Source organism: Butyricicoccus sp. AM27-36 (assembly GCF_003480945.1).
In the GTDB taxonomy this organism is placed as follows: Bacteria; Bacillota; Clostridia; order Oscillospirales; family Butyricicoccaceae; genus Agathobaculum; species Agathobaculum butyriciproducens.
This window is the reverse complement of sequence record NZ_QUJR01000008.1, coordinates 22496-79074: the sequence shown is the minus strand read 5'-3', so window position 1 is coordinate 79074 and position 56579 is coordinate 22496. Positions and strand designations below refer to the sequence as shown.

At 58.1% G+C, this 56579-nt stretch carries 57 protein-coding genes, 1 riboswitch and 1 other annotated feature (1 of these 59 cut by a window edge); of the genes, 16 read left to right on the top strand and 41 right to left on the bottom strand.

All coding sequences use genetic code 11. The annotated features are described in order from the left end of the window. The 9 genes from DW724_RS11475 to DW724_RS11435 all read right to left on the bottom strand — a co-directional run. A protein-coding gene (locus DW724_RS11475; RefSeq protein WP_118761565.1) for a cell wall hydrolase crosses the window boundary here: on the bottom strand, nucleotides 1–252 show its start. The gene continues 429 nt to the left of window position 1, outside the view; the window shows 252 of its 681 coding nt (coding positions 1–252); it begins with the start codon at nucleotides 250–252; its stop codon lies beyond the left edge, outside the window. Nucleotides 253–264: 12 nt separating this feature from the next. After that, entirely contained in the window at nucleotides 265–528 is a 264-nt protein-coding gene (locus tag DW724_RS11470; RefSeq protein ID WP_118761564.1) for a chitinase, read from the bottom strand. A gap of 4 nt (nucleotides 529–532) precedes the next feature. Continuing rightward, the gene (locus DW724_RS11465) at nucleotides 533–1243 is read right to left on the bottom strand and encodes a 3'-5' exonuclease (RefSeq protein WP_118761563.1); all 711 of its coding nucleotides are present in this window, start codon (nucleotides 1241–1243) and stop codon (nucleotides 533–535) included. Further along, nucleotides 1236–1940 carry a DUF6273 domain-containing protein gene (locus DW724_RS11460; protein WP_118761562.1) on the bottom strand — a complete coding sequence of 235 codons (705 nt, stop codon included), beginning with the start codon at nucleotides 1938–1940 and terminating at the stop codon, nucleotides 1236–1238. The genes DW724_RS11465 and DW724_RS11460 overlap by 8 nt, the downstream gene beginning before the upstream one ends. After that, nucleotides 1937–2116, bottom strand: a complete 180-nt coding sequence (locus DW724_RS11455) for a hypothetical protein (protein ID WP_118761561.1) — start codon at nucleotides 2114–2116, stop codon at nucleotides 1937–1939. Before DW724_RS11455 ends, DW724_RS11460 begins: the two co-directional genes overlap by 4 nt. Then, nucleotides 2113–2844 carry a hypothetical protein gene (locus DW724_RS11450; RefSeq protein WP_118761560.1) on the bottom strand — a complete coding sequence of 244 codons (732 nt, stop codon included), beginning with the start codon at nucleotides 2842–2844 and terminating at the stop codon, nucleotides 2113–2115. Before DW724_RS11450 ends, DW724_RS11455 begins: the two co-directional genes overlap by 4 nt. Continuing rightward, nucleotides 2832–3218 carry a hypothetical protein gene (locus DW724_RS11445; RefSeq protein WP_118761559.1) on the bottom strand — a complete coding sequence of 129 codons (387 nt, stop codon included), beginning with the start codon at nucleotides 3216–3218 and terminating at the stop codon, nucleotides 2832–2834. Before DW724_RS11445 ends, DW724_RS11450 begins: the two co-directional genes overlap by 13 nt. 13 nt (nucleotides 3219–3231) lie before the next feature. Next, entirely contained in the window at nucleotides 3232–3654 is a 423-nt protein-coding gene (locus DW724_RS11440) for a hypothetical protein (RefSeq protein ID WP_243105745.1), read from the bottom strand. Nucleotides 3655–3860: 206 nt separating this feature from the next. Beyond that, nucleotides 3861–4121, bottom strand: a complete 261-nt coding sequence (locus tag DW724_RS11435; RefSeq protein WP_020989852.1) for a helix-turn-helix domain-containing protein — start codon at nucleotides 4119–4121, stop codon at nucleotides 3861–3863. Between the two features lie 185 nt (nucleotides 4122–4306). On the opposite strand from DW724_RS11435, the gene DW724_RS11430 reads away from it, so the two are divergent. The 3 genes from DW724_RS11430 (at nucleotide 4307) to DW724_RS11420 (ending at nucleotide 7559) form a co-directional block, all read left to right on the top strand. Continuing rightward, nucleotides 4307–5494, top strand: coding sequence for a cation:dicarboxylate symporter family transporter (locus tag DW724_RS11430; RefSeq protein ID WP_202183526.1), 1188 nt, complete (start codon nucleotides 4307–4309; stop codon nucleotides 5492–5494). A gap of 74 nt (nucleotides 5495–5568) precedes the next feature. Continuing rightward, the gene (locus DW724_RS11425; protein ID WP_118359676.1) at nucleotides 5569–6144 is read left to right on the top strand and encodes a phosphatase PAP2 family protein; all 576 of its coding nucleotides are present in this window, start codon (nucleotides 5569–5571) and stop codon (nucleotides 6142–6144) included. Further along, the gene (locus DW724_RS11420) at nucleotides 6141–7559 is read left to right on the top strand and encodes a lipopolysaccharide biosynthesis protein (protein ID WP_158580301.1); all 1419 of its coding nucleotides are present in this window, start codon (nucleotides 6141–6143) and stop codon (nucleotides 7557–7559) included. Before DW724_RS11425 ends, DW724_RS11420 begins: the two co-directional genes overlap by 4 nt. 273 nt (nucleotides 7560–7832) lie before the next feature. On the opposite strand, the gene DW724_RS11415 is transcribed toward DW724_RS11420, so the two are convergent. Both DW724_RS11415 and DW724_RS11410 read right to left on the bottom strand, forming a co-directional pair. After that, the gene (locus tag DW724_RS11415) at nucleotides 7833–8258 is read right to left on the bottom strand and encodes an RrF2 family transcriptional regulator (RefSeq protein ID WP_110436718.1); all 426 of its coding nucleotides are present in this window, start codon (nucleotides 8256–8258) and stop codon (nucleotides 7833–7835) included. 70 nt (nucleotides 8259–8328) lie between these two features. Beyond that, nucleotides 8329–10896, bottom strand: a complete 2568-nt coding sequence (locus tag DW724_RS11410) for a translation factor GTPase family protein (RefSeq protein ID WP_118761629.1) — start codon at nucleotides 10894–10896, stop codon at nucleotides 8329–8331. Between the two features lie 242 nt (nucleotides 10897–11138). On the opposite strand from DW724_RS11410, the gene DW724_RS11405 reads away from it, so the two are divergent. Together DW724_RS11405 and DW724_RS11400 are read left to right on the top strand one after the other, a co-directional pair. Continuing rightward, nucleotides 11139–12332, top strand: coding sequence for an aminotransferase-like domain-containing protein (locus tag DW724_RS11405; protein WP_118761554.1), 1194 nt, complete (start codon nucleotides 11139–11141; stop codon nucleotides 12330–12332). 5 nt (nucleotides 12333–12337) lie between these two features. Then, complete coding sequence (locus DW724_RS11400) at nucleotides 12338–13336, top strand: D-isomer specific 2-hydroxyacid dehydrogenase family protein (RefSeq protein WP_118761553.1); 999 nt, start codon at nucleotides 12338–12340, stop codon at nucleotides 13334–13336. A 12-nt stretch (nucleotides 13337–13348) separates the two neighbouring features. Here the strand turns inward: DW724_RS11400 and DW724_RS11395 are convergent, their stop codons facing one another. Then, on the bottom strand, nucleotides 13349–14203 hold the full coding sequence (locus DW724_RS11395; protein ID WP_158580299.1) for a LysR family transcriptional regulator: 855 nt from the start codon (nucleotides 14201–14203) through the stop codon (nucleotides 13349–13351). Between the two features lie 43 nt (nucleotides 14204–14246). On the opposite strand from DW724_RS11395, the gene DW724_RS11390 reads away from it, so the two are divergent. Continuing rightward, entirely contained in the window at nucleotides 14247–15161 is a 915-nt protein-coding gene (locus DW724_RS11390) for an AEC family transporter (protein ID WP_118761551.1), read from the top strand. 83 nt (nucleotides 15162–15244) lie between these two features. Here the strand turns inward: DW724_RS11390 and tyrS are convergent, their stop codons facing one another. The 21 genes from tyrS to DW724_RS11285 all read right to left on the bottom strand — a co-directional run bounded on the left by tyrS (nucleotide 15245) and on the right by DW724_RS11285 (nucleotide 33074). After that, complete coding sequence (gene tyrS / locus DW724_RS11385; RefSeq protein WP_118761550.1) at nucleotides 15245–16468, bottom strand: tyrosine--tRNA ligase; 1224 nt, start codon at nucleotides 16466–16468, stop codon at nucleotides 15245–15247. 105 nt (nucleotides 16469–16573) lie between these two features. Then, complete coding sequence (gene recN / locus DW724_RS11380) at nucleotides 16574–18253, bottom strand: DNA repair protein RecN (protein ID WP_118761549.1); 1680 nt, start codon at nucleotides 18251–18253, stop codon at nucleotides 16574–16576. A gap of 18 nt (nucleotides 18254–18271) precedes the next feature. After that, the gene (locus tag DW724_RS11375; RefSeq protein ID WP_118761548.1) at nucleotides 18272–18727 is read right to left on the bottom strand and encodes an arginine repressor; all 456 of its coding nucleotides are present in this window, start codon (nucleotides 18725–18727) and stop codon (nucleotides 18272–18274) included. A 33-nt stretch (nucleotides 18728–18760) separates the two neighbouring features. Then, nucleotides 18761–19612: an NAD(+)/NADH kinase gene (locus tag DW724_RS11370; RefSeq protein ID WP_118285992.1), complete on the bottom strand. Its 852-nt coding sequence runs from the start codon at nucleotides 19610–19612 to the stop codon at nucleotides 18761–18763. Further along, complete coding sequence (locus DW724_RS11365; protein ID WP_118761547.1) at nucleotides 19609–20430, bottom strand: TlyA family RNA methyltransferase; 822 nt, start codon at nucleotides 20428–20430, stop codon at nucleotides 19609–19611. The genes DW724_RS11370 and DW724_RS11365 overlap by 4 nt, the downstream gene beginning before the upstream one ends. Then, nucleotides 20405–22282, bottom strand: a complete 1878-nt coding sequence (dxs, locus tag DW724_RS11360; protein WP_118761546.1) for a 1-deoxy-D-xylulose-5-phosphate synthase — start codon at nucleotides 22280–22282, stop codon at nucleotides 20405–20407. The genes DW724_RS11365 and dxs overlap by 26 nt, the downstream gene beginning before the upstream one ends. A gap of 46 nt (nucleotides 22283–22328) precedes the next feature. Beyond that, on the bottom strand, nucleotides 22329–22913 hold the full coding sequence (locus DW724_RS11355; protein ID WP_199677294.1) for a hypothetical protein: 585 nt from the start codon (nucleotides 22911–22913) through the stop codon (nucleotides 22329–22331). A gap of 861 nt (nucleotides 22914–23774) precedes the next feature. After that, the gene (locus DW724_RS11350; protein ID WP_118761545.1) at nucleotides 23775–24659 is read right to left on the bottom strand and encodes a polyprenyl synthetase family protein; all 885 of its coding nucleotides are present in this window, start codon (nucleotides 24657–24659) and stop codon (nucleotides 23775–23777) included. After that, nucleotides 24656–24892 (bottom strand): exodeoxyribonuclease VII small subunit, encoded by a 237-nt coding sequence (gene xseB, locus DW724_RS11345; RefSeq protein ID WP_117490672.1) that lies wholly within the window; start codon nucleotides 24890–24892, stop codon nucleotides 24656–24658. Before xseB ends, DW724_RS11350 begins: the two co-directional genes overlap by 4 nt. Nucleotide 24893: 1 nt before the next feature. Beyond that, nucleotides 24894–26168 carry an exodeoxyribonuclease VII large subunit gene (xseA, locus tag DW724_RS11340; RefSeq protein ID WP_118761544.1) on the bottom strand — a complete coding sequence of 425 codons (1275 nt, stop codon included), beginning with the start codon at nucleotides 26166–26168 and terminating at the stop codon, nucleotides 24894–24896. A 98-nt stretch (nucleotides 26169–26266) separates the two neighbouring features. Continuing rightward, on the bottom strand, nucleotides 26267–27196 hold the full coding sequence (locus DW724_RS11335) for a DNA-binding protein (RefSeq protein WP_118761543.1): 930 nt from the start codon (nucleotides 27194–27196) through the stop codon (nucleotides 26267–26269). Beyond that, nucleotides 27189–27668: a transcription antitermination factor NusB gene (nusB, locus tag DW724_RS11330; protein WP_118285986.1), complete on the bottom strand. Its 480-nt coding sequence runs from the start codon at nucleotides 27666–27668 to the stop codon at nucleotides 27189–27191. The genes DW724_RS11335 and nusB overlap by 8 nt, the downstream gene beginning before the upstream one ends. A gap of 156 nt (nucleotides 27669–27824) precedes the next feature. Next, a complete protein-coding gene (locus DW724_RS11325; RefSeq protein ID WP_110436702.1) occupies nucleotides 27825–28271 on the bottom strand; it encodes an Asp23/Gls24 family envelope stress response protein in 447 nt (148 codons plus the stop codon). Nucleotides 28272–28374: 103 nt separating this feature from the next. Beyond that, complete coding sequence (locus DW724_RS11320; RefSeq protein WP_118761542.1) at nucleotides 28375–28905, bottom strand: SpoIIIAH-like family protein; 531 nt, start codon at nucleotides 28903–28905, stop codon at nucleotides 28375–28377. A 30-nt stretch (nucleotides 28906–28935) separates the two neighbouring features. Then, complete coding sequence (locus DW724_RS11315; protein WP_118761541.1) at nucleotides 28936–29481, bottom strand: hypothetical protein; 546 nt, start codon at nucleotides 29479–29481, stop codon at nucleotides 28936–28938. Continuing rightward, a complete protein-coding gene (locus DW724_RS11310; RefSeq protein ID WP_118480210.1) occupies nucleotides 29478–29954 on the bottom strand; it encodes a stage III sporulation protein AF in 477 nt (158 codons plus the stop codon). Before DW724_RS11310 ends, DW724_RS11315 begins: the two co-directional genes overlap by 4 nt. Beyond that, complete coding sequence (locus tag DW724_RS11305) at nucleotides 29951–31072, bottom strand: stage III sporulation protein AE (RefSeq protein WP_118761540.1); 1122 nt, start codon at nucleotides 31070–31072, stop codon at nucleotides 29951–29953. Before DW724_RS11305 ends, DW724_RS11310 begins: the two co-directional genes overlap by 4 nt. Then, nucleotides 31069–31455, bottom strand: coding sequence for a SpoIIIAC/SpoIIIAD family protein (locus DW724_RS11300; RefSeq protein WP_118359567.1), 387 nt, complete (start codon nucleotides 31453–31455; stop codon nucleotides 31069–31071). The genes DW724_RS11305 and DW724_RS11300 overlap by 4 nt, the downstream gene beginning before the upstream one ends. A gap of 2 nt (nucleotides 31456–31457) precedes the next feature. Next, nucleotides 31458–31652 (bottom strand): stage III sporulation protein AC, encoded by a 195-nt coding sequence (gene spoIIIAC / locus DW724_RS11295; protein ID WP_110436696.1) that lies wholly within the window; start codon nucleotides 31650–31652, stop codon nucleotides 31458–31460. Between the two features lie 13 nt (nucleotides 31653–31665). Further along, a complete protein-coding gene (locus DW724_RS11290) occupies nucleotides 31666–32184 on the bottom strand; it encodes a stage III sporulation protein AB (RefSeq protein WP_158580295.1) in 519 nt (172 codons plus the stop codon). Further along, a complete protein-coding gene (locus DW724_RS11285; RefSeq protein ID WP_118761538.1) occupies nucleotides 32178–33074 on the bottom strand; it encodes a stage III sporulation protein AB in 897 nt (298 codons plus the stop codon). Before DW724_RS11285 ends, DW724_RS11290 begins: the two co-directional genes overlap by 7 nt. Nucleotides 33075–33364: 290 nt before the next feature. Beyond that, nucleotides 33365–33615, top strand: a binding site (T-box leader). A gap of 78 nt (nucleotides 33616–33693) precedes the next feature. Here DW724_RS11285 and aroF point away from each other — a divergent pair. From aroF to DW724_RS11250, 7 genes are all read left to right on the top strand, one after another. Continuing rightward, nucleotides 33694–34710, top strand: a complete 1017-nt coding sequence (gene aroF / locus DW724_RS11280; protein WP_118359573.1) for a 3-deoxy-7-phosphoheptulonate synthase — start codon at nucleotides 33694–33696, stop codon at nucleotides 34708–34710. Nucleotides 34711–34932: 222 nt separating this feature from the next. Next, nucleotides 34933–35976: a 3-dehydroquinate synthase gene (gene aroB, locus DW724_RS11275; protein ID WP_243105742.1), complete on the top strand. Its 1044-nt coding sequence runs from the start codon at nucleotides 34933–34935 to the stop codon at nucleotides 35974–35976. 12 nt (nucleotides 35977–35988) lie between these two features. Continuing rightward, nucleotides 35989–37083, top strand: a complete 1095-nt coding sequence (gene aroC / locus DW724_RS11270) for a chorismate synthase (protein WP_118761537.1) — start codon at nucleotides 35989–35991, stop codon at nucleotides 37081–37083. Further along, nucleotides 37076–38206, top strand: coding sequence for a prephenate dehydratase (gene pheA, locus DW724_RS11265; protein ID WP_118761536.1), 1131 nt, complete (start codon nucleotides 37076–37078; stop codon nucleotides 38204–38206). Before aroC ends, pheA begins: the two co-directional genes overlap by 8 nt. Before the next feature lie 15 nt (nucleotides 38207–38221). Further along, entirely contained in the window at nucleotides 38222–39493 is a 1272-nt protein-coding gene (gene aroA, locus DW724_RS11260) for a 3-phosphoshikimate 1-carboxyvinyltransferase (RefSeq protein ID WP_118761535.1), read from the top strand. A gap of 3 nt (nucleotides 39494–39496) precedes the next feature. Then, nucleotides 39497–40882 (top strand): shikimate kinase, encoded by a 1386-nt coding sequence (locus tag DW724_RS11255; RefSeq protein WP_118761534.1) that lies wholly within the window; start codon nucleotides 39497–39499, stop codon nucleotides 40880–40882. Nucleotides 40883–40981: 99 nt separating this feature from the next. Continuing rightward, on the top strand, nucleotides 40982–43984 hold the full coding sequence (locus DW724_RS11250) for an S-layer homology domain-containing protein (RefSeq protein ID WP_118761533.1): 3003 nt from the start codon (nucleotides 40982–40984) through the stop codon (nucleotides 43982–43984). Between the two features lie 67 nt (nucleotides 43985–44051). Here DW724_RS11250 and brnQ read toward each other — a convergent pair whose 3' ends face one another. The 4 genes from brnQ to DW724_RS11230 all read right to left on the bottom strand — a co-directional run bounded on the left by brnQ (nucleotide 44052) and on the right by DW724_RS11230 (nucleotide 49389). Beyond that, complete coding sequence (brnQ, locus tag DW724_RS11245; RefSeq protein WP_118761532.1) at nucleotides 44052–45335, bottom strand: branched-chain amino acid transport system II carrier protein; 1284 nt, start codon at nucleotides 45333–45335, stop codon at nucleotides 44052–44054. 75 nt (nucleotides 45336–45410) lie between these two features. Next, nucleotides 45411–46553, bottom strand: coding sequence for a tRNA guanosine(34) transglycosylase Tgt (gene tgt, locus DW724_RS11240; protein WP_118761531.1), 1143 nt, complete (start codon nucleotides 46551–46553; stop codon nucleotides 45411–45413). Nucleotides 46554–46575: 22 nt separating this feature from the next. Then, nucleotides 46576–47601, bottom strand: coding sequence for a tRNA preQ1(34) S-adenosylmethionine ribosyltransferase-isomerase QueA (gene queA / locus DW724_RS11235; RefSeq protein ID WP_118761530.1), 1026 nt, complete (start codon nucleotides 47599–47601; stop codon nucleotides 46576–46578). An 81-nt stretch (nucleotides 47602–47682) separates the two neighbouring features. Then, nucleotides 47683–49389, bottom strand: coding sequence for a SpoIID/LytB domain-containing protein (locus DW724_RS11230; RefSeq protein ID WP_118761529.1), 1707 nt, complete (start codon nucleotides 49387–49389; stop codon nucleotides 47683–47685). A 94-nt stretch (nucleotides 49390–49483) separates the two neighbouring features. Further along, a riboswitch (Lysine riboswitch) is annotated at nucleotides 49484–49666 on the top strand. A 221-nt stretch (nucleotides 49667–49887) separates the two neighbouring features. Here DW724_RS11230 and asd point away from each other — a divergent pair. The 3 genes from asd to dapB are packed head-to-tail and all read left to right on the top strand — an operon-like array spanning nucleotide 49888 to nucleotide 52659. Beyond that, complete coding sequence (gene asd / locus DW724_RS11225) at nucleotides 49888–50970, top strand: aspartate-semialdehyde dehydrogenase (protein WP_118761528.1); 1083 nt, start codon at nucleotides 49888–49890, stop codon at nucleotides 50968–50970. 18 nt (nucleotides 50971–50988) lie between these two features. Next, nucleotides 50989–51879 (top strand): 4-hydroxy-tetrahydrodipicolinate synthase, encoded by an 891-nt coding sequence (gene dapA / locus DW724_RS11220; protein WP_118761527.1) that lies wholly within the window; start codon nucleotides 50989–50991, stop codon nucleotides 51877–51879. Between the two features lie 15 nt (nucleotides 51880–51894). Then, entirely contained in the window at nucleotides 51895–52659 is a 765-nt protein-coding gene (dapB, locus tag DW724_RS11215; protein ID WP_118761526.1) for a 4-hydroxy-tetrahydrodipicolinate reductase, read from the top strand. Between the two features lie 84 nt (nucleotides 52660–52743). Here the strand turns inward: dapB and DW724_RS11210 are convergent, their stop codons facing one another. From DW724_RS11210 to DW724_RS11195, 4 genes are all read right to left on the bottom strand, one after another. Further along, nucleotides 52744–54522, bottom strand: coding sequence for an Rqc2 family fibronectin-binding protein (locus tag DW724_RS11210; RefSeq protein WP_118761525.1), 1779 nt, complete (start codon nucleotides 54520–54522; stop codon nucleotides 52744–52746). 12 nt (nucleotides 54523–54534) lie between these two features. Then, the gene (locus tag DW724_RS11205) at nucleotides 54535–55311 is read right to left on the bottom strand and encodes a Nif3-like dinuclear metal center hexameric protein (RefSeq protein ID WP_118761524.1); all 777 of its coding nucleotides are present in this window, start codon (nucleotides 55309–55311) and stop codon (nucleotides 54535–54537) included. Next, entirely contained in the window at nucleotides 55308–55994 is a 687-nt protein-coding gene (locus DW724_RS11200; protein ID WP_118761523.1) for a tRNA (adenine(22)-N(1))-methyltransferase, read from the bottom strand. Before DW724_RS11200 ends, DW724_RS11205 begins: the two co-directional genes overlap by 4 nt. A 63-nt stretch (nucleotides 55995–56057) precedes the next feature. Further along, complete coding sequence (locus DW724_RS11195; protein ID WP_110436676.1) at nucleotides 56058–56258, bottom strand: DUF1858 domain-containing protein; 201 nt, start codon at nucleotides 56256–56258, stop codon at nucleotides 56058–56060. Nucleotides 56259–56579: the final 321 nt, after the last annotated feature.

Here is a 56579-nt window from a genome sequence, read left to right as displayed (position 1 = left end):
GACGGTGGTGGTCGGCGGCAGGATGTTGGTCTCCTGCTTGCTGCCGGCCGGGGTGGTGAAGATTGCCACAGAGATGCCGCCCAGCAGAAGGACGGCAGCGGCCAGCGTGGCAGCTCTCAGGGCTTTCCTCTTGGCACGACGGCGCCGGCGTGTTATACTTGCGGTGCGGGATCCGTATGCTGGCAGGCTGCTGGATCTTCTCGCATGGGTCGCCCGGTCGCAACGGGCGGCCCTTTCTTTTGTGGTTTCCATTGGTTTCTCCTTTCACTGAGCCCGTGCGACGGTCAGATCACAGAGGGCGTGAGTGAGGTCGCTGAACTCGGTCTCTCGGACGGTGTCAGCGGTCAGCAGCACAAGGTAGTCATTGTCGTAGTAGTCGATCTCGGGGTGCCGCTGCCGGTTTACTTCGTTTTTGTGGCGGGCGTAGGGCTCGGCACGGTTCCAGACGTCGTCAGGGATCCAGCGGTCGAGGCGATCCTCGACGCGCTCGCGCAGCTCCTCGCTCGTGATCGTGATCTCCGGGCTCATGCTGTCACCTCCGCGCCACGCGGGCCGGGAGTGTCTGTTCCGGGCGAGTCAGGCCCTTGCTGAAGCTCTGCGGCTCATATCTGACGCCCACGATCCGGCGGCCGCTGACGCCGTACTTGGGGTTGTAGCCAAACAGGTTGACGTAGCTGCCGAGATCCTCGCGCTCGTCGTCCATCGCCTTCAGCACCTCGAACAGGGCCAGCACGTCGTCGATGGCGCGATGGCTGTTCTGCACCTTGCCGGTGAGGTCGTAGGCGATGATCGCGTTGGCGAGCTTGTGCGGGTAGGCCCTGCGGTCTTTGTAGACCGTCAGACTGTCCAGCCAGTCGATCCGGCCGACCTTCTGGCCTCGGAGCAGGCCACGGAGGAAACAGGCGTCGAACTGTGCATTGTGGGCGATCATCAGGGTCGGGCCGTTCTGCATGAGCTTGGCGATCTGGCCGGCTGCCTTGACCGGCTGCACGCCCTCGGTCTGGAGCCGCTCGTCGGTGATGCCGGTCAGGCTGACGATGTTCTCCGGGAGGGTCTCGTCCTCGGGCAGCTTGATGAAGGTGTCCATCTTGCCGGCGATTCGTAGGCCGCCGGTGGCCGTGCGCTCCACGCGCAGGGCGGCGAGCTCGATGATCTGGTCGTTGTCGAAGTCGAGGCCGCTGGTCTCGGTATCAAACACGACGAGGGCCTTGTAGCGGTCGAACAGGGTGGAGAGGTTACTCATGCCGGGCCTCCTTCTCGCGGGTAGCTCTCAGGGTGCCGAGCATAAACGAGAGGGCCGTGGTCAGTTGATCCTCGGTGGCGAAGGTGCCGCCGAACTGCTCGGCCAGCGCTGCGATGATCTCGCCGGCGTGCTCCGGCGTGACGTCGTCTGTGGCTTCGTCGTCCTCGACGGAGATCAGGAGATCGGAGTCCAGATAACAAGCGGGGCGCAGGCCGCGGCTGCCGCTGAAGGCGTTGTTCCAGTTCAGAGTGCCATCGGAGCAGACGAAGCGGGCGAGTGACTCGTAGCCGTTAGACTTCGTGCTGAAGGCGGTGGACAGCCACCACCAGTCGTCTGCGTTCGAGATGACGTCGCGGTTGCGCCGGTACTGGTCGACCGTCAGCAGGAAGATGGTGACGGTGCAGGTGCCGTAGTCCTTCAGGCCGTCGTCGGTGGTCAGGTCGAGCTCCGTGGTCAGGAAGGCGTTGGGGCCGTTCACGTCCTCGAGCAGGTTGTCGAGGTAGGTGCCGTTGAGGTATTCCTTGCTGCTGGCGACGGCGAAGTTGTTGCAGTTGCCCTCGTCAAAGGCTCGGGTCTCGATGATGTCCTTGCTCAGGCAGAGTGCGCGGCCATCATCATTCTCCAGCAGGATCCAGCTCTGGCCGGCATAGTCGAAGGCCGTGCCGCGGGCGGCGTTCTTGAGTGCGATCTTTTTCATGTGGTTGCTCCTTTCGTTCTCTGCGGCCGAGCCTTCTGGCTGGCCTGAATGTTCGGCAGGGTCTCGCCGGCGCGGAGCCGGCTCTCACAGTGCGGGCAGATGTAGCCGGTGCGGGGGATCTTCTGGTAGATGCTGACGTTCCAGTCGAGCCCGCAGCCGACGCACTTGGCTGTCATGGGCCTCCACCTCCTTCCGCAGCCAGAGCCTCGAAAACGTAGCGCCGGATACGGTTGCGGTACTTCTTCCGGGTTCTGGCTTTCTTTGCGTGGGCCGCGAGGTGCAGCCACTTCGGCGGCACTCCGATGGCTCTGACCGATACCTTCCATAGCTTTTTGAAGGCAGAGAGCACGGCGTTGATGGCCGGCTTCATGGCTTCGGCCAGCTTGGCGGCGATTTCCCGCAGCACGTCGGCCAGTCTATCGAAGGCTTCGCGGGCCTGCTGCATCTTCTCGTGATCGGCGAGCGCCATGCTGCCGTCGTAGACGTAGGGGCTCAGCTCGTCATCGCCGCCGTCGGCCAGACGCTCGCAGAACGGGAGGCCGGCAGCTTCGGCAGCCTTGCGGCCCTCCTCGAGGGTGTCCCGGCCTTGCGTGACTTCGCAATAGTCCGCGAGGTGGTTGTGGCCGCCTTCGTAGTGCCAGCGGATCCCTGCGGCGATCTCGTCGATGGTCATGCCCTCACCGAAGTGGCCGCAGTAGTAGCCGTTGACGATGACGGCGTCCGGGTCTGCCTTCAGGATCCCGATGGCGTCGTTGAGGTCGTCGGTCTCCCACTCGCCGTTCCAGATGTCGCTCCAGATCGTCAGGGCGTTCCACGAGCGGCCGGTGCGATACACGATTGTCCAGCCGATGCCGTCGCGGATCTCCGCGGCGAAGTCTCGGGCGATGTCTCTCAGTGCTGCCATGCTGGTGCCTCCTCTCTGGTGATGTGCACGACGGTGACGAGGTCGTCGATCTCGTGCTTGGTGGTGTATGTGTCCCGCTCGTCGAGCCCGATGTGCCGTAGCAGCGTCTCGGGCCCATCCAGCAGGAAGGCGGTGACGGCCACGGCGTTCAGCCGGTAGACCGTGACCTCCACGGTGCAGCAGGTGTCGTCCTCGTCCAGCGTGGACGGGAACGAGGCCCGGCAGATTGGGGTCGCCTCGTATCTGAAGGCGGTCGCGCGGTTCTCGCCGGTGATGATGTCCTTCACGAACTCCTCGAAGGCTTTGCGAGGGATTGAGCTGCGGTACTTGTTCAGCGTGACGTCGGCGAGCTGCCGGATGGCTTTGGTGTTCATGTTCCGCACCTCCTCAGCAGGCGTCACCGTGCGGGCCGACGACCGTGACATGCTTGGTGTTACCGTCTTTGTCCTCGTAGATTTCCTCGACGCTGTTGTCGGCCCAGTTGATCGTCTCCTTGAGCCGCCAGCACCGAGCGTCGTCCGCAGCTTTGGCGGCTTCGCGCGCTTCTTGCTGGAGCTCCTTCAGGCGTCCGAACTCGCTTAGCGTCAGGCTTGCAAAGGGTTCGCTCAGCGCGTAGTCGCTGAGGTAGAAGCTGATAAAGCTATGGCTCCAGCCGGCGTTATGCCAGCCGCTCGTTGCTTTTTCGGCGAAGGCTATGAGCTCGGCGTCGTCCTCGATGGGGCCGCGCTTGCGGTGTTCAAAGATGAACTCGTCGCGGGAAAAGACGGGTTTCCCGTTTACATAGCCGTACACATTGGGGTTGTGTGTCATGGTGGTCTCCTTTCGTCTTGGCCCGGCCAGAGCCGGGGATCTTAGTGGTGTCGAGTCCCTGAAAAGCAGAAACACGACCGCCGGATCGCTTCAGAGAGCAGCGCGGAGGGGGGTGCGCAGCTCGTCCATTTTCAGCGTCGGGGTCGTGTGATCGTTTTCATGTTGGGCTCTCCTTTCTTCGGCCCGGCGCTGCCGGGTGTTCTTGGCTACTGTGCGGCCGGTGCTCGTTTACCTCTGCGCTTGAAGCTCTCACGCAGCCGCCTCTCGGCGAGCTCTGCGCTGTACCCTTCGCGCTGGTTGGCGTCCAGCGCGCCGGTCGCGCCTCGCTGGAGCTCCTTGTAGATCGTGGTGTGGTGGACGCTCAGGCGGGCCGCGATGTCGACCGGCCGATCTCCGAGCAGATGCCACGCCTCGATCTTCTTCCTGTCCTCGAAGGTCAGGTAGCGGTACTTTCCCGTCAGTCTCACCTCCGTCCTATGGGGTTGTAGTAAAGAAAAAACGCACAGCCGACTCGTTTGAGTCTCTGTGCGTTTAATGATAATGGATGGCTACGCCGTCATAATCTGTCGCTTTAACTTGCTATCACGGCTCTTTTCTGCTATAGTATTATTAGTATGCTAAAATTTTTTGTGAAAAAGAGGAGTAAATGCAAGTGAAACAATTAGGACTGTTAATTCGACTGATTATCGGCATCATCGCCGGTATCCTCATCGGTATGTGCGGACAGTGGTTCGGCATCGCGGACACTGGGTTCTTCGTTGCCATCATCCGCCTGCTGGCAACCTTTACCTCGCTGTTCTCAACCTTCCTGTCATTCATGATCCCGCTGATCATCCTGTCGTTCATCACGGTCGGCATGGCAGAGCTTGGCAAGAAGGCCAACCGTCTGTTCGGTCTGACCCTGCTGCTGGCCTACGGCACAACCGTTATTTCCGGCCTGCTGACCTTCTTCATCGGCAAGGCCGTTCTGCCGGGGATCATTCAACCCATCACCGGCGATGTACTCGAGAGCAACGCCTTCGAGCCGCTGTTCTCCATCACGGTTGACCCGGTGTTCGGCGTTATGACTGCACTTGTGCTCGCGTTCGTGATCGGCATCGGCATGGCAAACCTTAAGGGCGATTCCCTGCTGAACGTTTTCCGCGATCTGCAGAAGATCGTTACCGGCGTACTCAGCCGTATTATCATTCCGCTGATCCCGATCCACATCGCAGGTCTGTTCGCCAACATCGCAGCCGAGGGCCGTCTGGCGGCTACCGTCAAGATGTTCGCTTCCCTGTATGCCATTATTATTGTGCTGCAGCTGCTGTACATCGTGTCTCAGTTTGGTCTGGCAAGCATTGTCTGCCGCAAGAACCACTTCAAAAGCATGAAGAACGCCGCTCCGGCATACTTTACCGCACTCGGCACCCAGTCGTCTGCATCGACTATTCCGATTGCGCTGAACTGTGCATATAATAACAATATAAATAACGACGTTGCCGACTTTGTCGTTCCGCTGTGCGCTACCATCAACCTCAACGGCGATACCATCTGCCTCGTACTCGGCTCGATGGGCATCATGCTTGCAAGCGGCATAACCCCGACCTTTGCCATGTTTGCTCCGTTTGTATTCATGCTGGGCGTTACCATGGTTGCGGCTCCGGGTGTACCGGGCGGCGGTGTTATGTCGGCACTGGGCCTGATCACCTCGATGCTCGGCTTCACGGACCCGATGCAGCAGCTTATCATCGCCCTGCACTTCTCGCAGGACAGCTTCGGCACTGCTACCAACGTCACCGGCGACCAGGCGATTGCCCTCATCGTGGACAAGGTAGACCGTTCTGCTTCCGAAAAATAACCGGAAAGTTGTTTCCATAGCCATCCCCCGGTCATAAAACAACTTCTAATCCTGAAAGGCGGCGATTCCGGTAAATGGATATTCTGCTCGATATTGTGCATTCAGTTGACTACGGCGTTCTCGCGTACATCTCGGAGCACTGGCGCGGTGGTCTGTCCGACACAGTCTGGAAGGTGTTCTCCCTGATGGGCAGCTACGGTGCTGTCTGGATTACGCTTGCCGTACTGCTGCTGTTCTTCCGGCGAACACGCCGCGCCGGTGCGGCGATGCTGATCGCGCTCGGCGTCGGCTTTCTGCTTGGCAACGTGTTCCTCAAGAACCTTGTCATGCGGCCGCGTCCATTTGTCACCCACACCGACCTGACGGCGCTGCTCGTTCCGGAGGACCCGTGGTCGTTTCCGTCCGGACACACGCTCAGCTCGTTTGCGGCAGCTTCGGCGCTGTACTTCTTCCACCATAAAACCGGTTTTCTGGCCTTTCTGCTGGCGGCAGCCATTGCGTTTTCGCGGCTGTATGCCAGCGTCCATTACCCGACCGACGTACTGGCCGGAGCGGTCATCGGCGTGCTGTGCGGCATTATCGCTGCATGGCTGACCGACCGCGTTACCGACCAGTGCCACACACTCCGGCTGAGAAAGGGCAAAAAATGAATCAATACAAACGCCTTCTCGGCAATACCTTTATCTTTGCGATAGGCACGTTCAGTTCCAAGATTCTCGTCATCCTCATGCTGCGTTTCTACACCGGCATGATGACGCAGGATGAAATGGGTGTCGCCGACCTGATCATCAAGACCACCAGTATTCTGTATCCGGTGGTGTCGCTGTCCATCGGACAGGCGGTCATCCGCTACGGACTTGAGCGCAAGTATTACAAGCGCAGTGTGTTTACCATTGCGCTTGTGACCGTGCTGTGCGGCTTTATTATCGCACTGCCGTTCCATCCGCTGCTGAGTCTCATCCACTATAACACCTCGGCGGGTGTTACCGGCTCACTGCTTGAGTATCAGTGGATCATCTACCTGTATGTTCTGACCTCGTGCACGCAGAATGTGTGCAGCCAGTTCATCCGCGCGCTCGGCCACGTCCGCCTGTACGCGATCGACGGCATTTTCCGTACGTTCGTCACCATCATGCTGAACATCCTCTACCTGAAGGTGTTCCGCTGGAACATCCTCGGCTATGTGTTCTCCATCATCTGCTCGGACGCGCTTTCCACTGTTTGCCTGTTCATTATTGCCGGTTTGTGGAAGTACGTCAAGCTCAAGCGTCTGGACATGCACCTGTGGCGCGGCATGCTGGCATACTCGCTTCCGCTCGTACCGGATGCGATTCTCGTGTATATCATTGGCTTCTCGGATCAGGTGTTCCTCGCTTCCATGCAGGATACTGCAGTCAGCGCCATCTACTCGATCTCCTACCGTGTGCCGACACTGATCGCGCTTGTTGCGTCCATCTTTGTTGATGCATGGCAGATATCCATGGTCAACAACAACACCAAGGAGGAGCAGATCACGTTCTTCTCGAACGTCGGCAACACATACTCGTCCATCGTGTTCATCATCGCGTCCGGCGGCGTAATGTGCGCCAAGCTGGCTATGACGGTTCTTGCCGTGCCCAGCTACTATATCGGCTGGACGTTCATCCCGATTCTGGCGGTCGGCGCGGGCTTCAACTGCCTGTCCAGCTTCCAGAAAAGCGTGTACCTGCTGGAAAAGAAGACGGTCGCGTCCTTCCTGTCCACGGCGTTCTCCGCGGTCATCAACATCGGTCTGAACGCTCTGCTCATCCCGCGGATGGGCGGCACAGGTGCGGCGCTGGCAACGCTCATCAGCTATGTGGCTCTGTTCCTGTACCGTGCAATCGACAGCCGTCGGTTCATGCCGGTCCGCTGGAAGGTGCCGCGCCTGACGCTGACCGTGATTTTGCTTGCCGTGCAGTCCGTACTCATGCTGCTCGAGCCGCCGCTGTGGCTCGTCTGGCAGATTGCACTGTTCGGCGCGGTTGTGGCACTCAACAGCCGCGAGATGCTGCTCAGTGTCAAAAAGCTGCTGCATCGAGCATAAGTTTATATGCAAAGGGAATGCCTGCGGGGTGTTCCCTTTTTTGCGCTCCGAAAAGGAGAATGGCAGTCGGGTTATTCTTGCGTTTGTTTCGCAACCTATTCGCAGTTCACAGATAGCGTACTGCTACACATGCGGTTTACTCTTCGCAGGCGCGGCACAAGGTAAATTGCCCGAAGGGCAAAAGAAACCGCTCTTCACTCTGAGGATAATTCTCCATTACTCAACCGAATGGAACGAAAAAAAGACAGACGAAAAATCGTCTGTCTTTTTGCGTTAGATGGAAAAATTAAGCGTTCCGTTATTGACAAGATCCTCGAGCGTGACCGAATCAACATAATTATTGATTGCGTCATACAATCCGCGCCAAAAGCTGAGCGTAATGCATTCATCTACACGAGGACAATCCACCGGCTCGTGCTCCAAACACGCCACCGGCGCAAGAGAGCCTTCGGTAATACGCAGAATATCTCCCACGGTATACTCCGAAGGATGCCGCGCCAGCTGATAGCCGCCCTGTGCGCCTCGCGTCGAGATAACAAAGCCCGCACGCGAAAGCTGCACCACGATCTGCTCCAGATACTTGGCCGAGATCTGCTGTCGCTTGGAGATATCGCGCAGCGGAATGTAGCCGCCTGCGTCATGCTGCGCCAGGTCGATCATCAGACGAAGCGCATATCTTCCTTTGGTTGAAATCTTCATAGTTGCAAATTCCCCTTTTTACTAATATACCACAGGTTTACTATGAATTCAAGTCCAAACCGATTTTTATTTACAATTTTTTCAGAATTGCCTCAATATGCTCATTGGCCTGCTCTACTTCCCAGTACAGCTCGGTCGCGGAGATACGCTCTGCGCCATGGCCGAGAATGATCATCTGCTCCATGCCGTCCGAGGTAGCCACACGAACACGGTGCTTGCGCGACAGGTCGTAGGACGCCTGCTCAATGTACATATCCGCGGTTTCGGCCTCCTTGGTGTAGACGATATGGATACCGCCGCGCTGCTCGATCGAGCCGGTGCCGCCTTTGACCTTATAGGCATCGAACACGAGAATAAGATGACACCTGCGCACGCCCTGATAATTGCTCAGCACGTTGACGAGCGCTTCGCGGGCGGCGTTGACATCACGGGCGGCAATGTCGCGCAGCTCGTCCCACGAGAAGATGATGTTGTAGCCGTCCACGAGCAGATAATCGTCCTCACGGATGCGGGTGACGTACAGTTGCTCGAGCGTCGCGGCCTTTTTACGGCTCTGCTGGAAGGCTTCAAAGCCGCGGTTTTTGACCGGACCGTAAGTGCGTTCAAACAAGGCCCGCAGTTCCGCATCGCCGCCGAAGCCGTCTCCGCCGCCCGTACCGGAGGAACGCACCGGACGGACTTGTTCCGGCTCTTCTTCCTTAGGTTTAAGCACATTTGAGGTATCCACATGCGCGTGCTCCGGCACTTCATCCCACTTAACAACATAGCCTGCACCGTGCGAGCAGAACACGGAATCCGGCGTATTTTCCACATCGGCGGTCGGGTCGTAGGCGGCTGCCGAGATGACTTCCTCCGCGTTGTGGCAGGGTGCGTAGCCGTCCGGTGTGCACGACAGCCGACCGCGTCCCTTGGTGTACGCCGCGACCTCGGTCCAGTAGTTGCGCATGGTGGAGACCGGCGCCGTTCCGGTCAGAAGCGAGCCGTGAGCACCCTGCTCGGGCGGCTCGAACGTGCCGTTCATTCGCTGAATGTCGGTCATGGCGCGTCCGACGCACTCGTCCGGCAGCTCCAGCCGGAAGACGTAATACGGCTCGAGCAGCAGGCTCTCGGTGCGCATCAGGCCGTTGCGGACAGCGCGGTAGGTCGCCTCGCGGAAGTCACCGCCTTCCGTGTGCTTGACGTGTGCGCGGCCTGCAAGGATGGTTATCTTCACATCCGTGATGGGTGCACCGGTCAGCACGCCCAAGTGCGTTTTTTCCGCCAGATGCGTGAGGATCAATCGCTGCCAGTTCAGGTCGAGCACATCGGTCGGACACGCCGTTGACAGCTGAATGCCGCTGCCGCGCTCTGCCGGTTCAAGCAGCAGATGCACCTCGGCGTAATGCCGCAGCGGCTCGAAATGGCCGATGCCGATCACCGGCTCGGTGATGGTCTCGCGGTAGACGATACTGCCCTCGTCAATGGTCACATCCACGCCGAAGCGTTCCGCGATAACGCTGGTTAGGATCTCCAGCTGTACCTCGCCCATCAGCTGCAGGTGAATCTCGCCAAGCCGCTCGTTCCACACCACGCGAAGCTGCGGGTCCTCCTCCTCGAGCTGGCGCAGATTGCGCAGCATGACATGCGCGTCACACCCTTCCGGCAGGCACACGCGGTACCCGAGAACGGGTTCCAGAACCGGCGGCAGCGCACCGGCTTCCGCGCCAAGACCCATACCCGGACGGGTATGGGTGAGCCCAGTTACGGCGCATACCATGCCGCTCTCGACGCGCTCGGCCGTGCGGAATTTTTCACCCGAGTAGATGCGGATGCCGCTCACCTTTTCCTGCCAGCCGCCGTCCTCGCCGCCCGAAAGCTGCTCACGCACGGACAGCGCACCGCCGGTGATTTTGAGATATGACAGGCGGTTGCCCTGTGCGTCACGCGCGATTTTGAACACACGCGCACCGAAGTCCGCGCCGTACTGCGGTGCAGGAAGATAGCGTTCCAGACCATCCAGCAGCGCGTCCACGCCGTCCAGTTTGAGCGCCGAGCCGAAGTAGCACGGGAACGCTTTTCGTTCCGCAACCAGCTGTGCGATCTGGCTGTCGTCCATCATTCCTGTCTCGAGGTACTGCTCGAGCAGACCTTCATCGCACACGGCAAGCTCCTCTGCCATTGTAGCCGTCGAAGTGAAGTCCACGCAGCCGCTGTCCAGCCGCGATTTCAGCTCCTGCAGGAGTGCATTTCGGTCTGCGCCGTCCAAATCCATCTTGTTGATGAACAGAAACGTCGGAATTCCCTGCCGCGTCAGCAGCCGCCACAGCGTTTCCGTATGCGCCTGCACGCCGTCCGTGCCGCTGATGACCAGCACCGCACAGTCGAGCACCTGCAGCGTGCGTTCCATCTCCGCCGAAAAGTCAACGTGCCCGGGCGTGTCCAGCAGTGTGACCTCTGTATGCGGCAGGGAGAACTCCGCCTGCTTGGAGAAAATTGTGATGCCGCGCGCGCGCTCAAGCGCAAACGTGTCGAGGAACGCATCCTGATGGTCCACGCGGCCTAATTTTTTCAGTGCACCCGCCTGATACAGCATGGCTTCCGATAGGGTGGTTTTTCCGGCATCAACGTGTGCCGTGATGCCAATACAGATATGTTTCATAGCAAAATTCGCTTTCATATTCGAGTGATTCTAACTCCTACTATTATCGCAGGTTTTGCGTGATTCTTCAAGGCATAGCATGTATTCTTTCCCGTTATATCGTCATAAACAACAGATATTGGACAAATTTCTTGTGCAGGTTTACAATAGAACCATCAGCAAAGGCGCTGAAACCTACCGACTAAGGGGTTTCAGCACCTTTTTGTTTTCTTGTATTCCAAATCTTAACAGGAGCGATAGATATGCAGTATGAAATTTCCAACCGAATGTCTGACGTACACGGTTCGGCCATCCGCGAGCTGTTCAAGCTGGGCGCGGACCCGAACATGATCTCGTTCGGCGGCGGCAACCCGTCCGCAGAGACCTTCCCGGTTCCCGAGATTGCGGACATCATCGCGGACGTGATGAAAAACGCACCGGTCTCTGTTCTGCAGTACGGTCTGTCCGAGGGCTACATGCCGCTGCGTGAGACCATGAAGGACTACCTCACCCGCACACAGGGTTTCGATTTTGAGGAAAATGAGCTGTTCATCCTGTCCGGCGGTCAGCAGTGCGCTGACCTGACCACCAAGGTTCTGGTAAACGAGGGAGATGTCATTCTGACCGAGGACCCTGCCTTTGTCGGCTGCCTGAACACATTCCGTTCGTATGGCGCCAAGCTGATCGGCATTCCGATGCAGCAGGACGGCATGGATACGGATGCGCTCGAGGCCGCTCTCAAGGCGCACCCCGAGGCCAAGCTGCTGTACGCGATTCCGTCGTTCCAGAACCCGTCCGGCATCACAACTACGCTTGAAAAGCGCAAAAAGGTGTATGAGCTGGCGTGCAAATACGACATTGCCATCCTCGAGGACAATCCCTACGGTGAGCTGCGCTTCTCCGGCGAGGACGTGCCAACCATCAAGTCGATGGACACCGAAGGCCGCGTCCTGTATGCAGGCAGCTTTTCCAAGGTGATGGCTCCGGCGTTCCGACTGGGCTTCCTCGTGTTCAACAAGTCGCTCACCATGCCGCTGACCATCGCCAAGCAGACCACCGATGTGCACTCTAACGTGCTGTTCCAGTATGTCTGCAACGAGTACATGACCAAGTACGATTTTGCCGCGCATCTCGACAAAGCGCGTGACGTATACCGCGCTAAGTGCAATCTCATGCTCGATACCATGCGCCGCACCTTCCATCCGGCGGTCACGTTTTCGCAGCCGGAAGGCGGCCTGTTCGCCATGGCCTTCCTGCCGGACGGCATGGATTCGCAGCCGTTTGTCCGCGAGGCGATTCAGCGCGGTGTTCTCTGCGTGCCCGGTTCGGCGTTCCTGGCAGACGAAAAGCAGGTGTCCAACGCCTTCCGCCTCAACTATTCTACCCCGACCGACGAACAGATCGTCAAGGGCATCGAAATTCTCGGCAAGCTCACCCACGAATGGATCAAGGAGTAATAAAAATGAAAGTTATGGCATTCAACGCCCGTCCGGACGAACGCGCGTTTTTCGATCACTTCAGTCAGTCGCTTAATATGAATCTTACGCTGCAGAAGGACACGCTGACCCTCGATAATGTTGCGCTGACCCGCGGCTACGACGGCATTTCCTGCACCTGCGACCTGCCTGCGCCGATTCTGGAAAAGCTGGCCGAGAACGGTGTCCGCTATGTGGCCCTGCGCACCATCGGCTACGATAATGTAGACCTCGAAGCCGCAAAGCGTCTCGGCATCCGCGTATCGCACGCCGGATATTCGCCGTATGCGGTTTCCAACTACACGGTCATGCTCATGCTGATGTGCATCCGCAAGGCCGGCTACATCATGTTCCGCTCGCACACCGCAGACTACTCGCTCGGCGCATCCGGTGCGGCGCGCGGCATGGAGATGCAGAACCTGACCGTTGGCGTCATCGGCACCGGTCGTATCGGCAAAGCCGTTATTCGCAATCTGTCCGGCTTTGGCTGCCGCATTATCGCGCATGACCCGTACCCGTCCGAGGAAATGAAGCAGATGGGCGTGGAGTACGTTTCGCTCGAGTCGCTGTACGCGCAATCCGATGTCATCACGCTGCACACCTTCCTCAACGACAGCACCTACCACATGATCAACACCGAGGCCATTCAGCAGATGAAGCCGGGTGTTGTCATCATCAACTGCGCACGTGGCGCACTGATCGACACCCGCGCTCTGATCGACGGCATTGAGTCCGGCCGTGTAGGCTCGGTCGGCGTGGACTGCTTTGAGGGTGAGGATGACGTGATCCGCGTCGATCACAATTACAACAGTCGCGTCACCAACCACGATTACATCATCCTGAAATCCTTCCAGAACACTATCGTTACCCCGCATGTTGCGTTCTTCACCGATCAGGCGGTGTTCGATATGGTTCAGTGCTCGCTCGAAAGCCTGCATCAGTTCGAACTCGGTGAAAAAGTTCCTCTCGAGGTACACGCCGCATGACCTGTCGCGGATTTACGCCATCTGCGCAAAATACCGCTCCAGATACGCAGTAAACGCGCGAATGCTCTGCGTGCGGAACCGTCCGAGCGTCTGCACATAGATATACCGGCGGCACTGTGCGTCCTTGATGTGCAGCAGGCGCACGCCTGCGTCCTCGCAGACCTGCCGCCACTCGCCGGACGCGACCAGTGCAACACCCATGCCGCACGACAGCAGTCGGATCTGCAAGGCCGCGCTGTCGCACTCGATAGCGGCGTGCATCTCCATACCTGCTGATCGAAAAATATGCTCGGAAATCTGCCGGAACGACTGCGAATTGCTCAGCACGATAAACGGGTCGTCGGCAAGTTCTGTCAGCGATACGCTTTCCCGATCGGCATACCGGTGTCCCTCGGGCACAGCCACGCACATCTCCTCATCGTACAGCAGGACGGCGCCTGCAGGCACCTCGTCCCGCGATACCGCGGAATCGAGCAGCAGGTCGCTGCCCTCGGGCGTGCTGCTGATGCGCAGATCCAGATTGCCGTACTCGGCGGAAAACCCCGCGAGTATCTCGCTGATACGCTCCGCGCACGACAGCGCACAGATACACAGACCGCCTGTCCGGTGCAGGCTCTCCTCGATCTCGCCGCGTGCGTCGCGCTCGGCTTCCAGTATCGTCCGTGCGTACCGCAGCAGGATATCTCCCTGCTCGGTGCGGCGCAATCCCTTTCCCGTTCGCTCGAATAACTCGGCTCCCAGCTCGCTTTCCAGATTCCGTATGGTTTTGGATACAGCGGGCTGTGCCACGTTCAGGCTCTCGGCGGCGCGTGTCATATTTTCGTACTTTGCTACGGCGGCAAACTGCCGAAGCTGGTATAATTCCATTGCGTTCCCCTCCATTCTATGAAAGTACAGGAAAATTTCCCTTATGATTACTCAAATTCTGCTTCAGCAGACGATCATCATGTTTCTTTTGATGATGCTCGGTCTGCTCCTCTCCCGCCGCGGCATGATAACCGAACAGGGCAGCCGTGATCTGTCCAACGTGCTGCTGTACGCAGTCATTCCGTGTGTTATCCTGCGCAGCTACATGTCCGAGTTCAGCGTGGACAAGCTGCGTGCAATGGGTATTTCGGCTGTTATCGCGGTGATCGCGTTTGTCGCGTCCATCGGCGTGGCGTACCTCACCTGCGGCACCCGGCACCGGATTGAAAACTTTGCAGTCGCGTTCGGCAACGCCGGCTTCATCGGTATTCCGCTCGTCACAGCCGTGTTCGGCGCGGAGGCGGCGTTCTACGTTGTCTCGTACAGCACGCTTGTCAATCTGCTGCAGTGGACGTACGGTATTGTTATTATATCAGGCAAAAAGGAAACCATCAATCTGAAAATGGTGTTCGTCAATCCGGTTTTCATCTCCATGGTGATCGGTCTCATCCTGTTTGTGGCTCAGCCGACGCTGCCCTCGGTCGTCACCGGCACGATCGGCTACATCGCGGATGCCAATACTGCTCTGGCGATGATTATTCTCGGTTTCTATCTGTCCAAGGTGCGCCTGCGCGACCTGTTCGTGAGTGCAAGGCTGTACGTTGTCTCTGCCGTGCGCCTGCTTGTCGTTCCGGCGGTGACGGTGCTCATCTTCCTGCTATTCCCCTTTGCCCGCGGCGAGATCACGCTGATTACGCTGATCGCAGCGGCAACGCCGGTTGCCAGCAGCACAGCCATCTTTGCGCAGAAGTTCGATCAGGATTACCGGCAGGCGGTGTCGTATGTATGCCTGTCCACCATTCTGTCCGTGGCAACGCTTCCGCTGGTAATGCTGGTGGCTGAACGCTTTCTTTCCTAAAACCAGATAACAAAAGCGGCGCAGACCGATCGGTCTGTGCCGCTTCTTTGCGTCTTCTTGAAAACGTCGTTCCGCGACAGACATTATCCCAGAACAACCTTATGGAAAGTCTTTTTGCCCTTCTTGATCATGCACTCCTCGTTAAAGAAGTCCTTGGCAAGCTGCTGCTTGAAGTCCGTGACCTTTTCACCGTCCAACGATACGCCGCCGCCCTGCACCAGCTTGCGCGCCTCGCCGTTGGAGGCTGCAAGGCCGCACTTGACGAGCAGCGTCAGCACGCCGATCTGGCCGTCGGTAAAGTCCGCGTCGGTCAGCGTGGTGGTCGGCATGTTGGCAGCCGCACCGCCGGAAACGAAGATCTCCTTGGCAGCGGTCTGTGCCTTTTCAGCCTCCTCCTTGCCGTGTACCAGAGCGGTCAGCTCGTATGCGAGGATTTCCTTTGCCTTGTTCAGCTGTGCGCCTTCCCAGTTATCCATCGCCTCGATCTCCTCAAGCGGCAGGAAGGTCAGCATACGGATGCACTTGAGCACGTCTGCATCATCGACATTGCGCCAGTACTGGTAGAAATCGTAAGGAGAAGTCTTGTTCGGATCGAGCCAAACGGCACCGGAAGCGGTCTTGCCCATCTTCTTGCCCTCGGAGTTGAGCAGCAGAGTGATGGTCATCGCGTGCGCGTCCTTGCCCAGCTTGCGGCGGATCAGCTCTGTACCGCCGAGCATGTTGCTCCACTGGTCGTTGCCGCCGAACTGCATGTTGCAGCCGTAGTTCTTGAACAGGTAGTAGAAGTCGTAGGACTGCATCGGCATGTAGTTGAACTCGAGGAAGCTCAGACCCTTCTCCATGCGCTGCTTAAAGCACTCGGCACGGAGCATATTGTTAACCGAGAAGCACGAGCCGATGTCGCGGATAAACTCGATGTAGTTGAGGTTCATCAGCCAGTCGGCATTGTTCACCATCTGCGCCTTGCCCTCACCGAATTCGATGAAGCGCTCCATCTGCTTCTTGAAGCAGTCACAGTTGTGCTGGATGGTCTCGACGGTCATCATCGAGCGCATATCGGTACGGCCGGACGGGTCGCCGATCATAGCGGTGCCGCCGCCGATCAGCGCAATCGGCTTGTTGCCTGCCATCTGCATGCGCTTCATCAGGCAGAGCGCCATAAAGTGGCCAACATGCAGGCTGTCCGCGGTCGGATCGAAGCCGATGTAGAAGGTTGCCTTGCCGTTGTTGATCATCTCGCTGATCTCTTTTTCGTTCGTTACCTGCGCGATCAGACCACGCGCTTTGAGTTCGTCGTAAAGCTGCATTATTCTGTCTCCTGTATTTCAATTTGTTTGCATTCTATGATAAAAGAGTCCGAATACCATTATGGAGCACGCTCTTTTCTGCGTTCGTCTATGATTACCACGGCTTCACGCCCCCTGTCCGGCCGCATCGAGCAGTTCCTCTGCATTGCGGCGTGCTGCATCCGAGATTTCCTCGCCGGAGAGCAGACGTGCAATTTCGTCTACGCGGTGTGCTCTGTCCATCGGGCTGACATCGGTGTAGCTGCGGCCGTCCCGCACGGATTTGGAAATACGCAGGTGGTGGTCGCCCATGGCGGCAATCTGCGGCAGATGGGTAACGCACAGTGTCTGCTTCTTTTTCGCAATCGCGGACAGCTTGCGGCCGATCTGCTGAGCCGCATGGCCGGAAACGCCGGTGTCGATCTCGTCAAAAATCAGCATACCAACATCTTCGCCCGCTGTCAATACGTTTTTGAGCGCCAGCATGATGCGGCTCAGCTCGCCGCCGGAGGCTACCTTGGAGAGCGGCTTTTCCGGCTCACCCGGATTGACCGAAATCTCAAACGTCACGGTGTCGCAGCCGTGCGCGGACAGCTTAGTTCCGGTACGGACCGCAACCCGCATTTTCACCTTGTCCATGTCCAGTTCACTCAGCTCGCGCACGATTTCGCTCTCCAACTGCTTTGCAGCCTTGCGGCGCTGCTCGGTGAGTTCCGCCGCGATGCCCTTGGCTTCCGCAAGCATACCGCGGTACTGCTCCCGCAGTTCTTCCCTGCGGTCGTCCGCATTCTCGAGTGTATCCAGCTCGGCGGTTATCTTCTCGAGGTACGCGAGGATTTCCGGAATCGTACCGCCGTATTTCTGCTTCAGACGGTAGATTTCGTCCAGGCGCTGCTCGACCATCTCGCGCTCCGCCGGAGAAAAGTCCAGATTGTCCCCCTGACTTGCCACGCTGTCGCGCAAATCTGCCGCCAGCAGGCGCACTTCCTCGGCCTGCTCGGCCATGCCGTCGAAGGCATCCGACACTTCGCGCAGGCTCTCGATGGCGTTTGCCGCCTGATCGAGCAATTCACACGCACCCGCAATTTCATCGTCACCCGAGAGCGCCATACGCGCCTGCTCGAGTGCACCCGCGATCTTGCCCGCGTGATCGAAATACGCCTTGCGCTGTGCAAGCGCCTCATCCTCATCGGGTTTAAGTGCCGCCTGCTCGATTTCCTCCTTGTGGAAGGTCAGCATATCGATGCGCTGCAGGCGTTCCTGCTCGCCGGTCTCCAGCGCAGTAATTTCCCGCCGTAGTGTCACCAGCGCCTGATATTTCGGGCGGTATCGCTCGAGTATTTCGGCACAGCCTGCGTAGCCGTCCAGATATTCGATGTGATGCGCTTCATCGAGCAGCTTCTGGCCGTCATTCTGACCGTGAATGTCGATCAGGTACGGCGCCAGCTGCCGCAGGACAGCCGCACTGGCCGGTTTCATATTCACGCGGCAGGTGCTCTTGCCGTCTGCGGAAATCTGCCGCTGAACGTACAGCGTGTCAGGCTCGTCACCGGAAAGTGCAAACTCGTCAAGCAGTTCGCGCAGAGCACGCGGCAGATCGGTGAATACCGCGCTGACAAAGCCCTTCTGCGCACCCGAGCGCACTAAGTCGCGGCTGACGCGCTTGCCGAGCAGCGCACCGATCGAATCAATAACGATACTCTTGCCCGCGCCAGTCTCGCCGGAAAGCACGGTCAAACCCTTATCGAGTTCGATGTCTGCACGTTCGATGACCGCTATATTTTCAATGTGGAGTAATTGCAGCATTGCCGCCTTATCCCTCGCTTACTTTAGAATGTCTCTTGCCTGTTCGCAGAACTTTTGCGCGCTGTCGTTATCGCGCATAACGGCAAATACGGTATCGTCGCCGCCAAGCGTGCCGACCACATCGGGTGCGCGCATGGCATCAATCGCCATTGCCGCCGCCTGACCCAGACCGGGCAGTGTTTTAATGACGACCATGTTCTGCGCCGCATCAATATCCGTGACGCATTCACGGAAAATGTTGCGCAGACGCGTGGTGAAGCTATCCGCCGCACCGGCGTTCGAGGAGGTATACTTGTACTTACCGGTCTCCGAGGAGAGCGTCTTGATAAGCCGCAGCTCCTTAATATCGCGCGAAATGGTCGCCTGCGTGGTGTTGTAGCCAAGTGCCCGCAAATGTGCGGTCAAATCCTCCTGCGTTTCAATCTCAAACCGGTCGATGAGATCGAGGATTTTTGCCTGTCGTTGAAACTTCATCGTTCGCGTTTTCCTCTCTTATAGCAGCGCCTCTCACAGCTTCTGCTGTAAAATTCGATAAAAACTATTGCCTTTTAGACGAATCAGCCGCGTCTGCAGGTCGGAACGGGTGATAATGACCCGATCATCCGGCCGCACGGCAAAGCCCTGTCCGCCGTCTGCCGAAATGAACACCTCACTGCCGCCCTCACAGGCTGCGGTGATGGATACGCTGCGCTCGGGCGCAAACACGAACGACTTTGCCGCCAGTGCGTGCGCACAGATGGGAATAACAGCGATGTTCTCCGCGCTCGGCTCAATGACCGGGCCGCCTGCCGACAGACCGTAGGCGGTCGAACCGGTCGGCGTGGCTGCAATAACGCCGTCGCCGTTAAAGCGGGTGACCTCCTCGTTGTCTGCCGAAATACCAACGCGCACCACGCGGAACGCGGTGCCCTTTGCGATAACAATGTCGTTGAGCGCGTCATTCTCGTACACGATACGCCCGCCGCGCTGCACGGCAACGTGCAGCATCATGCGGCTGTCCAGTGAAAATTCACCGGTGAACAGCTTTTCCATTTCGGGCAGTTCAGCCGGTTCCAGTTCGGTCATAAAGCCGACGTGACCGACATTGATGCCGAGCAGCGGCAGCTGATTCTGCGCCGCCTCTCTCGCCAGACGGAGCATGGTTCCGTCTCCGCCAAGCACGACCGCCATATCCGCAAACTGCACGGCGTCCTCGGTTTTCATGTAATCCGCGTCCTCAATGATGGGCGGCACGACCCGCATCTGCTTGGGCAGCATAAGCCGCACACCGTCACGCCGCAGCTGATCGCACACCGGCTGCAGGATATCGCGTGCGCTGTCCTTGCGCAGATTGGGATAGATGAAAATGTTCTTCATCATGCCTTTGCGTCCAGCTCCTCATGTGCCTGACGGACAACGTCTGCCAGATCCGGAATGTGCTCCTCGCCCTGCTTTGCCAGATAGCCGAGAAATTCAATGTTGCCCTCTGGTCCCTTGATGGGAGAAAACGTCACATCAAGCACCTTAAAGCCTGCCGCATGCGCGTTTTCCACATAATTCTGCAGCACCTCAAGGTGAATCTCTGGCTCACGGACAACGCCCTTTTTGCCGACCTTGCCCTTGCCGGCCTCAAACTGCGGCTTGATAAGGTTGGCAACATGGCCGTCCTCGGTCAGCAGGCTGGAAACGACCGGCAGTACCAGCTTGAGGGAAATAAACGACACGTCGATGACGCAGAACGACGGCGTTTCCTCCAGCATATCCGGCGTTACATAGCGGATATTGGTGCGCTCCATGCACTTGACACGCGGATCCTGACGCAGACTCCACGCCAGCTGGCCATAGCCGACGTCGATGGAATACACCTTGCGCGCACCGCGGCGCAGCAGGCAGTCGGTAAAGCCGCCGGTCGATGCGCCAACGTCCATCACGGCCAGATCGGTCGGGTCGATGTTAAAGTAGTTGAGCGCCTTCTCGATCTTCTTGCCGCCGCGGGACACAAATGCGTTCTCGTTGCCGCGAACCTCCAGTTCGGCGTTTTCGTCAACCATATCGCCTGCCTTGCCCGCCTTCTGGCCTGCAATGTAAACGATTCCCTCCATAATCGCAGTCTTTGCACGCTCCCGCGAGGGGCAAAGGCCCTTTTCAAACAGCAATACGTCCAGTCTCTTCTTAGCCAACGCTGTTCTCCTTCCCATTCCGATTTTTCATGATATATGCCGCAATGCCCTCGGCATCAATGCCGCAGTGACGGTACAGTTCGTTTACGCCGCCGTGCGGCAGAAAGCGGTTGCCGGTGTTCAAAAGATCGGTACGCTCGCTGCGGTGCGCGGCAAGCCACTCGCCGACGCTGCCGTTCGGTACAACGTCCTCCGCAACGACACACCAGCCGCCGAGTTTTTCCTTCTCCTCGGCATACGCCTGTTCCAGTCCGCTGCCGATTTCATTTACCTTGTAAACCTGTGCGCGGATGCCCTCGTGCATGAGGATTTCCGCAGCGTCGATCGCCTGATTGACCATAATGCCGTGTGTGACGATCGTCACCTCGCTGCCGGATTGCTCGTGTACGCACACGAGCGGCTGCGCCGACAGCTCCCTGCGGTACGCGCCTTCGCTGCCGCGCGGGTAACGGATAGCGACCGGTCCGGTCTCCCTGTAAATCGCACGGGACAGCATGGCTCGGAGTTCCGCAAAGTCGGACGGACAGAAAATCTTCACGCCCGGGACAGACCGCAGGAACGCGATATCCAGCACACCATTATGCGTTGCGCCGTCCGCGCCGACAATGCCCGCGCGGTCCACGCACAGGACAACGTGCAGACCTTCGATTGCAATATCGTGAACGATCTGGTCGTAAGCGCGCTGCAGGAAGGTCGAGTAAATGGCCGCTACCGGCACCAGTCCCTGTGCCGCCATACCGGCCGCCATACCGATGGCGTGCTCCTCGGCGATGCCGACATCGAAAAAGCGTTCCGGGAATTTCTCCGCAAAGCGGGTCAGTCCCGTGCCGGACGGCATAGCCGCTGTGATCGCGCAAATGCGGTTGTCCTTCTCGGCGAGTGCGCAAAGCTCTTTGCCGAAGAACGCAGAGAAGTCCTCCTTCTTCGCGGCAAGCGGTGCGCCTGTTACGCGGTCGAACTTGGACACGCCGTGGTATTTCTCCGGCTGCTGCTCACTCGGGGCATATCCTCTGCCCTTCTGTGTCATAACGTGCAGCAGAACCGGTTTTTTCATTTTTTTCGCCAGTGCGATGAACTCACACACGCTCTTGATGTCATGACCGTCCACCGGACCGAGATAGGTAAAGCCCATCTGCTCGAACAGCGAGGTCGGCAGGACAGCCCGCTTGATCTTCGCCTTGAAGCGCGATACCGCGCGCGTGATCGTTCCGCCGCCCGGAATACGGCTGAGCCGCTCCTTGATGCGGGTTTTTGCACGCAGATACTGCGGACTGACGCGCAGGCGCGACAAATGGCGGCTGAGTCCGCCGACATTCTTGGCGATTGACATATTGTTGTCGTTGAGCACCACGAGCAACGGCTCCCGCGAGGTGCCGGCGCTGCTCAGCGCCTCATATGCCATGCCGCCGGTCAGTGCACCGTCGCCGATGACCGCGACAACGTGGTATTTCTGGTTTTTAATCGTGCGTGCATGCGCCATGCCGAGCGCCACCGAAACCGAATCCGAGGCATGTCCCGTGATGCACGGGTCGGTGATGCTCTCCTCCGGCTTCATAAAGCCGCACAGGCCGCCATACTGCCGCAGCGTGTCAAAGCGATCGCGCCGACCGGTCAGGATCTTGTGGACATAGCACTGATGGCCTACATCGTAGATGATGCGGTCGCGTGAGGAGTCGAACTCGCGCTCGAGTGCGACAGCCAGCTCTACAATGCCCAGATTGGACGCCAAATGACCGCCGGTCTGCGACACCGAGTCCACAATGAACTCGCGCAGCGCAGCGCACAGCACGCCGAGTGTGTCGTACGACAGTCCGCGCAAATCGGCAGGACTGCTTATATTGTCTAAAATTCCGTATCGTTTCTGCTTCATCAATATCCCCACCTTTGGAAAGGCAGATTTATCTAAAATATCTTTGTTACTTTCTGTTATCCAGCTTGAGCGGCAGAACGGACAGCACGCGTCCGCAGAGCGCCAGCACCTTGCTGCTGCACATCACCGCGATGCCCTTGCCGGCTGCCTTGCCGCCGATGGTCAGTGCCGAAATCAGACCGGTAATCAGCAGCGATACCACAACCTTGAGTCCCGCACTCACACCCGAGGTGATATGTGCAACAATGAGTGCTCCGGTCGCACCGGAGATAATGCCGCAGATATCGCCCACCACATCGTTGCAGATGCTGGAAACCTTCTCTGCGTTTCGCACCATCCAGACCGCCTCGCGCGCGCCGCGCACACGGTGGGCCGCCATCGAGTGAAATTCCTTCTCGGTCGCCGAGGTGGATGCTACGCCGATCATGTCAAACACAATGCCGAGCGCAATGAAGAGCAGCAGCACAGCAAAGGACAGAATCGTGCCCGCACTGGCCAATGCTTCGTTCGAGATATAGGACATGACAACGCTCAGCGCAAAGCTGATGACAGTGATCAAGCCGACCCATGCGGTATTAACAGCCTTGGGCTTTTGCGGCGGTTTTTTCTTTTGTTTGTCGGTCGTATCCACTGAAGATAACTCCTTCACCGATTTTTGCCCCGGATTTATTCCATAATAGCAGAAAATTGCGGCAAACCGCAAATTCCGCCGCCGGGACGTATAGACAATACCGCATAGCAGTGTTGCATTTATAACCGCTTTCGCGGGTTCTTTATTAAGGTAAGTGACGGCAGACCGAGTAAATCTTGCGGCTTGAGGTTCGGTTGGTTTTCCCCGCGGACTGCCTCGCGTCGCCGTCAAGGGGGTTTCCCATTAAAGTCCGTGCCGAGATGTTACCATGTTCGGGACCGAATTGCCACTGAGTCCGCACTGCAATCCACGGTCTGCCTCGTTAGAATAGCCTAGGTGATTTCCACTACAGTCAAAACGATTCTTAGCCTCTTTTGCAGACATGGTTTCAAAAGTCAATTCCCGCGGCATTCCTGGCCGGGAAACCGCAGGCGGATACCTTATTCACCATGGCCACTCAAGGCAGGCTACACTGCACACAGCACTTTGGTCCTTACGTCGGTGATCAATCCTTTGTAACTTCCGCTGCACCGCATTGCAGGTTTCATCCCGTGCCGTTGGACGTCCATCAATCTCTTGTGAAATGCTATAGGCATCCGACAGTCACGGGTCTCCACGGCAGGAGGGTCGGTACTTCATGCCATTGAAGCGCGCCCTCAAGCCTTAACCTCCAGCATCCACCCCAAACTGGGCGTAAGAAGCAAACACCAGAGACTTCATCGATATGCCCGTCTACGGATTTTTAGGCCCGTCTTGGGAATCGCATGAACTGACTAGGATACTACGTCACTTATCTGTTATATTAACACAGAACGCATAAATATTCAAGAAATGTGTGTAAATTTTATGTGAATGTGTGTCTTACCTGGTGCGGCCGGTCAGGCTGCGTGCCAGTTCGACAAGGAATGCATGACCGTCCAGCGGTTTTACCGCGTTCACTGCTTCCTCGGTCAGCTTTGCCGCAAGCTCTCGGCATTCCTCCAGACCGAGCAAAGACGGAAATGTGGATTTCTCACTGGCCGCGTCCTTGCCGATGGATTTTCCGAGTGTTGCGGCATCTCCCTCAATATCAAGGATATCGTCCTCAATCTGGAACGCCAGACCCAGCTTTTCGCCGTAAGCGCGTGCCCGAGCGAGAGTGTCCTCGTCGGTCGCACCGGCGGCCGCACAGCCGAGTTCACACGCGGCGCGGAGCAGACACCCGGTCTTGAGCTTCTGCAGCAGGCGCAGCTCATCGAGCGAGATTTTGCGATGCTCAGCACCCATATCGAGCACCTGACCGCCGACCATGCCGTTCATGCCCGCGTTTTCGCCCAGAATACGAATGCAGCGCACGATGGTCTCCGCCGGAACATCCTTTGCCGCCGAAGCCGTCTCAAAAGCCGCCGTCAGCAGTCCGTCACCCGCGAGGACTGCCGTCGCTTCATCGAAAGCCTTGTGGCAGGTCGGTCTGCCGCGGCGCAAGTCGTCGTTATCCATGCACGGAAGGTCATCATGGATGAGTGAGTAGGTATGGATCATCTCAAGCGCACACGCGAACGGCAGCGCCTTCTCGATATCGCCGCCGCACAGGCGGCAGAATTCCAGCACGATCACCGGGCGCAGGCGCTTGCCGCCTGCCATCGCGGAGTACTTTGCAGCCTCGAAAATGCGGTCGTAACCCTCGCCGGTCTCCCGCGAGAGGTATTTCTCCAGTGCAGGTTCAACGAGCGCAATATCTGCCTTTAACTGCTCGGAAAACGTCATTTTGCTTCCTCCTCTGCCGCAAACGGCTGCTCTGTGAGTTCACCCTGCATGTTCTCCTGCATGACGGTGACCTTCTGCTCGGCCTTGTCCAGCAGCTTGCCGAGGGACGCGGATAGTCTGGTGCCCTCCTCGAACAGCTTCATGCTTTCGTTCAGCGGTGCTTCACCGCGCTCGAGCAGCCGCACGATCTCTTCCAGACGTGCCATCTGGCTTTCAAATGTTCTTTCCGCCATGTTACTTGTCCTCCTCGATATCGGTCACGCGGCAGTTCGCCGCACCTTTTGCGAATTGAATATGCAGAGTGTCTCCCTGCTTGAGCGCCGCTGCATCGGTTACGACCGTGTGCTTGACACCCTTGGTCGCTACCGCATAGCCGCGTCCCAGAACGCGCAGCGGGCTCATTGCGTCGAGTGTCGCTACGGTCTGTGCAAACCGCAGTTTACGGCGATGCAGGCCGCTTTGTCCTGCCGCGAGCAGGCGCTGCCGCAGTCCGTTCAGTCGGTTGTGCTCGGTCTCCAGCCGCGCCGGAACCGCCGAAAACAAGCGTTCCTCGGTCTGGGTCAGCAGCAGGCGTTTTTCCTCGATGTATTTCATCGGTGTGCGGTTTGACAGTCGCTCCTGCAGACCGTCCAGCAGCTTTCTCTGCTGCTCTGTTCTGCGGTGCGCCGCCGTGTGCAGGCGGGCATCCAGTGTGCGTAAGTGCAGCGCGTACTCGGCTCTGTCAGGCACGGCAAGCTCCGCCGCACCGGACGGCGTAGGCGCACGAAGATCGGCAACAAAGTCCGCAATCGTGAAATCCGGCTCGTGACCGACCGCGGAAATCACCGGAATCTCGGAGGCAAAAATCGCCCGGGCAGTCACTTCCTCGTTGAACGCCCACAAATCCTCCATCGAGCCGCCGCCCCGACCGCACAGAATGACATCTGCTTCGCCGATGGCATTCGCCAGAGCGATCGCGCGTGCAATGCTCTCCGCCGCGCCCTGTCCCTGCACCTGCGCCGGATAGAGCACAACCTTGGCCAGTGGCCAACGCCTGCCGAGAATGCGGATCATGTCGCGCACCGCCGCGCCGGTCGGCGAGGTTACGAGCGCGATACTGTCCGGACAGGACGGAATCGGCTTCTTGTACCGCTCGGAGAACAGGCCTTCCGCCTGCAATTTAGCCTTGAGCTGCTCAAACGCAAGGTTGAGCGCACCCGCACCGTCCGGAATGATCTCGGAGACGTAAAGCTGCACCGCGCCTGTGCGCGGGAACGAGCTGACGCGCGCCTTGACGATGACCTTCATGCCGTTCTGCAGACGGAATTTCAGCCGCATCGCGTCCGAACGGAACATGACCGCATTGATGGCCGCATTTTCGTCCTTGAGCGTCATGTAGTGGTGTCCGGATGAATGCGCCTTATAGTTCGAGATTTCGCCCTGCACCATTAACCCGCGGTAGCCGGGAACCGCATCGAGCAAGTCCTTTATTTCATTGTTTAATTGAGATACTGTGTAAATCGTTGCCATTCCAACAAGTTAGGAGTGAGGAGGCAGGACTGAGGAGTTTGGTTCATTTTCCATCCTCCATTTTCAATTTTCCATCCCTACCACCGAACTCCTACCTCCTATCTGTTACAGAGTTTTGCCGCCAGCACTGCCACGCCCACAGCATTATCTCCCGAAAGTGTCGGCTCCGCGAAGGAGATCTCCCCGCCGAACCGTTTATTCATGCGGGCACGGATGATCTGGCTGGCCATGACGCCGCCTGCGCACAAAATCGGGCAATGATACTGCTCGCGCGCCTGCTCGGTGGCTTTGATAACGGCATTTGCCACGGTCTCGAGCGCAAAACGCGCCATCTGCTTTGGCTCGGCGCTCTTGAATTTATTCTCTACCTGATTCTGCATACCGGAGAGCGAGAATTTACACTCGTTTACCTTGGGCGTAAAGCCCTTTTCCGGCTCGGCGGTGAGCGCCAGCGCATCCAGTGCGCCGCCGGACGGGAACGGCAGACCGAGCAGATTTCCCGCGCGATCGAGCAACTGACCGGCTGCAAGATCGGTCGTACCGCCGATGCAGGTGCAGTCCGGCAGGCCGTCCGCGCCGCACTTCACATGCAGCAGCTCACTCGTGCCGCCGGACAGGTGCCACGCCAGGAATTCGCCGTCAAGCAAATCCAGCTTGCCAGCCGACAGCGCCGCTGCCGCGATATGTCCCTGCTGATGGGAAACGGTAAAAAGCGGCACGGAAAGCAAATGCGCCGCGCTCCGCGCGACGCTCTCTCCTGCCAGAAAACACGGCATATACGAGCCTTCCACCGCGCGGGGACGGGTGCTGACGCCGATGGCGCGCACCTCTCCCTGCGGCAGAGCCTCGATTTTTTCATGCAGACGCACGGTATGCTGGAACAGTGCGTCCGACTGGCGCAGACCGATCGCGCCTTCCGGCACGGTCAGCAGTCCGCCGCGGTTGACCCACTCGCCGGTCTCGGCGTTGTAAATCGCCGCCGACGTGCGATAGTTAGACGTATCAATCCCCAGAAAGCGCTCAGGCATTGGTGCTCTCCTGCTTTCCCTGCGGGAACTCTGCACGGGCGGCAGAGCCGAGCACGCCGTTTATGAAGGAAGCGGCATCCTCGGTGTCGTACTTCTTCGCCAGCTCAACGGCCTCGTTGATGGCTACGCCGACCGGAACGTCGTCTACATCGCGCATCTCAAAGAGCGCCAGACGCAGTACCGCGATCGTCATGTGGGACAGACGGTTGAGCGACCAGCCCTTGGAATTGGCCTCGATAATGGTATCGAGCACCGGCAGGTCGTTTGCCACGCCCTTTACCACCGCGCGGATATACGCGGTCTGTTCCTCGCTCAGCTTGCCCGCATACAGTGCGATATCTCCGCTGATGGACTTCATGATTTCCTCATCCAGTCGCTCGTTCAGGTTTTCTTCTTCAAACTGCTGGAACCCCATCTCAAAGATCAGGTGCAGCGCAATTTCTCTTGCTTTTGTTCTGCTCATCACACACATGCGGCAGGACCTCCTATATTCTACGCAAATTTTGCCTATTATTCAGTATAACTATTTTATCCTATTTTCGGGCAAAACGCAAGGCGGTATTCCATATTTCATAAAACCGGACAACAAAAAACAGGCACAGCCGCAACCATGCCTGTTTTGCTTATGTTACTCGGCGTCTGCCGTCTCCGCCGGAGTTTCGGTCTCGGACGGTGCCGGCTCGGCCTTTTCCTCAGCCGAAGCGGACGGCTTGAAGGTCACGCCGCCGACATGCACGTTGATCTCGACAACGCGCAGACCGGTCATGGACTCGATCGAGGACTTGACGTTCTCCTGCACTTCCTTTGCCACATCGCAGATGTTGTAGCCGAACAGTGCGAGGAAACCGATCTCTACCTTAACGGTATCATCGTCGCCGAGTTCGATACGAACGCCCTTGGACAAATTCTTTTTACTGATAAAGCCGACAATGTCGCTCGTCAGGCTGGAATACAAACCGCTGACACCCTTGGTTTCCGAGGCCGACAGTGCTGCGATAGACGCAACAACATCCTCAGAGATACGGATAGAGCCCTGATCGCTTTCGGTGGACCAGTACTCCTTGTGATCTGCCATAGTGCTCACTCTCCTTTTTTGAGACAATCCCATCATCCGGTATTGTCTAAGAGCATTATAGCACAGTTTGTGTAAAAAGCAAAGTAAAAATACACGATGTTCATTAAGACGCTTCCACGATTTTGATCTGCCCCGCTGTCATGCCGGTCTCCGAGATAACGATATCCCGGATAACAGCCACGTCCTCAGCCTGCAGACCACCGTCCGGCGGCGCTACCACGATATTCGCGCTGCTGTCACCGAGCATCACAACTGCGTCCTCGTAGCCTTTGGCGCGAATCAGGCTCTCGATGTTGGCTTCGGCCACCGTGTCGTCCGCCAGTGCGGAAATCTGTGCCGCCGCATCGTCTTTTGCACTCTGGTCTGCGGTGTCGCTCTCACTGAGCTCCTTGAGCGTGCTCACCGCTTCGTCTCTCGCCTGCGTGCGCGTCAGCCGTGAGGATGCAAAATAATCGCCCTCACCGGCGGTGCTGTCCACCGAGGCATCGGTCTGCGTATCCGCCTGCGCGTCGGTCTGCTGCGCCGCAAGAAGGTCCTCCGGCGTGTCAACGTAGCTCCAGTTCAGGTAAGCCGCTGCGCACAGCAGCAGCGCGATCACACCGTAGACCGCTCCGCGTTTTTTGATCTTCTTCATCTGCCTGCCCTCCTAACGAATTGCTATACCTTATGTATCGGATTGCATTTTCAGAACCGTAACTTTGTCTGCGCCGATGCCGCACACCGTGCTGACCGCCTGTGTGACGGACAGCCGAACGGATGCGTCATCTGCGCCATCGCACAGCACAACCGCACCGCGGAATACCGGCAGAACGCGCTTGACCATCACGGGCGTTTCGCCGCAGCTGCCGTTCGAGACCACGCTGACATCGCTCTCCAGACTGCGGCTGTCACTCCCGCTTGTCTGGCGGGTGTTGACCGCGTAGACCGATTCCTCGGTCTGGTCGAGCGACAGCATGAGCTCCACACGACCGGCGCCGGAAATCCCCGAAAGTCTCGTCTCCAGTTCCTGTTGAAAATCGTTTAGGTCGAACGACTGCGAAACCGTTGTATCCGCACTTGTGGTCTGCACCTGCTCCGTGTTTCCGCTGTGCCCCGAGGTGAGCAGCAGCACGCCTGCGAGCAATACCGCCAGCACGGCCCGGTATTTCTTCAAAACCGGCAGGATTTTCTCCTTGACGGCAGTTAAGTTTTCGTTATCCGGCAGTTTCATCTTGCGATCAGCTCCTGTCGTTCTGCGGGTACGCCGCATTCCTTGGTCAGCAGACTTTGCAGCTCGGACAGGCGATTCGCCGCTGTACTGTCGTAGTACACGGTTACCTTATCGACCTGCAGCAGTCCGTCCGCATCATTCGCCATCTCCACATTCACCGTGCACGGAATACCGGCTTCCTCTGCACGCTGCTGCACCGCCTTCGCAATGCTCGCCGCGACCGTGCTCATCGTGGTCTGCATGTTGCGCGCCTGCATTTCGTCTAAGTCGCTCTGCGAGACGCTGCTCTGCCAGTTCCACGACAGCAAGTGCAGTCCCGCCAGCGGCTGCAGGAGCGCCAGCAGCATGAGCAGACCGGCAGCTGTCCTCACAACCTCTTTTAAGGCTCCGCCGCCTGCCAGCTTGAGCGCCACCGCAGACGCGGCTCCCGCGATCGTCACGCGCAGTAATATCGTTTGCAGTAATTCAGTCATATTGGTTTCACCATCGCCACCATATACACAAGTTCGAGAAACAGTATCATGCAGCAGGTGCTCAGCATGCCGAGCAGCAGACCGAAGCCGGTGCCTACGTTTTCGAGAAACCGCTTCATGCCGTCCGAGCACAGCGGCGAGAGCACGGCTGCACCCGCCTTGTAGCACAGGTAGCTTGCTCCCGCCCGAACGAACGGCACAAAGCAGATAGCCGCTACACACAGCATCCCGAAAATGCCGATTGAGCCGCGCAGCAGAGCCGCACCGGACAGCATGGTTTCGGTCGCGTCCGAAATCACACCGCCGACCACCGGAACCGCACCGGACACGGCAAGTTTCGCGGTCTTTAGCGTCATGCGGTCCACGTTGCCGGAAACACCGCCCGCTATCGCAAGATATGCGGTGAACAGCGTTAAAATGAGTTTAAGTACACCCGAGGTCAGGGTTTTTATGCCGTCCGCGATGCCGCGCAGCATGCCGTTGCCTGCCGCAGCATCCACCGCCGTGATAGCAAGATACGCGCACGCCGCCGGAACAAGCAGGGCGTTCACCAGCCGTATCACAAGATCAAACACCACCATAGTCGCCGCCTGTAAAACCGTTGCGGTCGCCGTGTTTCCGCCGGTCGCAAGTACAGTGGCGAGCACCGGCTGAAGTGCGCCCGAAAACACGCCGATCTGGTCGAGCGTGTCGCGGCAGAGCGACAGCACACCCGTGAAATCCCGCAGGAGCACTGCCGCACAGCCAAGTGCCGCCGCCATGTCGATCCAGTCGTTGGCCTCGCCGCCCGCCGCCGCAGAAAAGCCGCGCGCCGCCGAGGCCAGCAGCACAATCACGGCTACGCGCAATAGTCCGCCAAGTGCAGTCCGAATCGCACTTTGGCTGTCCGAGGTCATGTTTTCCAGCACGCGGGAGACCGAATCCGACAGCGTGTCCGCGTTTTCCGGCGATACGCCGTCAAGGTATTGCCGGGCGCTGTCCGGCATGGCATCGGTCAGACTGCTGCCGCCGACTGACTGCACCTGTTCCTCACTCACAGCCGCATGCGCGAACGGCAGGAACAGCAGGAACAGCAGGAGCACGAGAATGGCATTCAGCGCCAGTTTGCGTTTGCTCATACCGCCCACTCCGTAATAAGGTCGAGCACCTGCTCGAAAAGCGGCAGGCACACAGAAAGCGTCAGGACAGCGCCTGCAATCTCCATCTTGGCGGCAAGCGCGGACTGACCGGCGTCCCGGCAAAGCGCGGCTGCGATCCGCACCACGACCGCCACGCCGACTGCCTTGCACACCGGCAGATACAGCGCGGAATCCAAGCCGCACTGCGAGAGCAGACCGGAAAACCGCTGCGCCGCGCTTCCGGCTGCGCTGAACACCCGCAAAAGCAGGATCACGCCTGCCGTCAGCACCAGCAGAAACGCGATAGCGGGCGCGTCCTTTTTCAGCACCAGCGACAGCGTGAGCGCCGCAAGGACAATGCCGCAAATCAAGCCTAATTCCATCGTCAAAACCCAAATACATTTTTCATCATGGTGAACAGGCGGTCGATTTCCTGAACAATCAGCATCAAAACGACAATTAAACCCGCGAGTGTCGTCATCAGCGCCTGCTCCTCCCTGCCCGAGCGGGAGAGCAGCTGTCCGAGCACCGCCACTAAAATTCCTACCGCCGCAATGCGGAAAATCAGATCAACATCCATCGTTTTCCTCCGCTTAGATCAGCACCAGAATCACCAGCAGACCGAGCGCAATGCCGCAGGTCCGGTACAGATTTCCCCGATTTGCCAAATCCTCCTGCGCCGCCTCCCGCGAGGCCGCCAGCCGCCGCTCCACCTGCGTAAGACCGGTCAGCTGCTCGTCCGCATCGTAGCGGCCTAAGTAATTTGCGGCGTCGCACAGAATATCGCACTCCTGCGCGCCAAGTCCGACCTGTGCGCGGCAGTCCCGCAGGGTGCTGCGCCACAGGTAGCCGAGCGACAGGCCGTTCTGCTCCCGCAGGCGGCGCTGCAGCGTGCGAAAGACTTTGCGGATAATCGGCTGCTCGTTTTCCGCCAGCAGACCGACAATTTCCGGCATAGGTGTCCGTCTTCCGGAAATCTCGCTGCGGATAAGACCGAGCGCAAGCAGCATGGCGTCTGCCGCCGCCACTCTGCGCCGCAGATTTTGCCGCGCGGACAGTCCGAGCGCCGCACATGAGCCGAACACCATCACCGATCCGATCAGCTTTAACATTTCGTCTCCTCCCATCGTTCCATGCGGTAGACCCGCTGTCCGTCCCGTTTTTCGATAATAACCGCCTGATGAAATGCGCCGAGCGCGAGCAGCTCACGGTAGATCGGCCGCTGCCGCAGATCATCCAGTCCGGCCGCGTGTGCACACGCAATCACTGCCGTTCCGCAGTGCGTGCAGAGCGATACCGCCTTTGCGTCCTCAGGCGCAGTAATTTCATCAAGAGCGAGCAGGGCAGGCGACATGGTTTTGAGCAGCATGACCGCCGCCTGCCATTTCGAGCAGCCTTCCATCACATCCGTGCAGCGCCCGACCGCAAGCTGCGGTGCACCGTCCGCGAGAGCGGCAATCTCGCTGCGCTCGTCCGCAATCGCAGCAGTGAAACCGCGGTCGGAGAAGTAGCGCACCCACTCTCTCAGCAAGGTCGTTTTGCCATATCCCGGCGGTGATAGGAGCAAGGTAGACTGCGGCTCGTCCGTTCCTATCCAGCGGGCAATCTGCGTCTGTAAATCTTCAGCTTGATGTGCAATGCGCAGGTTGATTGAACTCAGGCCGCGCACCCCGAGAACGCGGCCGTCCTCTTCGGCGGCTGTGCCGCAGATGCCCAGTCGATGCCCGCCGGATAACGTCAGGAAGCCGTGCCGCAGACTGTCTGTATAACTATGCACGGAATACTGCGCGGCGCGGCTGAGCATCTCGCGCAGCTCCGCCGATGTGACCGCCTCAAGCGGGAGCGGCCGCTCTCCGACGGCGGTTCTCGCCGCAGGCGGCTGTCCCGCGCGAAAGCGTAATTCCTCGATGTCCTCCGGCCTGTCCAGCCGCTCCAGCTGTGCCCGCCGTATCGGCGGCAGGCACGAAATCGCCTGCCGGAAGGCCGCTTTTCGTTTGTCCATTTTCATCACCACTATAGACTATGCCGCAGATTACTAAAGTAGAAGAGTAACTTGAGAATTGAGGATGGAAAATGAATGTTGTGATTGACCATTATCCTTCATTGCCAATCTGTATTGCAGGGCAGGATGACCTCATCCCGCCCTGCGGTGGCTCATTGCGCATCCGCTTGACGTGCGGAAGGTCAGGTACTTGTCAGAATACATGAAAATTTATGCATTTTTTCATCGAACCATGTCAAATCAGTCATTGACAACTCGCCCGGCCAGCGATATAATAAACACAAATATTGCACAAAGCGATGACAGAGGAAAGTAATCGTTCCACGTGCGGCTTTTAGGGAGTGTCCGGCATGACTGGAAACGGACGCAGACGCCGGTACGATGAAGTTCCCTCCTGAGCTGCGGCGCTGAACCCTATCGAATTAGGCGCTGACGGATTTCCTCCGTTACAGGGATAGGATATATTTGTATCCGAAAAAGTGCGGCATTGTTATGCCGAATGTGGGTGGTACCGCGGAACCGTTTGTCTTTCGTCCCTCTTTGTGGATGAAGGGCTTTTTTTATACCCATTCTGCCGTGACAAACAGCAAATACCACCTATATAAAGGAGATACACAACATGATCATCATTATGAAGCAGGGCACGACCCACGAACACGTTGAGGAACTGTCCCAGCATATCGAGCGCTGGAACGTAAAGGCAAATCCGATCTACGGCGAGGGCACCATCGTTATCGGTCTGGTTGGCGACACCGGCGCTGTTGACAAGGACGCACTCATGCTTGACCCGCAGGTTGAGAACATCATCAAGGTGCAGGAGCCGTTCAAGCTGGCAAACCGCAAGTTCCATCCGGACAACTCCACCGTTGAGATTGCACCGGGCGTTGTTGTCGGCGGCAAGAAGCTGGTCGTTATGGCAGGTCCGTGCTCTGTTGAAAGCGAGGAGCAGATCATCGACGTGGCGAAGCATGTGCAGGCAGACGGCGCTACCGTTCTCCGCGGCGGTGCGTGGAAGCCGCGTTCTTCCCCGTACTCCTTCCAGGGTCTGAAGGCTGAGGGTCTGGACTTGCTGCACAAGGCGCATGAGGCAACCGGTCTGCCGGTTGTCACCGAGATCACCAATCCGGCGCATATCGACATCTTCATGGACAAGTGCGACTGCTTCCAGGTCGGCGCACGCAATATGCAGAACTTCGAGCTGCTGAAGGAGCTCGGCCAGACCCGCAAGCCGATCCTGCTCAAGCGCGGCTTCGCAAACACCATGGAGGAGTTCCTGATGAGCGCCGAGTACATCATGGCGGGCGGCAACGAGAACGTTATCCTCTGCGAGCGCGGCATCCGCACCTACGAGAAGTACACCCGCAACACGCTTGATATTTCCGCCGTTCCGGTGCTCAAGCGCATGAGCCATCTGCCGGTCGTCGTTGATCCGTCCCATGCAGGCGGCATTTACTGGATGGTCGAGCCGCTGGCAAAGGCTGCTGTTGCAGCCGGCGCAGACGGTCTGATGATTGAGGTTCACAACGATCCTGCACACGCTCTGTCCGACGGTGCACAGTCGCTGACCTACGATTCGTTCCACCACACCATGAACGCACTGCGCGCTGTTGCAGCGGCAGTTGACCGCGAGATTTAATTCTATTATAATAAGTAAGAACTGAGGTCTGAGAGTGAAGAGCTTCTAATAGAGTGGAGAGTGAGGAGTGAAGAGTGAAGATGTGGTATCGCGCAGTGCGCGATGATTAAATAAGACGCGAAGCGTCACCTTATCTCCACTCTCAACTCTACACTCTTCACTCTCTGCATAGGCTCTTCACTCTTTCTCTAAATATCTCTATCTAACAAGGGGTTGTCTAAATTGGCAGAAACGCTGAGTCTGACGGGCGCGAACGGCGTGTCCGAAATTCATATCGAAACCGGATTGCTGGACCACGCGGGCACGGTAATCCTCGAAACCTTTTCGCCCAGCCGCGTGCATATCGTGTCGGATTCAACGGTAGCGCCGCTGTATCTCGAGAAGCTGGAAAAGCAGTTCTCCCTGCCGGTGACGCACACGGTTATTCCCGCCGGTGAGGAGCACAAGCAGCTTTCCACGGTTGAGGGCATTTACCATGATCTGCTGGCCGCCGGCATGACCCGCAAGGATTTGATTATCGCGCTCGGCGGCGGTGTTGTCGGCGACATCACCGGCTTTGCGGCGGCGACCTTCCTGCGCGGCGTATCACTGTGCCAGATTCCGACCACGCTGCTCGCGCAGGTGGATTCCTCGGTCGGCGGCAAGACCGGCGTGGATCTGCCCGAGGGCAAAAACCTCGTCGGCGCGTTCTATCAGCCGCGGCTCGTGCTCATCGACCCGAACGTGCTCGCTTCCCTGCCGGACAGCACCTTTGCGGACGGCATGGCCGAGGTCGTCAAGTACGGCTACATTTCCAACCGGGAAATCCTGACGATGGTTTCTCGGTCGGACTACAAGACGAATATTGAAAATATCATTTACGAGTGCGTAAAGATCAAGCGCGATGTAGTTGCCATTGACGAGCACGACACCGGTCTGCGCATGATACTGAACTTTGGACACACCATCGGCCACGCAGCGGAGAAGCTGGGCAATTACACCGACCTCACCCACGGTCAGGCAGTGGCGATCGGCATGGTGGCAGCGATGCGGCTGTCCGCTCTGCTGGGCAACGAGGATTTGACAGCGCCGCTCATCGACCTGTTGAAGCACATCGGTCTGCCGACCGAGCTGGAATACGACCGCGAGTCCATCTTTAATGCTCTGCTGTCGGACAAAAAGAAATTCGGTGCAACGGTCAACTTTATCCTCGTGCGCGAAGCCGGTCGGGCGGAAATTACGCCGATCGATGCAGAAAAGCTGCACGAATACGTTCTGAAGCTGTAAGGAGGGAGCAGCATGGGTTCTACCTGGGGCAATGCAATTAAAATTTCCATTTTCGGTGAATCGCATGGCACGGGCATCGGCGTTGTGATAGACGGATTCCCGTCCGGTGTGGCATATGACGAGGCGTTTGTCCTGCGCGAGATGGAGCGCCGCGCACCGGGCCGCAACAAGCAATCCACCGCACGCAAGGAGCCGGACAGGCCGGAGGTGCAGTCCGGCATCTACAACGGCAAAACGACCGGCACGCCCATCTGTGCCGTCATCCGCAACACCAATCAGCGCTCGAACGACTACGCAGAGCTGGCGGCGCAGCCGCGTCCCGGTCACGCGGACTACACGGGTATGCTGCGCTACGATTCCTGCAACGACCCGCGAGGCGGCGGCCATTTCTCCGGCCGACTGACAGCTCCGCTGGTGTTTGCCGGTGCGCTGTGCAAGCTGTGGCTCAAGGAGCAGGGTGTGACGGTCGGTTCGCACATCCAGTCCATCGCTCAGATTCAGGATATGCCGTTCGATGATGTAGAAGTCACCGCCGAGCAGCTGGATACGCTGCGGAACGCCGAATACCCGGTGAACAATCCGCGTGCGCTCGAGGCCATGCTGGCCGCTATCGAGGAAGCGCGTGAGGAACAGGATTCGGTCGGCGGCGTCATCGAGTGCGCAGCGGTCGGCCTGCCGGCCGGCATCGGCAGCCCGATGCTCGACAGCGTGGAGAGTCGCCTGTCCTCTATCCTGTTCGGCGTGCCCGCCGTCAAGGGTGTGGAGTTCGGCGCAGGCTTTGCCTTTGCTGCGCTGCGCGGCTCACACGCAAACGACCCGTTCTATGAGGAAAACGGCGTTGTCAAGACCGAAACCAACAACAACGGCGGCATCCTCGGCGGCATCACGAGCGGTATGCCGCTCATCGTGCGCGCGTGCATCAAGCCTACGCCGTCCATCGGCATGGTGCAGGATACGCTCAACATCCGCACCGGCAAGGTCGAGCCGCTGTCCATCCACGGCCGCCACGACCCGTGCATCGTCACCCGCGCCGCGCCGGTGGTCGAGGCCGCCTGTGCCGTTGCATTGGCAGATCTTCTGAGGGAGGCGAAGGGTTATCATGCGTGAACTTCCCGAAATCCGTCAGGATATCAACCGCGTTGACTCCGCTATCCGAGAACTGTTCCTGCTGCGTATGTCGCTGGCGCTCGAGGTCGCAAAGACCAAGGCCCAGTCGGATGATAAAATCTACAAGCCGGACCGCGAAGCGGAAATCGTTGAGAAGCGCTCCGCCGGTATGGAGGAGGAGCTGCAGCTCAAGTACGTTTCCCTTCTGCAGAGCATGATCCGTGCGAGCCGCGAGTATCAGTACAGCGAAATTCTGCGTCAGGCGCCGGAAAAGTTCCCGTTTAAGCCGAGCGAATCGCTTATCGAGCCGAAAACCGTATTCTATCAGGGAGTTCCGGGTGCGTATCAGGAGCTGGCCGCGCGGGCGCTGTTCCCGAACTGCGAACCGCACAACGTCCCCACCTGGGAGCAGGTTTTCCAGTCCGTCCGCGACGGCAAGGCCGATATCGGCGTTGTGCCGGTCGAGAACACAACCGCAGGCACGGTCAGTGAGGTCTATGACCTTCTGCTCGACTACGACCTGTACATCAACCGCTCGTACATCAAGAAAATCTCGCACTGTCTGGCGGCGGTGCCCGGCACAAAGCTCGAGGATGTCAAGCGTGTCTGCTCGCATCCGCATGCGCTGCCGCAGTGCCACAGCTTCATTTCCGAACACGATCTGGAGGCCATCGAGGTGGCAAACACCGCCATTGCGGCCCAGAACGTGCAGAAAAAGGGCGACAAGAGCCTTGCTGCCATCTGCTCGCAGGAGGCGGCTGTGCGCTACGGTCTCGATATTCTCGCCGAGGGCATCAACGATATGCAGCACAACGAAACACGCTTTATCGCCGTCAGCAGAACGCTGACCTGTCAGCCCGAGGATAACCGCATCGAGATCGCATTCCACATTCCCAATGCGTCCGGTACGCTCATCACCGTGCTGGACACCATCGCGCACTACGGCATCGACATGACCGAAATCCACTCGCGTCCGCTCAAGGACAGCCCGTGGTGCTATGTGTTCTATGTCGATTTCACCGGCAACATGCGCGACCATGCGGTGCAGTCCTTGCTGTATCAGCTTCATGAGGAGCTTCCCTATATCAAAGTAATCGGCAGCTATTGCGTGCCTAACGAATAAAAGGAGTACAAACCCATGCAAATTCAACCCTGCGGCCCTTTGCGCGGTGAAATTACCGTGCCGGGCGACAAATCCATCTCGCACCGTGCCGTTATGCTCGGCGCACTTGCCAACGGCACCACCCACATCACCGGCTTTCTGATGGGCGAGGACTGCCTGTCCACCATTGACTGCTTCCGCAAGATGGGTGTCGAGATCAACATCACCGATGACGAGGTTATCGTGGAAGGCGTTGGTCTGCACGGTCTCGAAGCGCCGTCAGAAGCGCTGTACACCGGCAACTCCGGCACGACCACCCGCCTGCTGTGCGGCATTCTGGCCGGTCAGCCGTTCACCGTTACCATGAGCGGCGACCCGTCCATCCAGAAGCGCCCGATGGGCCGCGTGATGAAGCCGCTGCGCGAGATGGGCGCATCCATCGAGGGCAAGAACGACAATTTCTGCCCGCTGACCCTGTTCCCGAGCGAGCTGCACGGTATTGAATACCGTCTGCCGGTAGCATCCGCTCAGCTGAAGAGCGCCATCCTGCTGGCAGGTCTGTATGCCGAGGGTCAGACGACCGTTATCGAGCCGGCTCCCTCCCGCGACCACACCGAGCGCATGTTCCGCGCACTCGGCGTTGAGATTGAGACCAGCGGCAATACCATCACCCTCGACCCGCCGGAGGATCTCCATGCGGTCGATATTGCGGTCCCGGGCGATATTTCCTCGGCGGCGTTCTTCCTCGTTGCGGGCGCTATCGTACCGGGCAGCGAGCTGACGATTAAGAACGTGGGCGTCAATCCGACCCGCACGGGCGTTCTGGACGTTCTGCGCGACATGGGCGCGGACATCACCGAGTCGAACTTCCGCGATGAGGCCGAGCCGATGTGCGACCTGACCGTCAAGTACAGCAAGCTGCACGGCGTGGAAATCGGCGGCGCTATCATCCCGCGCCTGATCGATGAGCTGCCGGTTATCGCGGTAGCCGCTGCATTCGCTGAAGGCGAAACCGTTATCCGCGACGCGCAGGAGCTCAAGGTCAAGGAGTCCAACCGCATTGCCGCTATGGTTGCAGAGCTGACCAAGGCAGGCGTGGACGTTGAGGAGACCGACGACGGCATGATCGTTCACGGCGGTGCAAAGCCGCACGGCGCATCGTTCGAGACCTACAAGGACCACCGCATTGCGATGAGCCTTGCCGTGCTCGGTCTGGCAGCCGAGGGCGCAAGCCGCATTGACGAGCCGGAGGTCGTTGCCATCTCCTACCCCGATTTCTTCAACACCCTCGAACGTCTGGGGGACTGAGTTATGCTGCTTTCCATGGACGAATTTCGCGCTTTCGAGCCAAAAAAGACCACCTATGCCCTGTTTGGCTGGCCGCTCGGTCACACCATGAGCCCAGAGCTGCACGCGCAGCTGTTCGAAGCCTCCGGTCAGGATGCGGACTATATCGGTGTTGCCGTTCCGCCGGAGGATCTGCCCGAAGCGTTCGAGCTGGCCAAGCGCAAGCTCGGCGGCATCAACTGCACCATCCCGCACAAAAAGGCCGTCATCCCGCTGCTCGATGAGATTGACACTGCTGCCCGCGACCTGCACTCGGTCAACACGGTCCGCTTTGCGGACGGCAAGGCGACCGGCTTCAACACGGACATCCTCGGCTTTGCGGAGTCGCTGAATCGTGACGGCGTATCGCTTCAGGGTAAAAAGGTGCTGCTGCTCGGCTATGGCGGCGCGGCTTCCGTGATGGCGTACCACTGCATCACGCAGGGCGCGTACCTGACCATCACGGGACGCAATCTCGAGAAGGCCGAAGCGCTGCAGAAGCAGCTGACCGATGCCGTTCCGGGCGCACGCATTTCCGTGTTCAGCCGCCGGCACATTCCGCGCGATATTCATATCGTGCTCAATTCCACGCCGGTGGGCATGTACCCGAAGGAAAACGCGGCTCCGCTGCATTATCTGCCGCACAAGACCGAGTATGTGTTCGATGCGATCTACAATCCGCCGGTGACCTCGACCATGAAGCTCGCCAATCCGCGCAAGACCAAAACACGCGATGGACTGTTCATGCTGGTCATGCAGGCGGCGCACGCGCAGACCATCTGGACCGGCGTGACCTTCGAGCCGCAGGCGTGCGAAACCATTCTGCGCCGCACCTACGGCAAAATGGCGGTCAAGCGTCTGCACGAGAAGCATGGCAAGAAAAATCTGGTGCTGTGCGGCTTTATGGGCAGCGGCAAGACCACCATCGGCCGTAAGCTGGCGCGTCTGACCGGACTGGAATTTATTGACGCGGACATCTACCTTGAGGCGAAGGAAGGCAAGAAAATCTCCGAGATTTTCGCTGAAAAGGGCGAAGCCTATTTCCGTGACCGCGAGACCGCGTATATTAAAGAGCTGTCTCAGAGAGACGGCATCGTACTTGCACTCGGCGGCGGCTCTGTCCTCCGTCCGGAGAATGTGGCGGCTGTCAAGGAGACTGGTCTGCTCATCTTGCTCGACACACCGTTCTACCGCATTATGAAGAACCTTTCCTATTCCACGAATCGCCCGCTGCTCAATAAGCCGGACAAGCAGGCGGAAACACACCGCCTGTACAATGCGCGCAAGGCGCTCTACCATCGAGTGGCCGATATCGCGGTGCGCAGTCCCAAGCTGTCCGAGGTTCTGGAAAAAGTAGTAAAGAGCGTATAAGGTACTGGACAAATCCACCAGATGCGTTTACAATTAGGGACATACTGAAAAGTATGTCCCTTTTTTCACACTCGCAATAAAAGGAGGAACTCAAGGATTATGAGAACATCAGCCAAACATCCCTGCCGCCTGATTGCAGCCGCGCTTGCCGCTCTGCAGCTATGCGCAGGCGCTGCCGGAGCCGTTTTCGACAATAGCTTCAGCTACACCTACTCCCTCGGCAGCGGTCTGCAGTACAGCCGCACCGAGGGCAAAAACAGTGCCGGTCTGCAACGCGCGAACGTGCTGACGTACTCGCCGAACACCGGTGTAACGCCCCTCATGGTCTACGCCGATGAGCAGCTGTACGGCAGCAAGGCCACCATCACAAATGCGGTGAAATATCTGCAGAACCAGGGAAAAACCGTGCTTGGCGGCATAAATGCAGACTTTTTCGTTATGTCTACCGGCATTCCGATCGGTCTGGTCATCGACAGCGGCGAGCTCATTTCGTCCGATGCCTGGCAGTACGCGGTCGGCTTCAAGCAGGACGGCACAGCTGTCCTCGGCCGCCCGACTATGGGCATCCGCGTGAGTGGCAAGAGCGGCACGGTCAACGTGTCCTACTTCAACAAGACGCGCACGACGGCTGGCGCGTATCTGCTCGATCACAACTACGATGACTCGACGCACTTTGCAGCCAAGGGCACGAGCATTATCCTCGAGCGCGTGGATGATACACCGGTCAAGGTCAACGGCTCGGTCAAGCTCAAGGTCGTGAACAAGGGCACGGGCAGCAGTCCCATTACGATCACCAAAAACCAGATGGTGCTTACCAAGTCGGATGGCGCAGATGTGCCCTCGTGGGTGGATTTCGAGATTGGCGAAGAAGTCACTCTGTCCATCGCAGCGAACGACAGCAGCTGGAGCGACGTGCAGTATGCGGTCGGCGGCAAGCTGCTGATGGACAACAGCACGATTACGACCGACGGCATCGACGCAGGCTCGACCCGCAGAGCACGCAGCGCAGTCGGCGTGAAGGCAGACGGCACGGTTGTTCTGTACGAAATCGACGGCAACCAGTCCTCGTACAGCGTCGGCCTGACGGCGGCAGAACTCGGTCAGGAGCTGAAGGAGCTCGGCTGTGTCCGCGCCATCTGTCTGGATGGCGGCGGCTCCTCCGCAATGGCGGTCCGCAATCCCGGCGAGAGCACCGCAGCTTTGATCTCCCAGCCGTCGGACGGCTCGCAGCGCGCGTGCGCCAACTACATTTTCTTTGTCAACAACATCGCGGCGGACGGTGTGACGGCTCATGCTGTGCTCACGCCCAGCCACCGCTATGTACTCCCGGGCGGAAGTACCTGGTTCTCGGTCAAGGGTGCAGATGCGTCTTACGCCTCGGCGGACGCACCGACCGACCTCAGCTACACGGTGAATGATGAACTGGGCACGGTCTCCGGCCAAACGTTCACCGCGGGCAGCAAGGCCGGACGTGCGGCCATTACCGGCTCAAACGGCACGGTTTCCGGCTCTATGAACGTGTGCATCACCACCGGTGTGGACTCGATCGCACTGCAGAGCGGCGGCAAAGCGCTCAGCTCTATCTCGGTCAAACCGGGCCAGAGCATCAACGTAGATGCGCTCGCGTATCACCTCGGTCATACGATGGGCGCTGCGGATTCCTGCTTCAAGTGGAGCGTGTCCGGCGATGTCGGTGCGGTAAATGCGGACGGCGTGTTCACTGCGGGCAGCCGGATGGCCTCCGGCACGCTCACCTGCTCGTATGGCAGCGTAAGCAAGTCCATTTCGGTCAATGTCGGCATGGGCGACGCGCAGAGCGCTCATACCGTTGCGGATTTTGAAAACGGTCTGAACAATCTGACCGCATCGGACGGCGTAACGCTCTCGCGGGTGACGGATTACACCTCGGTGGCACGCGGCACCGGTTCGCTCCAGGCGATGTGGAACGGCACTGATACGGACGGCTTTACGATTTCCGTTCCGGCGGCTGATGCTTCGAGCATGAAGCACCTGACACTGTGGGCGCACAGCAGGAACACGGCAGGCACGCTCACGGCGGTGTTTGCCGACGCGGAAGGCAATGAGCTGACCGCTCCCCTGTCCGCTGCAACCGGCAACAGCTGGAAACAGCTGACGGCAAGCGTGCCGGACGGCGCACAGCAGTTCACCGGTCTGCGGTTTGACAAATCCGGCGCAGGCTCCGGCGGCTCGGCGCTGTACCTCGACCAGATCGTACTGAGCGCAGATCATGCGGTGACGAATACAGATGCGCCGTCGGTCAAGCTGAATACGACCTCGGCAACGGTCAGCATCGGCACAAATGCCGCGCTTTCCGGCACTGCCACCATGGAAAACGGCAAATATCCGGTCCGCGCAAGCAATATTGCGGTCAAGGTGGACGGCAAAGCCGTTTCCGGTGCAGCTGTGATGAGCGGCTCGACCATGACCATTACAACCGGCACGCTGTCTGCCGGTACGCATACCGTGACTGCTGACGTGTCCGATGATGCAGGCAACCGCACGCGCGTTTGTGCGACCGTAACCGCCGGTTCGGCATCCAACGTGTTCGCAGACACCGCGTCGCACTGGGCGAACGGCTATGCTTCCCTGCTGAGCGCACGCGGCATCATGAAGGGCGAAACCGCAAACGGCAGCACCTATTTCCGCCCGAACCGCAACCTGACCCGTCAGGAGTTCGCGGTGACGATGGCGCGTCTGCTGAATCTGGATACCTCCAACGCCTCCGGCACGCTCGGCTTTGCTGATGAGGACAGCATCCCGAGTTGGGCACGCGGCGCAGTTGCCGCAGTTTCGCGTGCGAACATTATGAACGGCTCGGGCAGCAATGGCAAGCTGTACTTCAACCCGCAGGCCACCATGACGCGCGCTGAGGTTATGACGGTCATCGGCCGCTGCCTGCCGCGCGGCTATGCGGCGGTCAGCCTGAATTATACGGACGCGTCCGTGATTCCGTCGTGGGCGACCGAGCAAGTCAAGACCTGCGTTTCCGCCGGTGTCATCGGCGGTTACTCGGATGGTACCATCCGACCGAACGGCAATATCACCCGCGGTGAGATTGCGAAAATTCTGGCTCTGTTCTGATAGCTGCCGCGCAACCGCAGTTTTACAACAACAACACCCGTCAAGAAGAATCTTGACGGGTGTTTTCTTATGCCTTTTCAGTTTTCTTCGGAAGCAGCAAGCCAATCAGCAGACCGACCGCAGCCGGCATCAGCCAGCCGAAGCCGAGTGCGTTCAGCGGCAGTGCCTGCAGAAGCGGCGACAAAACCGGAATCGGGAATGCCGCGGCAATGCTCTGCACAGCAGTAAAGGCAATGCAGAGGCGGTAAACCGCACCGTGTTTCTCCGGCTTCGGGAGGAACGACAGCACGATCAGCACGATAGCGACCGGATAAATCGCGTTCAGCACCGGCGTGGACAGACGGATAATACCCGCCAGACCGATATTCGAAATAATCATGCTGGCCGCAGCAAAGAACGCCGCAATGGCCGGATACGGAATACGCGGCAGCAGCTCATGGAAATACTGGCCAACGCAGGCAATCAGGCCTACACAGGTATTGAAGCATGCAATGACGAAAATTGCGGCAAGCAGCACCTGCCCGACCGGGCCAAACAGACCGCTGGCAATATTGCTCAGCGTATCCGCGCCAGTCGAGCCGCCCGGCCATGCCGCGCCGGACAGTGCGCCAACGTGCGTCAGCATCGCGTAAATCAGAAGCAGCATTGCGCCTGCAATCCAGCCTGCACGGATGGTGCTGCGGCGCACCTGCTGTTCGTCCTCGATACCGTAATCCCGAATATTCAGCGCGATAACCGCGCCGAAATTGAGTGCCGCCAGCGTATCCATTGTCTGGTAGCCATCCAGAATGCCCGTCAGGCCCGGCAGCGAAGCGTAATCTGCGGTCGGCACGCCGTAATGCTCTGCCACCGGATGAAACAGGCAGCCGAAAAACAGCACGAAAATCAGTACGATCAGCGTCGGACATAGAATGCGTCCGAGCCAGCTTGTCAGCTTTTCCGGGTGCAGTGCAACGAAAAACGCTGCCGCAAAGAACACAATAGAGTAAATCAGCTGCCGCATTGCATCTCCGCCGATGAGCGGCGCGAGCATTTGGAACGACGTGCTCGCCGTGCGCGGGATGGCCAGACACGGACCGATCGACAGGTAAACCAGCAGCGCAAATATCTGCGCAAATCGCGGATGCACACGCCCGGCCAGCTCGGACAGCCCGCCTGCACGCGCGACAGCGATCACGCCAATAACCGGCAGACCGATCGCGCTGACCGCAAATCCGACAAAGGCCAGCCACGCGACAGTGCCCGCCTGTGCACCGAGATACGGCGGAAAAATCAGGTTTCCGGCGCCGAAAAACATAGAAAACAGCGTAAAACCTACCAGAAGCAGGCTTCTTCGGTTTAACTTTTGCATAGCAGTTCTCCTCTTCCTTATGAATAGTGAAAGCGCCATCATCGCGGGACAATGGCGCTCGGGTTTGCATCCGAGTCAGATGCGTTTGCTCATTTTTTCGCTGTATTCTGCGCGGTAAGCCTCGAATGTGCCGTTATCGAGTGCGTCGCGGATTTCCTGCATGAGGTGGTTGTAGAACCACAGATTGTGCATAACGAGCAGTCTCTGGGACAGCATTTCACCGCTCTTGAGCAGGTGGCGCAGATAGGCGCGGCTGAACCGCTGACAGGTCGGGCACTGACAGCCTTCTTCGATCGGACGGTCATCGGTCTGGTACTTGGCGTTCATAATGTTCAGAATGCCGTTGTGCGTGAACAGATGACCGTGACGCGCGTTGCGGGTCGGCATAACGCAGTCGAAGAAATCAATACCGCGGGCAACACCTTCAATAATGTTGCTCGGTGTGCCGACACCCATCAGGTAGCGCGGCTTATGCTCGGGCGCATGCGGCAGAACAACATCGAGGATATGGTACATGACCTCGGTGCTTTCACCGACGGCAAGACCGCCGATGGCATAACCCGGCAGATCCAGCTCCGCAATCGCTTCCATGTGCTCGATACGCAGGTCATCATAAGTGCCGCCCTGATTGATACCGAACAACAGCTGGTGCGGGTTTACCGTATCCGGAAGCGTGTTCAGACGGTCAAGCTCGGTTTTACAGCGTTTGAGCCAGCGCGTGGTACGGTCAATGGAGTTTTTTACATACTCACGCGGCGCGGGGTTCTCGATACACTCGTCGAACGCCATCGCAATGTCCGAGCCGAGGTTGGACTGGATGCGCATGCTCTCCTCCGGTCCCATGAAGATCTTGCGGCCGTCAACGTGCGAGTGGAAGGTTACGCCTTCCTCCTTGATTTTGCGCAGGGTCGCCAGCGAAAACACCTGAAATCCGCCGGAGTCGGTCAGCATCGGACCGTCCCAGCGCATGAATTTGTGCAGACCGCCCATCTGCTTGACGATCTGGTCGCCCGGACGGACGTGCAGATGATAGGTGTTGGACAGCTCAATCTGGCAGCCAAGCTCCTTGAGGTCGAACGCGTCAACCGCACCCTTGATGGCACCCGCTGTGCCGACATTCTGGAATACCGGCGTCTGTACCACGCCATGTGCCGTGCAGAACTCGCCGCGACGGGCGCGGCCCTCGGTTTTGATTAAGTTAAATTTTCCGATTTCCATAATTCCCTCTTATCCTGTTTTATTAGTACAAAAGCATCGAATCGCCGAACGAGAAGAAACGATATTCTTCCTTAATGGCTTCCTGATACGCATTCATGACCATTTCTCGTGTCGCAAATGCCGAAATCAGCATCATCAGTGTGCTCTCCGGCAGATGGAAGTTGGTCACAAGATGATCGACTGCCTTGAATTTATAGCCCGGATAGATGAAAATATCCGTCCAGCCGGACTGTGCGCGCACAGTACCGTCGTCAGCTGCGATGGTCTCCAGCGTGCGGCTGGCTGTTGTGCCGACCGCCCAGATCTTGCCGCCTGCGGCACGCGTATCGTTGATGATCCCCGCGGTCATCTCGTCCATGATATAATACTCAGAGTGCATGATGTGGTCGGTGATCTCATCCTCCTTGACCGGGCGGAACGTACCCAGACCGACATGCAGCGTCACAAACGCCAATTTTACTCCCTTGGCTTTCAGCGCATCAAGCAGCTCGGTCGTGAAGTGCAGGCCGGCGGTCGGTGCAGCTGCAGAGCCCGGTGTTTTGGAGTAAACCGTCTGGTAGCGTTCGGGATCATCCAGCTTTTCCTTGATATACGGCGGCAGCGGCATGGTACCGAGCTTGTCGAGGATTTCCAGGAAAATGCCCTCATAGTGGAAACGGATCAGGCGGTTGCCGTCCGGCTGAACCGCCTCAACGGTTGCGGTCAGCAAGCCGTCACCGAAGGTCAGCTCTACGCCGGTGCGGGTCTTTTTACCCGGACGCGTCAGGCATTCCCACAGGCCGTCGCCCTTGTCGGTCAGCAGCAGCACCTCGATTGGCGTAACATGGCCGACAGCGTGGCCCATCAGCCGCGCCGGAATGACACGGGAATTGTTGAACACCATGCAGTCGCCCGGCTGAACATACTCCAGCAGATCGCGGAAATGGCGGTGCGTCACCGAGCCGTCCCTGCGGTCGAGCACCATCAAACGGGACGCGTCGCGCTGCTCCAGCGGATGCTGGGCAATCAGGCGTTCGGGCAAGTCAAAATAAAAATCGCTTTTCTTCATCACAAAGGCAAGGACGCTTTTAAGACAATATCGCCTAAGCGCCCCTGCCGTTTTTCCTCCCTTGCGTGTTGATTTTACAGATTACTCGGCAATCTCAATGCCGGTAAAGTAGAATTTCAGAATCTGGTCATAGGTGAAGCCCTTCTGCGCCATTGCGTAAGCGCCCCACTGACTCATGCCGACGCTGTGTCCCCAGCCGGAGCCGCTGAACGTATAACTGGTCGGATTGGTAACGGTCGGCGTGGTATTCGAGCCGGTATTGCCCGAATTACCGCTGTTTGCGTCCTCGTCATCGCCGGAATAGTCACTTGTGGTTTTGACAAGCACAGTGCTGCTTGCGTTGTCGAAGTCAACGTCAAAGCCAATCGCCTTGCCGATATCGCGCAGCTTGTAATAGTTGTTGCCGTTGATGATGTAGCCGTCCAGTGTGATCTCCTCACCGTCGAGCACAATCGTCGAGGTGGATTTGCCGATTTTCTCCACCGCCGTGGACGAATCCGCAAGCTCGCCGCCAACGGTCTCATACGCCGTGCCGGAGGTCAGGAGAATGCGTTCATTCTCCTTATCCCAGCGGACGTTGAACTGGCCTTTGGTGCCGCTCAGTAGATATGCAATATCGCGCAGCTTGAAATAATTGTTGCCATACTGCGTGCCGTTTACAATGTAATACCCCTGCGGAGATACGTTTTTGCCGTTGACCTTGACGTTATGCGTCGAAGCCTTGACCTGCAGACTTGTCTTGTTGCCCGAGCCGCCGACCGGCGTGATCGTGTAGCGAATGCTCTTGAGACCGAACACTGTGCGGACGCTGCTCTTGGAAATCGTAACCGACTTGCCGCTCGTATCCGTCACCGTCACTTCGTTTACGTTATCGGTTGCGGTGCGCTTTGTGACCTGCACATTTGCTACCTTGCCGATGGAATAGCCTGCGGCATTCACCTTCTGCTGAATCTCATCGGCGGTGAGCGTCACCGTCCATCTATCCTTGCTCGGGTCCTCATACGGGTCAGCCTTGCCCTTGAGATACGCGTAATCGCCGCCCCAGACGTTCGCTGCGTCCTCGGTTGCGCCGCCGTCCGACGAATAAAAGTAACCGATGACCGAGCTGCCGTTGTACGACAGCGTTTCACCCTTGGTGGCGTTCACTGCGGCATCCGAGGCCTCGGTTGCGCGGTTAGCGCCCAGATACACCTGACAGTTCGTGGTGTTGCACAGGTCGTACTCATCGCCGTGCTTGTGTGTGCCCAGTGCGAACGAACGAGCACAGACTGCCTGCGCCTTCTGTGCTTCGGCAGGCCAGTCCGGGTCGATCTCGTACGGCAGAACACCCTTCACATAATCCTCCACACCCACATAGTTTATAACAGTGATGCTGCCGTTCGATGCACGGCGGTACACAAAATCGCCGTACCACTTGTAGCCCTTGAACCACGTCAGCGCGCTGTTCGGACGAATGGCGATATGGTCTGCACCCGCTGCGGACGTATACAGCACTGAGCCGCTGTCGGTATCGCTGACCTGAAAGGCATCGTTCACCAGCTTGACGGTCAGCGCACTGCTCGTGATCGACTTGCTGCCGGAGAACGCGGTGCCGCTGACGGTGCCGACCGTGTAGCCGGTTTTGCAGCCGCTAACGTTCTCGAGTTGCGGTGCCTCAAAGGCGGAAGCGCCGCTGATTGTCAGACCGACCCGCAGGCGTGTATCGCTGCTCGCTGCATGTGCCGGAACAGCACCGATGCAGGTGACCGTCATCACGGCGCAAAGCAGCATGGATAACAGCTTTTTCATTTTTATCAACTCCTGTTTTATTTTTTATCCTTGTTTCGCCTTGTTTTTATTGACAAACTCAAGGGTATATTCTAAAATAAAAAGCGAAAGTATCAATACAGATAGAGGTGCGGTTTTCATCAGTACCGGTTGGAAGGGTCCGCAGACCCGATAATCACCCGGGAAAGGGACCTCCGCCGAAGCCGGTGCTTGTTGCGGAAAGACCGTGCTGGACGCCGTCGGAAAATATCCCAGCGTCTGTCATCAGCGGAAACGCCGGTGGAGAGCTATTCTGTTTAGAGGTTTGCGGTTTGTTCCGCTCCTTCTATTATAGTATAGATCATACCGGTTTTTCAACCGGTATTTTTCTTTTGAGGTAACTCCGCACGATTTGTCTGCGGCACTTTGCGAAAAATTGCTCTTGCCGAATCATCCGAAGTCACCTCTGAATGTTCTTTCTGTATGTTTTTCATCACATAATTTCTTTGTTAGAATACCTTTTGGAAGGATTTGATAAACATGAAGCAGTACAAAGTAGGCATTGTCGGCGCGACCGGTATGGTAGGTCAGCGCTTCACCCTGCTGCTGGAAAACCACCCGTGGTTCGATGTCGTAGCACTCGCTGCATCCGGCCGAAACAAGGGCAAGACCTATGCCGAGGCTTGTGAGGGCCGCTGGAAGATGACCGTTCCGATGCCCGGCAAGTACAAGGACATGGTTATGTACGACGCAACTGCCGACGCAGAGGAGATTGCCTCCAAGGTTGATTTCATCTTCTGCGCAGTAGATATGAAGAAGGATGAGATCCGCGCCCTTGAGGAGAAGTACGCAAAGCTCGAGTGCCCGGTTTGCTCCAACAACTCCGCTCACCGCGGTACCCCGGATGTTCCGATGATCATTCCGGAGATCAACGCTGACCATGCCGAGATCATTCCGGCACAGCGCAAGCGTCTGGGCACCAAGCGCGGCTTTATCGCTGTAAAGTCCAACTGCTCTATCCAGTCCTACGTTCCGGCTCTATCCGCGCTGATGGACTTCGAGCCGACTGAGGTTTCTGTCTGCACCTATCAGGCGATCTCCGGCGCCGGCAAGACCTTTGAAACTTGGCCGGAGATGGTAGACAACGTTATTCCGTACATCGGCGGCGAGGAAGAGAAGAGCGAGAAGGAGCCGATGAAGATCTGGGGTCACATTGAGGGCGACCACATCGAGCCCGCGACCTCTCCGGTCATCTCCGCACAGTGCCTGCGCGTTGCCTGCTCGGACGGCCATATGGCTGCCGCTTCGGTTAAGTTCAAGAACAAGCCGAGCAAGGAAGTTATGATCGAGCGCTGGAACAACTTCAAGGGCCGCGCACAGGAGCTGAACCTGCCGTCCGCGCCGGAGCACTACCTCACCTACTTCGAAGAGGATAACCGTCCGCAGACCAAGCTGGATCGCAACCTCGAGAACGGCATGGGCGTTTCCATCGGCCGTCTGCGTGAGGATACCATTTTCGATTACAAGTTTGTCAGCCTGTCGCACAATACGCTGCGCGGCGCAGCAGGCGGCGCTGTTCTGATGGCAGAGCTGCTTTGCGCTGAGGGTTACATGGACCGTTAAGGAGGTCACCGTTTTATTATGAAGAAGCCTGTTTTTACCGGTGCTGCGGTTGCTATTATCACGCCGTTCAAGTCCACCGGTGAGGTCGATTACGAGGAATTCGGCAAGATTATCGACCACCAGATTGCACATGACACGGATGCCATCGTTGTCTGCGGCACCACCGGTGAGGCATCTGCCCTGCACGATAAGGAGCATCGCGAAGCCATTGCCTGGTGCTGCGAGCATGTCAACCACCGTGTTCCGGTCATTGCCGGCACGGGTTCTAACGACACCGCATACGCCATTGAGCTGACCAAGTTTGCCGCTGAATGCGGCGCAGATGCCGGTCTGTCGGTTACGCCGTACTATAACAAGACTACGCAGCGCGGTCTGATCGCACACTACACCGCAATCGCAGACTGTTGCGATCTGCCTGTCATTCTGTACAACGTACCGAGCCGCACCGGTGTATGCTTTACCGCCGATACCCTGTATGAGCTGTCCAAGCATCCGAACATCAATGGTCTCAAGGCCGCATCCGGCAATTTCAGCCTGCTGGCTGAGGCCATGGCTAAGTGCGGCGACAACCTGAATGTCTGGTCCGGCAACGACGACCAGATCGTTCCGCTGATGTCTCTCGGCGGCAAGGGCGTTATCTCGGTGCTGTCCAACGTAGCACCGCAGGTTGCACACGACATTACTCAGTTGTGCTTTGACAACCGTTATCCGGAAGCTGCTAAGCTGCAGCTGCAGTATCACGATCTGATCGACTCGCTGTTCTGCGAAGTCAACCCGATTCCGGTCAAGAAGGCTATGGAGCTGCTCGGCTGGAAGGTCGGCGGTCTGCGCCTGCCGCTGGTTGAGCCCAGCGAGGAGCACATCGCGTACATCAAGCGCGAGCTGGAAAACGCCGGCTGCAAAATCTAAAGGAGCTATAAAAAGATGTTGAAAATTGCACTTTCCGGCTGCTGCGGTCGTATGGGCCATGTCATCAACGACATTGTCAGCGGCAGAGAAGGTATGGAGATCGTTGCGGGATTTGACATTAACACGGTGCAGTATGCAGAGTTCCCGATTTTTGCCGATCCGTTCGAGTTTACCGGCGAATGCGATGTAATCATCGACTTCTCCAACGCCGCTTCTACCGAGCGCCTGCTCGATTACTGCGAGCAGCACGGCACGCCGGTCGTCATCTGCACCACCGGTCACTCTCCGGCACAGCTGGACCGCATCCGCGCGGCCTCCGCGAAGATCGCGGTGTTCCGCTCGGGCAATATGTCGCTCGGCATCAACCTGATGAGCGAGCTGCTCAAGCAGTCTGCTGCAGTTCTGGGCGACAAATACGACGTTGAGATCATCGAAAAGCACCACAATCAGAAGCTGGATGCGCCTTCGGGCACAGCTCTGATGCTGGCCGATGCGGTTGCAAGCGCGCTCCCCTACGAGGCCGAGTACGTCTACGACCGTCACGAGCGCCGCGAGAAGCGCCCTGCCCACGAGATCGGTATTTCCGCTATCCGCGGCGGCACCATCGTCGGTGAGCACAGCGTGCTGTTCTGCGGCCGTGATGAGATCATCGAGATCAAGCACACCGCCCTGTCCCGCGAGGTTTTCGCGGTCGGTGCGGTCGATGCAGCCGCTTTCATGGCCGAACGCACCCAGCCGGGTATGTACGACATGAGCGACGTTATCGCATCCCACAAGTAAAGCAAAAGGACTTCTATCCGCGTGATAGAAGTCCTTTTTTATGCAGAAATCCCTCCGAATCCATCGAATCGGAGGGATTTTCTCTTATTCCACGCGGAGTTTTTCGACTTCCGCCTCATTCGGGGTAACATATGCGGTCTGATACACATGATAGATGACCATGCCCGGCTTCGCGCCTGCGGGCTTTTTCACCTGACGGACGGGCGTGTAGTCCACCGGAACCAGCGAGGACGAACGGCCGCGCGAATGGTATGCCGCGATCATGGCTGCCTCTGTCATGGCCTCGTCAGTCGGCTCTCTGCCATCCGTCACAAGGATAACGTGTGAACCGTGAATCTTCTGCGTATGAAACCAGATGTCGCTCTTGAACGCAGTCTTGAGTGTCAGCAGGTCGTTTTGCAGATTGTTTTTGCCTGCAAATACGTCGAAGCCGTCGCTCGTGCGGTAATGGAACGGCTTTGCCTGCGCCGGCTTGCCGCGCAGCTTCTTGTTGCGTGTCTGCTTGGCGGAGAGCACGCCGGACTGCGTGAGCTCCTCGCGCAGCTGAGCAAGGTCGCGCTCGTTTTCGGCTTCACCGAGCGCCGCGAGTACGCTGTCCAGATAATCCAGCTCGGCACTGCCCTGCTCGATCTGCTGCGTGAGCACTTCCTCGGCGGTTTTGGCCTTGTTGTACAGCTTGAAATATTTCTGCGCGTTCTGCTGCGGCGTGAGCCGCACATCCAGCGCAATCTCGACCTCCGGGCAGTTTTCGGCGTAGTAATCGACCACTTTTGCCTTGTTCATGCCCTTTTCGAGCTGATACAGGTTTGCAGTGATGAGTTCGCCGGTGCGCTTGTACTGTTCGCGGTTATGCGTGGCGGCCAGCTCCTTTTTCTGCGCCGCCAGCTTGCGGGCCACACGGTCACGCGCGTTTGTGACAGTCTTGTGCAGATCACCGGTGCGGCGCTGCATACGCTCAACCTTGCCCTTTTTCTCAAAGAAGGCTGCAAGCAGTGCGCTGAAGCTGTCTGCCTGCGTGACATTCATCAGACCCTCATACTGCGTCACCGGCAGAAAGGTGAAGTCGAACACCGCACCGTCCTCGACCTTGGTCAGCAGGAAAGGCTTGGCTCGGTCATCCTCGACATACGACATGAAATCGTCGTACACCTTGCCGAGCTGCTGACGGTTCTCATCCGTCATGCGTGCGATCGGCTTGGCTGCATCGCCGGTCGCGCGGAAGGACAGCTCGCGGCAGAGCAGCGGCGAAAAACCCAGAAGCTGACTGAGCAGCCAGCGGTCGAGCGTCTGCCCTTCCTCGGCCTGCGATACGGCGGCGGCAAGTCCTGTGCCGGAAACCGTGAACGGGTCGTGCTTGTCCTGTGCGGGCGGCATGCGGTAAAACAGACCGGGCAGAACCTGTCGCTTGCCGGACAGGTCGCCGTCTATGCGGCGCAGAGCGTCAATAATGCGGTTATCCTCGCCGCACAGGATGACGTTAGAGTGCTTGCCCATCAGCTCGCAGATGAGGTGTTTTTTGCAGGGTACACCCATTTCATCCGTCGTATCCAGTTCAATGGTGAGCATACGCTCGACCGCCGGCTGGCTCACTGCCGCAATCTTTGCGCCCTGCACATGCTTGCGCAGCAGCATGCAGAACATCGGCGGTGCCGCCGGATTCTCTCGAGCCGCGTCAATAAAATGCACGCGCGGCGAGCCTGCCGCGATCGACAGCAGCAGTCGGCGCGGACCACCCTGACCGCCGCGTGTCTGCAGCACGATTTCATCGCGGTCCGGCTGATAGACCTTCTCTACGCGACAGCCTGCCAGTACGTTATTGAGTTCATTTGTCACTGCCCGCAGGCAGATCGCATCTAATGGCATATAAATTCTTCCTTAAACAAATTGGATACAGTCCGCGTGCCGCTCGGAAACCTCGGTGAGCACCTGCGGGAATGCGGCTGTGATTTTATCAGCGAACACGGCCGCGACCGGATTTTCGGTCGGGAAGTGTCCTGCATCCACCAGAGACAGACCGATGGCCTGCGCACGCTGCATGAGATCGTAGCTGCAGTCGCCGATGACGAACGCCTGTGCGCCGCCTGCGACTGCATAGTCCATCAGCTTGCCGCAGGCACCGCCGCCGACCGCTACGCGCGTGATCGGCTTGCCGCCGTCGCAGAAGCGCACACCGCCCGCACGCAGGCACTCCTTAACATAGAGTGCAAATTCGCGCGGCTGCATTTCACGCGGCAGATCGCCCACACGACCGAGCATGCCGTTCTCGCCGGCCTCCATGCCCACCACGTTGGTGAGGAACAGCGCGGACGCGAGTGCGTCATTGACACCGCCCTCCGCACAGTCTGCGTTGGTATGCATGCAGATAATAGAAATATCGTGCTTGATCGCGTAACGCAGCACTCGACCGGTCGTATCATCCGATGTCACACGGCTGACCGAAGTAAAGATCGCCGGATGGTGTGCGACAACCAGCTGCGCACCGCGCTCAGCCGCTTCCTGCACGACCGTTTCTGTCACATCGAGCGCACAAAGCACGCTCGTGACCTCCTGCGCACGATCGCCGCACAGCAGGCCGACATTGTCCCAGCTTTCCGCCAGCTCGTAGGGAGCAAGGCCCTCCATAAATGTCAAAATATCCTGAACCGTCGTCATTTCAGTTCCTCCCTTGCAGATTGGATGCACTGCACCAGCGCACGCTGGTACGCGAGACGCTTGTTCTCCGATGTACCCTGTTCCATGCCGTCCAGTGCCTTTTTCTCCCGCAGATAGAGCTGCTCAAGGTAATCGGCGGCACCCTCTGCACGCAGCAAGGCCGGAGAAACCGCACATTCGCTCAGCGGCATTTCCCGCTTCGGTGCACCGCCGCGCACGCTGAGAACGACGTAACGCCGTCTGTCCTCGCGGCACAGCGTTTCACGCTCGACGGCGTAGCCGTGCGCGTACAGCCACCGGCGCAGTTCGGCGATCATGGTCATCGGCTGGAGCAGCAGCAGGTGGTCACCCTGGCCGGTCCACGGTGCGGCAGTCAAAATCTCTGCGATGGTCTGGCCGCCCATGCCTGCGATTGTTACGGTGTCGCATTCCTCTGCCCGCACGGCCTCCAGTCCCGGCGCAAGCCGCAGAGACAGGGATACGTTATGCTCTTTCGCATTGCGCTCCGCATGTGCCAGCGGTCCTGAACGGATATCCGAGCCGATAGCCGATGCAATATGTCCATCCAGCAGCAGTGAAATCGGCAGCTTGCCGTGATCCGTTCCGATATCCGCCAATCGAGCATTCTGCGGCACCAGAGCCGCCATACAGGCCAGCCGCGGTGTTAAAATCATACTTTCCATGTAAAACTCCAAAAAAACAGAGCCGGCAAACAATGCCAGCTCTAATTTTCTTACTCACTCGACTTATTCGCCCAGAAAAGCGTTGAGCTTGGCAACCAGTTCATCTGCATTGGTGCCGTGTACCATGCAGGCCTCCTCGATGCTCTCGCCCTGAGATGCCGGGCAGCCGAGGCAGTGCATGCCGATTTCCATAAAGAAACGAGCGGTCTCGATGTTCATATTCAGAACCTCACCAATGGTGGACTTCTTCGTAATAGCAGCCATGATAGTAACCTCCTGTTGCTTTTTGTTTGTTTATAGTATACCGCAAAAATCCGTACTATTCAAGTAGTAAATAGTATTCCCTGTGAAATCGGTCGGAAAAACTGCGTAAAACAGACAAATCATGTATTCACCGAGAAGTTCCCGCTGTGCGAATCATCTCCGGCTGCTGCGGAACTGCTTCATCCGGATTTCCGAGCAATGGCTGCAGGAGGCTCCGGAGCACGCAAATCCGATGATACTCATACAAAAACAGAGCGTTTCACTGCTGTGAAGCGCTCTGTTTTCATTTTTTATTCCTGCAGCAAAAAAGCCGGCGCCTGC

Coding starts and splice junctions, on each gene's coding strand:
- DW724_RS11470 (WP_118761564.1), bottom strand. CDS start 528: ATGAGCCCGGAGATCACGATCACGAGCGAGGAGCTGCGCGAGCGCGTC.
- DW724_RS11465 (WP_118761563.1), bottom strand. CDS start 1,243: ATGAGTAACCTCTCCACCCTGTTCGACCGCTACAAGGCCCTCGTCGTG.
- DW724_RS11460 (WP_118761562.1), bottom strand. CDS start 1,940: ATGAAAAAGATCGCACTCAAGAACGCCGCCCGCGGCACGGCCTTCGAC.
- DW724_RS11455 (WP_118761561.1), bottom strand. CDS start 2,116: ATGACAGCCAAGTGCGTCGGCTGCGGGCTCGACTGGAACGTCAGCATC.
- DW724_RS11450 (WP_118761560.1), bottom strand. CDS start 2,844: ATGGCAGCACTGAGAGACATCGCCCGAGACTTCGCCGCGGAGATCCGC.
- DW724_RS11445 (WP_118761559.1), bottom strand. CDS start 3,218: ATGAACACCAAAGCCATCCGGCAGCTCGCCGACGTCACGCTGAACAAG.
- DW724_RS11440 (WP_243105745.1), bottom strand. CDS start 3,654: ATGACACACAACCCCAATGTGTACGGCTATGTAAACGGGAAACCCGTC.
- DW724_RS11425 (WP_118359676.1), top strand. CDS start 5,569: ATGGATATTCTGCTCGATATTGTGCATTCAGTTGACTACGGCGTTCTC.
- DW724_RS11420 (WP_158580301.1), top strand. CDS start 6,141: ATGAATCAATACAAACGCCTTCTCGGCAATACCTTTATCTTTGCGATA.
- DW724_RS11415 (WP_110436718.1), bottom strand. CDS start 8,258: ATGAAGATTTCAACCAAAGGAAGATATGCGCTTCGTCTGATGATCGAC.
- DW724_RS11410 (WP_118761629.1), bottom strand. CDS start 10,896: ATGAAACATATCTGTATTGGCATCACGGCACACGTTGATGCCGGAAAA.
- DW724_RS11405 (WP_118761554.1), top strand. CDS start 11,139: ATGCAGTATGAAATTTCCAACCGAATGTCTGACGTACACGGTTCGGCC.
- DW724_RS11400 (WP_118761553.1), top strand. CDS start 12,338: ATGAAAGTTATGGCATTCAACGCCCGTCCGGACGAACGCGCGTTTTTC.
- DW724_RS11395 (WP_158580299.1), bottom strand. CDS start 14,203: ATGGAATTATACCAGCTTCGGCAGTTTGCCGCCGTAGCAAAGTACGAA.
- DW724_RS11390 (WP_118761551.1), top strand. CDS start 14,247: ATGATTACTCAAATTCTGCTTCAGCAGACGATCATCATGTTTCTTTTG.
- tyrS (WP_118761550.1), bottom strand. CDS start 16,468: ATGCAGCTTTACGACGAACTCAAAGCGCGTGGTCTGATCGCGCAGGTA.
- recN (WP_118761549.1), bottom strand. CDS start 18,253: ATGCTGCAATTACTCCACATTGAAAATATAGCGGTCATCGAACGTGCA.
- DW724_RS11375 (WP_118761548.1), bottom strand. CDS start 18,727: ATGAAGTTTCAACGACAGGCAAAAATCCTCGATCTCATCGACCGGTTT.
- DW724_RS11370 (WP_118285992.1), bottom strand. CDS start 19,612: ATGATGAAGAACATTTTCATCTATCCCAATCTGCGCAAGGACAGCGCA.
- DW724_RS11365 (WP_118761547.1), bottom strand. CDS start 20,430: ATGGGAAGGAGAACAGCGTTGGCTAAGAAGAGACTGGACGTATTGCTG.
- dxs (WP_118761546.1), bottom strand. CDS start 22,282: ATGAAGCAGAAACGATACGGAATTTTAGACAATATAAGCAGTCCTGCC.
- DW724_RS11350 (WP_118761545.1), bottom strand. CDS start 24,659: ATGACGTTTTCCGAGCAGTTAAAGGCAGATATTGCGCTCGTTGAACCT.
- xseB (WP_117490672.1), bottom strand. CDS start 24,892: ATGGCGGAAAGAACATTTGAAAGCCAGATGGCACGTCTGGAAGAGATC.
- xseA (WP_118761544.1), bottom strand. CDS start 26,168: ATGGCAACGATTTACACAGTATCTCAATTAAACAATGAAATAAAGGAC.
- DW724_RS11335 (WP_118761543.1), bottom strand. CDS start 27,196: ATGCCTGAGCGCTTTCTGGGGATTGATACGTCTAACTATCGCACGTCG.
- nusB (WP_118285986.1), bottom strand. CDS start 27,668: ATGTGTGTGATGAGCAGAACAAAAGCAAGAGAAATTGCGCTGCACCTG.
- DW724_RS11325 (WP_110436702.1), bottom strand. CDS start 28,271: ATGGCAGATCACAAGGAGTACTGGTCCACCGAAAGCGATCAGGGCTCT.
- DW724_RS11320 (WP_118761542.1), bottom strand. CDS start 28,905: ATGAAGAAGATCAAAAAACGCGGAGCGGTCTACGGTGTGATCGCGCTG.
- DW724_RS11315 (WP_118761541.1), bottom strand. CDS start 29,481: ATGAAACTGCCGGATAACGAAAACTTAACTGCCGTCAAGGAGAAAATC.
- DW724_RS11310 (WP_118480210.1), bottom strand. CDS start 29,954: ATGACTGAATTACTGCAAACGATATTACTGCGCGTGACGATCGCGGGA.
- DW724_RS11305 (WP_118761540.1), bottom strand. CDS start 31,072: ATGAGCAAACGCAAACTGGCGCTGAATGCCATTCTCGTGCTCCTGCTG.
- DW724_RS11300 (WP_118359567.1), bottom strand. CDS start 31,455: ATGGAATTAGGCTTGATTTGCGGCATTGTCCTTGCGGCGCTCACGCTG.
- spoIIIAC (WP_110436696.1), bottom strand. CDS start 31,652: ATGGATGTTGATCTGATTTTCCGCATTGCGGCGGTAGGAATTTTAGTG.
- DW724_RS11290 (WP_158580295.1), bottom strand. CDS start 32,184: ATGTTAAAGCTGATCGGATCGGTGATGGTGTTCGGCTCATGTGCGGCG.
- DW724_RS11285 (WP_118761538.1), bottom strand. CDS start 33,074: ATGGACAAACGAAAAGCGGCCTTCCGGCAGGCGATTTCGTGCCTGCCG.
- aroF (WP_118359573.1), top strand. CDS start 33,694: ATGATCATCATTATGAAGCAGGGCACGACCCACGAACACGTTGAGGAA.
- aroC (WP_118761537.1), top strand. CDS start 35,989: ATGGGTTCTACCTGGGGCAATGCAATTAAAATTTCCATTTTCGGTGAA.
- pheA (WP_118761536.1), top strand. CDS start 37,076: ATGCGTGAACTTCCCGAAATCCGTCAGGATATCAACCGCGTTGACTCC.
- aroA (WP_118761535.1), top strand. CDS start 38,222: ATGCAAATTCAACCCTGCGGCCCTTTGCGCGGTGAAATTACCGTGCCG.
- DW724_RS11255 (WP_118761534.1), top strand. CDS start 39,497: ATGCTGCTTTCCATGGACGAATTTCGCGCTTTCGAGCCAAAAAAGACC.
- DW724_RS11250 (WP_118761533.1), top strand. CDS start 40,982: ATGAGAACATCAGCCAAACATCCCTGCCGCCTGATTGCAGCCGCGCTT.
- brnQ (WP_118761532.1), bottom strand. CDS start 45,335: ATGCAAAAGTTAAACCGAAGAAGCCTGCTTCTGGTAGGTTTTACGCTG.
- tgt (WP_118761531.1), bottom strand. CDS start 46,553: ATGGAAATCGGAAAATTTAACTTAATCAAAACCGAGGGCCGCGCCCGT.
- queA (WP_118761530.1), bottom strand. CDS start 47,601: ATGAAGAAAAGCGATTTTTATTTTGACTTGCCCGAACGCCTGATTGCC.
- DW724_RS11230 (WP_118761529.1), bottom strand. CDS start 49,389: ATGAAAAAGCTGTTATCCATGCTGCTTTGCGCCGTGATGACGGTCACC.
- asd (WP_118761528.1), top strand. CDS start 49,888: ATGAAGCAGTACAAAGTAGGCATTGTCGGCGCGACCGGTATGGTAGGT.
- dapA (WP_118761527.1), top strand. CDS start 50,989: ATGAAGAAGCCTGTTTTTACCGGTGCTGCGGTTGCTATTATCACGCCG.
- dapB (WP_118761526.1), top strand. CDS start 51,895: ATGTTGAAAATTGCACTTTCCGGCTGCTGCGGTCGTATGGGCCATGTC.
- DW724_RS11210 (WP_118761525.1), bottom strand. CDS start 54,522: ATGCCATTAGATGCGATCTGCCTGCGGGCAGTGACAAATGAACTCAAT.
- DW724_RS11205 (WP_118761524.1), bottom strand. CDS start 55,311: ATGACGACGGTTCAGGATATTTTGACATTTATGGAGGGCCTTGCTCCC.
- DW724_RS11200 (WP_118761523.1), bottom strand. CDS start 55,994: ATGGAAAGTATGATTTTAACACCGCGGCTGGCCTGTATGGCGGCTCTG.
- DW724_RS11195 (WP_110436676.1), bottom strand. CDS start 56,258: ATGGCTGCTATTACGAAGAAGTCCACCATTGGTGAGGTTCTGAATATG.